Annotated in this window: 47 protein-coding genes; 30 read left to right on the top strand and 17 right to left on the bottom strand. The window is 66.7% G+C overall.

What is annotated here, in order from left to right:
- Positions 1–81: 81 nt before the first annotated feature.
- Entirely contained in the window at positions 82–345 is a 264-nt protein-coding gene (locus tag AUL36_RS03205) for a DUF1127 domain-containing protein (RefSeq protein WP_058601555.1), read from the bottom strand.
- Between the two features lie 257 nt (positions 346–602).
- Between AUL36_RS03205 and AUL36_RS03210 the strand changes: the two genes are divergently transcribed.
- Positions 603–1,556, top strand: a complete 954-nt coding sequence (locus tag AUL36_RS03210; protein WP_062217952.1) for a LysR family transcriptional regulator — start codon at positions 603–605, stop codon at positions 1,554–1,556.
- Positions 1,557–1,560: 4 nt separating this feature from the next.
- Complete coding sequence (xseA, locus tag AUL36_RS03215) at positions 1,561–3,156, top strand: exodeoxyribonuclease VII large subunit (RefSeq protein WP_062217955.1); 1,596 nt, start codon at positions 1,561–1,563, stop codon at positions 3,154–3,156.
- Positions 3,157–3,171: 15 nt separating this feature from the next.
- Here xseA and cydC read toward each other — a convergent pair whose 3' ends face one another.
- Both cydC and cydD read right to left on the bottom strand, forming a co-directional pair.
- A complete protein-coding gene (gene cydC, locus AUL36_RS03220; protein WP_062217958.1) occupies positions 3,172–4,830 on the bottom strand; it encodes a thiol reductant ABC exporter subunit CydC in 1,659 nt (552 codons plus the stop codon).
- A complete protein-coding gene (gene cydD, locus AUL36_RS03225) occupies positions 4,827–6,602 on the bottom strand; it encodes a thiol reductant ABC exporter subunit CydD (protein WP_062217962.1) in 1,776 nt (591 codons plus the stop codon). The genes cydC and cydD overlap by 4 nt, the downstream gene beginning before the upstream one ends.
- A gap of 147 nt (positions 6,603–6,749) precedes the next feature.
- Between cydD and AUL36_RS03230 the strand changes: the two genes are divergently transcribed.
- The 7 genes from AUL36_RS03230 to AUL36_RS03260 all read left to right on the top strand — a co-directional run bounded on the left by AUL36_RS03230 (position 6,750) and on the right by AUL36_RS03260 (position 16,842).
- The gene (locus AUL36_RS03230) at positions 6,750–8,336 is read left to right on the top strand and encodes a cytochrome ubiquinol oxidase subunit I (RefSeq protein ID WP_062217965.1); all 1,587 of its coding nucleotides are present in this window, start codon (positions 6,750–6,752) and stop codon (positions 8,334–8,336) included.
- An 11-nt stretch (positions 8,337–8,347) separates the two neighbouring features.
- Positions 8,348–9,496 (top strand): cytochrome d ubiquinol oxidase subunit II, encoded by a 1,149-nt coding sequence (gene cydB, locus AUL36_RS03235; RefSeq protein ID WP_062217967.1) that lies wholly within the window; start codon positions 8,348–8,350, stop codon positions 9,494–9,496.
- Between the two features lie 12 nt (positions 9,497–9,508).
- Positions 9,509–9,661, top strand: a complete 153-nt coding sequence (cydX, locus tag AUL36_RS03240; protein WP_058601497.1) for a cytochrome bd-I oxidase subunit CydX — start codon at positions 9,509–9,511, stop codon at positions 9,659–9,661.
- Between the two features lies 1 nt (position 9,662).
- Positions 9,663–10,994 (top strand): oxygen-independent coproporphyrinogen III oxidase, encoded by a 1,332-nt coding sequence (hemN, locus tag AUL36_RS03245; RefSeq protein WP_062217970.1) that lies wholly within the window; start codon positions 9,663–9,665, stop codon positions 10,992–10,994.
- Between the two features lie 66 nt (positions 10,995–11,060).
- The gene (locus tag AUL36_RS03250) at positions 11,061–11,936 is read left to right on the top strand and encodes an aldose 1-epimerase family protein (protein WP_062217973.1); all 876 of its coding nucleotides are present in this window, start codon (positions 11,061–11,063) and stop codon (positions 11,934–11,936) included.
- Between the two features lie 122 nt (positions 11,937–12,058).
- Positions 12,059–14,314, top strand: a complete 2,256-nt coding sequence (locus AUL36_RS03255) for a methyl-accepting chemotaxis protein (protein ID WP_062217974.1) — start codon at positions 12,059–12,061, stop codon at positions 14,312–14,314.
- 191 nt (positions 14,315–14,505) lie between these two features.
- Complete coding sequence (locus AUL36_RS03260; RefSeq protein ID WP_062217977.1) at positions 14,506–16,842, top strand: DUF3772 domain-containing protein; 2,337 nt, start codon at positions 14,506–14,508, stop codon at positions 16,840–16,842.
- 6 nt (positions 16,843–16,848) lie between these two features.
- Here the strand turns inward: AUL36_RS03260 and AUL36_RS03265 are convergent, their stop codons facing one another.
- From AUL36_RS03265 to AUL36_RS03295, 7 genes are all read right to left on the bottom strand, one after another.
- Positions 16,849–18,090, bottom strand: a complete 1,242-nt coding sequence (locus AUL36_RS03265; protein ID WP_062217980.1) for a cytochrome b/b6 domain-containing protein — start codon at positions 18,088–18,090, stop codon at positions 16,849–16,851.
- 85 nt (positions 18,091–18,175) lie between these two features.
- Positions 18,176–18,787 carry a YceI family protein gene (locus AUL36_RS03270; protein WP_058634915.1) on the bottom strand — a complete coding sequence of 204 codons (612 nt, stop codon included), beginning with the start codon at positions 18,785–18,787 and terminating at the stop codon, positions 18,176–18,178.
- Positions 18,788–19,039: 252 nt separating this feature from the next.
- Positions 19,040–19,918 (bottom strand): DMT family transporter, encoded by an 879-nt coding sequence (locus tag AUL36_RS03275; RefSeq protein WP_062217983.1) that lies wholly within the window; start codon positions 19,916–19,918, stop codon positions 19,040–19,042.
- 102 nt (positions 19,919–20,020) lie between these two features.
- Positions 20,021–21,019, bottom strand: a complete 999-nt coding sequence (locus tag AUL36_RS03280) for an FCD domain-containing protein (RefSeq protein WP_062217987.1) — start codon at positions 21,017–21,019, stop codon at positions 20,021–20,023.
- A gap of 11 nt (positions 21,020–21,030) precedes the next feature.
- Complete coding sequence (locus AUL36_RS03285; RefSeq protein WP_062217990.1) at positions 21,031–22,566, bottom strand: UxaA family hydrolase; 1,536 nt, start codon at positions 22,564–22,566, stop codon at positions 21,031–21,033.
- A gap of 150 nt (positions 22,567–22,716) precedes the next feature.
- Positions 22,717–23,175, bottom strand: coding sequence for an RbsD/FucU family protein (locus AUL36_RS03290; RefSeq protein ID WP_062217992.1), 459 nt, complete (start codon positions 23,173–23,175; stop codon positions 22,717–22,719).
- A 12-nt stretch (positions 23,176–23,187) separates the two neighbouring features.
- Positions 23,188–24,471, bottom strand: a complete 1,284-nt coding sequence (locus tag AUL36_RS03295; RefSeq protein ID WP_062217995.1) for an L-fuconate dehydratase — start codon at positions 24,469–24,471, stop codon at positions 23,188–23,190.
- A gap of 101 nt (positions 24,472–24,572) precedes the next feature.
- On the opposite strand from AUL36_RS03295, the gene AUL36_RS03300 reads away from it, so the two are divergent.
- The 3 genes from AUL36_RS03300 to AUL36_RS03310 are packed head-to-tail and all read left to right on the top strand — an operon-like array spanning position 24,573 to position 27,044.
- Complete coding sequence (locus tag AUL36_RS03300) at positions 24,573–25,376, top strand: IclR family transcriptional regulator (RefSeq protein WP_062217998.1); 804 nt, start codon at positions 24,573–24,575, stop codon at positions 25,374–25,376.
- Positions 25,377–25,430: 54 nt separating this feature from the next.
- A complete protein-coding gene (locus AUL36_RS03305; protein ID WP_058601484.1) occupies positions 25,431–26,171 on the top strand; it encodes an SDR family oxidoreductase in 741 nt (246 codons plus the stop codon).
- Positions 26,172–26,201: 30 nt separating this feature from the next.
- Positions 26,202–27,044, top strand: a complete 843-nt coding sequence (locus tag AUL36_RS03310; RefSeq protein WP_062218001.1) for a fumarylacetoacetate hydrolase family protein — start codon at positions 26,202–26,204, stop codon at positions 27,042–27,044.
- A gap of 25 nt (positions 27,045–27,069) precedes the next feature.
- Here the strand turns inward: AUL36_RS03310 and AUL36_RS03315 are convergent, their stop codons facing one another.
- Positions 27,070–27,762 (bottom strand): FadR/GntR family transcriptional regulator, encoded by a 693-nt coding sequence (locus AUL36_RS03315; RefSeq protein ID WP_058601482.1) that lies wholly within the window; start codon positions 27,760–27,762, stop codon positions 27,070–27,072.
- Positions 27,763–28,067: 305 nt separating this feature from the next.
- Here AUL36_RS03315 and AUL36_RS03320 point away from each other — a divergent pair, with 305 nt between their 5' ends.
- The 11 genes from AUL36_RS03320 to AUL36_RS03370 all read left to right on the top strand — a co-directional run bounded on the left by AUL36_RS03320 (position 28,068) and on the right by AUL36_RS03370 (position 40,199).
- Complete coding sequence (locus tag AUL36_RS03320; RefSeq protein ID WP_062218055.1) at positions 28,068–29,621, top strand: sugar ABC transporter ATP-binding protein; 1,554 nt, start codon at positions 28,068–28,070, stop codon at positions 29,619–29,621.
- 7 nt (positions 29,622–29,628) lie between these two features.
- A complete protein-coding gene (locus AUL36_RS03325; RefSeq protein ID WP_058601552.1) occupies positions 29,629–30,654 on the top strand; it encodes an ABC transporter permease in 1,026 nt (341 codons plus the stop codon).
- 78 nt (positions 30,655–30,732) lie between these two features.
- Entirely contained in the window at positions 30,733–31,680 is a 948-nt protein-coding gene (locus AUL36_RS03330; protein WP_062218004.1) for an ABC transporter substrate-binding protein, read from the top strand.
- 72 nt (positions 31,681–31,752) lie between these two features.
- Positions 31,753–32,766 carry an aldo/keto reductase gene (locus AUL36_RS03335; RefSeq protein WP_062218007.1) on the top strand — a complete coding sequence of 338 codons (1,014 nt, stop codon included), beginning with the start codon at positions 31,753–31,755 and terminating at the stop codon, positions 32,764–32,766.
- Between the two features lie 151 nt (positions 32,767–32,917).
- Complete coding sequence (locus AUL36_RS03340) at positions 32,918–33,931, top strand: zinc-binding alcohol dehydrogenase family protein (protein WP_062218010.1); 1,014 nt, start codon at positions 32,918–32,920, stop codon at positions 33,929–33,931.
- A gap of 186 nt (positions 33,932–34,117) precedes the next feature.
- Complete coding sequence (locus AUL36_RS03345; RefSeq protein WP_082655492.1) at positions 34,118–34,792, top strand: FadR/GntR family transcriptional regulator; 675 nt, start codon at positions 34,118–34,120, stop codon at positions 34,790–34,792.
- Entirely contained in the window at positions 34,789–35,958 is a 1,170-nt protein-coding gene (locus tag AUL36_RS03350; protein WP_062218015.1) for a PLP-dependent transferase, read from the top strand. Before AUL36_RS03345 ends, AUL36_RS03350 begins: the two co-directional genes overlap by 4 nt.
- A gap of 38 nt (positions 35,959–35,996) precedes the next feature.
- Positions 35,997–37,265: an ABC transporter substrate-binding protein gene (locus AUL36_RS03355; protein WP_062218017.1), complete on the top strand. Its 1,269-nt coding sequence runs from the start codon at positions 35,997–35,999 to the stop codon at positions 37,263–37,265.
- Positions 37,266–37,342: 77 nt separating this feature from the next.
- Complete coding sequence (locus tag AUL36_RS03360) at positions 37,343–38,278, top strand: carbohydrate ABC transporter permease (protein ID WP_058634901.1); 936 nt, start codon at positions 37,343–37,345, stop codon at positions 38,276–38,278.
- A gap of 5 nt (positions 38,279–38,283) precedes the next feature.
- The gene (locus AUL36_RS03365) at positions 38,284–39,117 is read left to right on the top strand and encodes a carbohydrate ABC transporter permease (RefSeq protein ID WP_062218021.1); all 834 of its coding nucleotides are present in this window, start codon (positions 38,284–38,286) and stop codon (positions 39,115–39,117) included.
- Positions 39,118–39,128: 11 nt separating this feature from the next.
- The gene (locus AUL36_RS03370) at positions 39,129–40,199 is read left to right on the top strand and encodes an ABC transporter ATP-binding protein (RefSeq protein WP_062218024.1); all 1,071 of its coding nucleotides are present in this window, start codon (positions 39,129–39,131) and stop codon (positions 40,197–40,199) included.
- 36 nt (positions 40,200–40,235) lie between these two features.
- Here AUL36_RS03370 and AUL36_RS03375 read toward each other — a convergent pair whose 3' ends face one another.
- From AUL36_RS03375 to AUL36_RS03395, 5 genes are all read right to left on the bottom strand, one after another.
- Positions 40,236–40,997, bottom strand: a complete 762-nt coding sequence (locus tag AUL36_RS03375) for a copper homeostasis protein CutC (RefSeq protein ID WP_156418245.1) — start codon at positions 40,995–40,997, stop codon at positions 40,236–40,238.
- A 57-nt stretch (positions 40,998–41,054) separates the two neighbouring features.
- A complete protein-coding gene (locus AUL36_RS03380) occupies positions 41,055–42,080 on the bottom strand; it encodes an SIS domain-containing protein (protein ID WP_062218027.1) in 1,026 nt (341 codons plus the stop codon).
- Between the two features lie 10 nt (positions 42,081–42,090).
- Positions 42,091–42,915, bottom strand: coding sequence for a carbohydrate ABC transporter permease (locus AUL36_RS03385; protein WP_062218030.1), 825 nt, complete (start codon positions 42,913–42,915; stop codon positions 42,091–42,093).
- Between the two features lies 1 nt (position 42,916).
- The gene (locus tag AUL36_RS03390) at positions 42,917–43,789 is read right to left on the bottom strand and encodes a carbohydrate ABC transporter permease (RefSeq protein ID WP_058601470.1); all 873 of its coding nucleotides are present in this window, start codon (positions 43,787–43,789) and stop codon (positions 42,917–42,919) included.
- A gap of 230 nt (positions 43,790–44,019) precedes the next feature.
- On the bottom strand, positions 44,020–45,267 hold the full coding sequence (locus tag AUL36_RS03395; RefSeq protein WP_062218033.1) for an ABC transporter substrate-binding protein: 1,248 nt from the start codon (positions 45,265–45,267) through the stop codon (positions 44,020–44,022).
- Positions 45,268–45,460: 193 nt separating this feature from the next.
- On the opposite strand from AUL36_RS03395, the gene AUL36_RS03400 reads away from it, so the two are divergent.
- The 6 genes from AUL36_RS03400 to AUL36_RS03425 all read left to right on the top strand — a co-directional run bounded on the left by AUL36_RS03400 (position 45,461) and on the right by AUL36_RS03425 (position 50,509).
- Complete coding sequence (locus AUL36_RS03400; protein ID WP_062218036.1) at positions 45,461–46,225, top strand: SDR family oxidoreductase; 765 nt, start codon at positions 45,461–45,463, stop codon at positions 46,223–46,225.
- Positions 46,226–46,235: 10 nt separating this feature from the next.
- A complete protein-coding gene (locus AUL36_RS03405) occupies positions 46,236–47,324 on the top strand; it encodes an ABC transporter ATP-binding protein (protein WP_062218039.1) in 1,089 nt (362 codons plus the stop codon).
- A 68-nt stretch (positions 47,325–47,392) separates the two neighbouring features.
- Complete coding sequence (locus AUL36_RS03410; RefSeq protein WP_275477490.1) at positions 47,393–48,256, top strand: MurR/RpiR family transcriptional regulator; 864 nt, start codon at positions 47,393–47,395, stop codon at positions 48,254–48,256.
- 74 nt (positions 48,257–48,330) lie between these two features.
- Positions 48,331–48,828: a hypothetical protein gene (locus tag AUL36_RS03415; protein WP_062218042.1), complete on the top strand. Its 498-nt coding sequence runs from the start codon at positions 48,331–48,333 to the stop codon at positions 48,826–48,828.
- A 446-nt stretch (positions 48,829–49,274) separates the two neighbouring features.
- A complete protein-coding gene (locus tag AUL36_RS03420) occupies positions 49,275–50,006 on the top strand; it encodes a cytochrome c oxidase assembly protein (RefSeq protein ID WP_062218046.1) in 732 nt (243 codons plus the stop codon).
- Positions 50,003–50,509, top strand: coding sequence for a CopD family protein (locus AUL36_RS03425; protein ID WP_062218049.1), 507 nt, complete (start codon positions 50,003–50,005; stop codon positions 50,507–50,509). Before AUL36_RS03420 ends, AUL36_RS03425 begins: the two co-directional genes overlap by 4 nt.
- Here AUL36_RS03425 and AUL36_RS03430 read toward each other — a convergent pair.
- The gene (locus AUL36_RS03430) at positions 50,487–50,999 is read right to left on the bottom strand and encodes a DUF2231 domain-containing protein (RefSeq protein WP_062218052.1); all 513 of its coding nucleotides are present in this window, start codon (positions 50,997–50,999) and stop codon (positions 50,487–50,489) included. The two genes, AUL36_RS03425 and AUL36_RS03430, sit on opposite strands and share 23 nt — an antisense overlap.
- 33 nt (positions 51,000–51,032) lie before the next feature.
- Here AUL36_RS03430 and coxB point away from each other — a divergent pair, with 33 nt between their 5' ends.
- Positions 51,033–51,734 carry a cytochrome c oxidase subunit II gene (coxB, locus tag AUL36_RS03435; protein ID WP_062218061.1) on the top strand — a complete coding sequence of 234 codons (702 nt, stop codon included), beginning with the start codon at positions 51,033–51,035 and terminating at the stop codon, positions 51,732–51,734.
- Positions 51,735–51,748: the final 14 nt, after the last annotated feature.

The raw sequence follows: 51,748 nt of genomic DNA on the forward strand, positions 1-51,748 counted from the left end.
CGTCCGAATTCAGATACAAAAAGACCCGCCGCGAGACGCTCGCGGCGGGTCTTTTGCATTCAAGCGGACAATGGCGCGGGATCAGAGCGAGCGGCGGCGCTCGCTGGCCCGCACGGCCAGCCGGTAGGTCGGGTCTTCGCGCCAGTCGGCATGAAGCGCCTCGTGAACGTCATCGCGTTTCAGGCCGATATCGTTCAGGAGGTAATCCGGCAGTTCCGACATTCGATAGGCTGCCCGGCGATTGCGCATGGTGCGGACGATCGCTCGAAGCGCCACGAAGCCGATGCGGATCGACTGGGCGAGGGTTTCCACGGAGGGAGCGGGTGTCTTCGATGCGAGCGTCATGGCCGTTTCTCCTTTCGAAAGCCAATCCTGGCGCGGCAGGCAAAGCGCCATCCTTCGCGCAGGACGGTCTGTCCGCGCGTTGAAAGGCAGCATGTCCCGGCTGGGCCGGTTCACACTCTCCGCTGTGTCGAGGGCTCAAGCCACCCGGTTTCGCGGTCTCGTCTCTGGCTGTCGAGAATGGAGATAGTCCGGCTTGACGGATCAGACCAACGAATGTTTCTTATGCCCAGCATCACCGATCATTATGGGTGGCGACCATGGCGACTCCCCTCGATCTCGACCAGCTTCGCACCTTCGCCGCGATCGTGGACACGGGCAGTTTCACCCGCGCGGCGGAGGAAGTGTTCAAGACGCAGTCCGCCGTTTCCATGCAGGTGCGCCGCCTGGAAGAGCGGCTGGGAACCGAGCTGTTCGAGCGCTCGGGCCGCGCCGTGAAGCTGACGGAAGCGGGCGGGCGGCTCCTGACCTATGCCCGCCGAATGCTGACGCTCAGCCAGGAAACGCTCGCCGCCTTCGACGAGCAGACGATCGAGGGCCATGTGCGCATCGGCCTGCCCGACGATTACGCCGAGCGTTTCCTGCCCGAGATCATGGCGCGATTCGTGCGCTCCAATCCGCGCGTCGAATTGCAGATCGCCTGTGAGACCACCTCCAGCCTGATCGAACATGTGGACAAGGGCCATCTCGACGTGGCGCTCGTGTGCCCCTCCAAGACCCACGCCTGGTCGGAGATCGTGCGCACCGAGCCGCTGCATTTCGTGACCTCGGCCGCGCATAACATTCACGAGGAGCCGATCCTGCCGCTCGCCATCGGGCGTGCCGACTGCAACTGGCGCCAGCAAGGCATCGACGCGCTGAACCGGATCGGGCGAACGCATCGCATCCTTTTCACCTCCTGGTCGGCGCAGATCGTCACCTCGGCCGTCTTGGCGGGTCTGGCCGTCAGCGTCTTGCCCGAATGCGCGCTGCGGCCGGGAATGCGCGTTTTGAACGAGACGGACGGTTTTCCCCGCCTGCCCGACGCGCAGATCGCCGTCATGCGCGGGCGCAACACGGATTCGCCCGTCATCTCCGCCCTGGTCGATCATATCCGAGAGAGCCTGCACAATTTGACGCCCGCCCTGCCGCCGCAGTCGCAAAGCCGCCTGCCCGAAACGCGCATGATCCGCACGCAGCGGCTGCGCCCGAGCGTCGGCGTGGCCGGCTGGTAAAGGCATGAGCGATCTGATGGAGCAGGCTACTGCCAGCAATGTCGCGGAATATTCGGTTTCGGAACTCTCCGGCGCGCTCAAGCGCACGGTGGAAGATGCGTTCGGCCATGTGCGCGTGCGCGGCGAGATCTCGGGCTATCGCGGGCCGCACTCCTCGGGCCACGCCTATTTCGCGCTGAAGGACGACAAGGCGCGGCTGGAGGCCGTGGTCTGGCGCGGCAGCTTCGGCAAGCTCGCCTTCAAGCCGGAAGAGGGGCTGGAGGTCATCGCGACCGGCAAGCTCACGACCTTTCCCGGCTCCTCCAAATATCAGATCGTCATTGAGGCGATGGAGCCGGCGGGCGCGGGCGCGCTCATGGCGCTTCTCAACGAACGGCGTCTGAAGCTCGAAGCCGAAGGGCTCTTCGCCGCCGAGCGCAAGCGTCCCCTGCCCTTCCTGCCCCGCGTGATCGGCGTCGTCACCTCGCCGACCGGCGCGGTGATCCGCGATATCCGGCACCGCATCGCCGACCGCTTTCCGCTGCATGTTCTGGTCTGGCCGGTGCGCGTACAGGGCGAGACCTGCGGCTCGGAGGTCTCGGCCGCGATCGAAGGCTTCAACGCCATTCCGCCCGGCGGCAAGATTCCCCGCCCCGACGTGATCATCGTGGCGCGCGGCGGCGGCAGTCTCGAAGACCTCTGGGGCTTCAACGACGAGGCCGTGGTGCGCGCGGCGGCGGCCTCCGACATTCCGCTGATCTCGGCGGTCGGGCACGAAACCGACTGGACCCTGATCGACCACGCCGCCGACCGGCGCGCGCCGACGCCCACGGGCGCGGCCGAAATGGCCGTTCCCGTGCGGGCCGATCTCGTCGCCATGCTGGCCGCCATCGAGGCGCGCAGCGGCGCGGCGATCTCGCGCACGCTCCAGGCCGAACGGCGGGCCGTTGCCAATCTTGCCCGCGCGCTCCCCTCCGCCGACGCGCTGCTCGCCCTGCCCCGCCGTCGCCTGGACGAGGCGGACGCGGCGCTGGAGCGCAACCAGCGGCTTCTGATCGGCGAACGGCGGCGGCGGCTTTCGGAGTCCGGCCTTCTCCTGTCCCCGGCACGGCTGGAATCCTCGATCCGAGACAAGCGGGCCGATCTGCGGCATCTCGATTCCATCCTGATCCACCGGCTGGATTCGGCGCTGCGCGAGCTTCGCCACGATCTCGATCGGCTCGGCTCGTCCTTGCGGCCCCATATCGTGACGCAGCGCAGCGGCGAAGCGCGCCACCGGTTGGCCACCGCGTCGGACCGGATGGACCGGGCTTTCTCGGCCGTGCAGGAGCGCCGCCGCGCCTCGCTGGCAGGGGCATGGCGCGTCGCCTCCAGCCTCGACCCGCGGCAGGTGTTGGAGCGGGGCTACGCCATTATTCGCGGCGAGAACGACGTGCCGATCACGCGCGCAGAAGACCTCGTGCCGGGCTCGAGCTTCGAGATCGAATTCGCGCGCGGCCACCGCCGCGCCGCCATCGCAGCAGCGCCGGACGCCGATGCCGTGCCGACCGCCAAGCCGGCCAAGGGCGCAAAACGCGCCAAGCGCGAGCAGATGGACGTGGTGCAGGGCGATTTGTTCTGACGCGGCCCTTCCATCTCACCTCACGGTGAGATGGCCGTGGTGGAGGTGCAGGATGCGGTCCATCACGCCATCAGGCAGGTTGGCATGGGTGGCGAGGATCACGCTGCGGCCCTCCGTCGCCTCGGCCAAATCCAGGAGAAACGCCTGTTCGGTTTCGGGGTCGAGCCCGCTGGTCGGCTCGTCCAGAAGCAGGATCGGCGCGGGTGAGAGTAGCGCGCGGGCGAGAACCAGCCGGCGTGCCTGCCCCGCTGAGAGCGTGCGCCCGCCCTCGCCGAGTGGCGTCTCCAGCCCCTGCGGCAGGGTGGCGACGAAGCTGCGGAGCCGCGCGCGGCGCAGCGCGTCCCAGAGTTCGTCGTCTGTCGCGTCGCTGCGGCCGATCCTCAGATTCTCCGCGATCGTGCCCAGAAAGACCGGCGCGTCCTGTTCGAGCAGCGTCACACGCTGGCGCAGGGTTTCGAAGGGTATGCGGGCCATATCCTGCCCGGCGATCTCCACGCGGCCCCGGTCGGGACGCAGCAGCCCCATGGCGAGCGCCAGAAGCGTGGACTTGCCGCAGCCGCTGGGGCCAGTGAGCGCGATCCGCTCGCCCGCTTTCAACGCCAGACTCGCGCCATCCAGAATGGGCCGCGCGCCGCGCGGTGCGAAAAACACGCCTTGCAGGCTCAAAGACGCGCCAGCCGGCATCATGGCAGGCCGGGCCGGCGTGGCCAGCGTCTGCGGCAAACGCGCAAGCGCATCCAGCCGCTCGGCGGCCGCGCGGGACGCGCCCAGCCGGGCGACGCTGCGCACGGTCCCGGCCACCGCCTCGAAACTGCCGAGAACGGCGAGCACCAGGCCGACCAGAACAGGCCCGCCGATCTGCCCACCCCGCAGCGCGGCGAGGCCCGGCATGAGCACGCCGATCAGCGCCGCGCCGGACAGGAGATGGATCGCGCCAGCCGCCAATGCGCTCTGCGCGGCGAGCCAACGCCGCGAGGCGGACAGGTGCCGCGCGCCGCTTTCCAGGCGCTGGCGGGCGTCTCCGACGGCCCCGAAGAGGCGAAGGTCCGCCTGACCGTCAATCGCGTCGATCACGGTGCCGCGCAACGACGCCAGCGCCTCGATTCCTTGCGAGCCCGGTTCGCGAGAGGCACGGGCCAGAGCCAGGGGCACGGCAATGGTGGCGAGACCGAAGGTCAGGGCATAGGCCAGCGCCGCACCCGGCAAGAGAAACACCAGCGCCAACGCGAGCGCGCCGCCCGCGAGGAGGCCCGTCACCATCGGCCCGATCGCCAAGAGGAAGATCACATCCAGCGCCTCGATATCGGCGGTGAGGCGCTGCACGAGATCGCCCCGCGTCAGTTCCTTGCGCAACGTGCCGAAGCGCGGAATGGCGGTGCGAAACGTCTCGGCGCGGATATGGCCGAGCGTGCGCAGGGTCGCGTCATGGCCGATGAGCTTCTCGCCATAGCGCGAGAGGATGCGCAGAAGCGACAGGCCGCGCACCGCCGAGGACGGGCCAAAGAGATTGAAGCTCACGGCGGCCGTTGCGAGGAAGGCGCTGGTGAGGAACCAGCCCGAGAGCGCCAGAAGCGCCGCGCCGGAGAGCAGCGTCAGAAGTGAGAGCGCGAGCGTCAGGACAAAGCGGCCCTTGCTCTGCGCGAAGACGGGGGCGAAGCGGCGAAGCGCGCTCATGCGGCATACTCCCGGCTGGCGAGGATGGGGCGAGGCCGGCCGGAAAGCGGGATCAGCCGGCGGTTCTCGATACGCAGCACGAGGTCCATGCGCTGGGCGACCGCGAGCGAATGGGTGGCAATGACGAGCGTGCGCCCGCTCTCGCCGGCAAAGCGCAGGATATCATCCAGCACCTCGCACTCGGTCTGGCGATCCAGATGCGCCGTCGGCTCGTCCAGAAGCAGGATCGAGGGCTGGCGCAGATAAAGGCGGGCCAGCGCCACGCGGTGCCGCTCGCCGCCCGACAGACCGAAGCCGCCTTCGCCGATGCGCGTTTCCAGTCCGTCGGGCAAATCCAAGGCGAAATCGAGCACGCGGGCGCGCTCGGCCGCTTCGATCAGTGCCGCGTCGCCCGCCAGCGGATCGGCAAGGCGGATATTCTGTGCGATCGTGCCGGCGAAGAGATGCGGGCGCTGTGGCAGCAGGGCGACGGCCTGGCGCAGGGCCGGCTCGGTGATCTCATCCAGCGGCCGGCCGGCCAGCCGGATCGTGCCTTGCGCCGCGCGAAGGCCCGCCAGGGCTTCCAGAAGCGTGGACTTGCCCGAGCCGCTTGCCCCCAGAATGGCGACATGGCTGCCGGCCGACAGCAGAAGATCGGCCGCGTCCAGAACGGGCCGCGCCCCATCGGGCGTGCGCAGCGTCAGCGCGCAGACCTCGACGCCGGCAGGCTCGCTTAAAGGTGTGGCGAGGTCCGGCTCCTGCGCCGGCTTGGGAGAAACGAGAGCCGGCAGCGTGCCGAACTGCGCGGCGATCTCACCGACCGCCGCCTTGGCGCTGGCCCGGTCGTGATAATGGGCGGCGAGCTGGCGCAGCGGCGCATAGATCTCGGGTGCCATGAGCAGGCAGAAGAGGCCGGCTTCCAGCGTCAGCGGCGCGGAGCCGACCGGCACGAAGCCCAGAAACGACAGGCCGACATAGAGCGCCACGCCGGCGACGCCGAGCGCGGCGAAGAATTCGAGAACCGCCGACGACAGAAAGGCGATGCGCAGGACTTTCAGGGTGCGCAGCCGCCATTCCTCGCCGGCCCGCGCCATGGCCTCTTCCGCCCCCTCGGCCTGACCGAACAGGACGAGGGTCGAGAGGCCGCGCAGCCGATCCCCGAAGAAGCCGGACAGGCGTGACAGGGCGGAGGCCTGTGCCTCTCCCGCCGCCTGCGCGCCCCAACCGACCAGCGCCATGAAAAGCGGGATCAGCGGCGCGGTGACGAGAAGCAGGAGGCCAACGACCCAATCCACCGGGAAGACACAGGCGGCGAAGCCGATCGGCAGAACGGTGGCGGCCACCATGGCCGGGAGGAAGCGCGCGAAGAACCCGTCCAGCGCCTCCACCTGTTCGAGAAGCGCCGAGGCCAGCGCGCCCGAGGCGTGACCTGCGCCCCAATCCGGCCGGCGCGCCATCCAATCATCGAACAGGGCGAGACGCAGCCGTGCCTTGATGCGCTCGGCCCCGGCCGATCCCGCGCGCTCCATGCCATAGGCAAGCCCCGCCCGCGCCAGAAACAAGCCGGCCAGCGCCAGCGCGCCCTTCGTCTCCGCTTCGGGTGCAAGCGTGCCGGACGCGGCTTCACCCAGGAGATGAGCCAGAACCCAAGCCTGAGCGACGACGAGCACGCCGGAGACAAGCGGCAGCGTGACGGCGAGCGCCAACGGCCAACCGCCGCTGGTGCGAAGGCCCCCCAGCCAACGCCGCTCGCCATCGCGCCCGCGCCCCCCGCCCACCCGATCCGCGCCCATCGCCCTGTCCTCTCGCCTGTTCGTGGAAAGGACTAGGCGACGCGCGGCGCGGCGGCATTGATTCAAATCAAGGCGCGCCCGGCGCGGCGGGTCTAGGCCTCATTGCGAACCGGACAGTTCCGGCACTTTCCAAAGGCGGGCAGACCCATGATCGACATGACGGTCGTCGACCTGTCGCGACTCCAGTTCGCGGCGACGGCGATGTACCATTTCCTTTTCGTACCCCTGACGCTGGGCCTGTCGGTTCTGATGGCCGTCATGGAGAGCGTCTATGTGATGACCGGCCGCGAGGTCTGGCGGCGCATGACGCTGTTCTGGGGCACGCTGTTCGGCATCAACTTCGCCATGGGCGTCGCCACGGGCATCGTCATGGAATTCCAGTTCGGCATGAACTGGAGCTATTACAGCCATTATGTCGGCGACGTGTTCGGTGCGCCGCTGGCGATCGAGGGCCTGATGGCCTTCTTTCTGGAAGCGACCTTCATCGGCCTCTTCTTCTTCGGCTGGGACCGGTTGAGCCGCGTCGGGCATCTCGCGGTGACCTGGCTGACGGCGCTCGGGGCCAATTTCTCCGCGCTCTGGATTCTGATCGCCAATGGCTGGATGCAGAACCCGGTCGGCTCGACCTTCAACCCCGAAACCATGCGCATGGAGATCACGGACTTCATGGCCGTGGTGTTCAACCCGGTGGCGCAGGCAAAGTTCGTCCACACCGTGTCGGCCGGCTATGTCACGGGCGCGATGTTCGTGATCAGCATCAGCGCATGGTTTCTGCTGCGCGGCCGGCATGTCGACCTCGCCAAGCGCTCGATCGCGGTGGCGGCGAGCTTCGGCCTCGCCTCCGCCCTGTCGGTCGTCGTGCTGGGCGACGAGAGCGGCTACACCGCGACCGAGCATCAGAAGATGAAGCTCGCGGCCATGGAGGCCATGTGGCATACCGAGCCCGCGCCGGCCGGTTTCAACCTCTTCGCCATTCCGGGCGACAAGGAAAACTCCTTCGAGGTGCAGGTGCCCTATGCGCTCGGCCTCATCGCCACGCGCTCCATCTCCGGCGAAATTCCCGGCATTCTCGAGCTCGTGCAGACGGCCGGCCAGCGCATCCGCAACGGCCAGATCGCCTATGCGGCGATGGAAGCCGTGCGCGCCGACCCGTCCGACGCCAAGGCGCGAGAGACCTTCGCCGCCACATGGAAGGATCTCGGCTACGCGCTGCTTCTCAAGCGCTACCGCGAGGATGTGGTGAACGCGACGCCTGAAGAGATCACGCAGGCCGCCTTCGACACGGTGCCGGGCGTGGCCCCGCTCTTCTGGAGCTTCCGCCTCATGGTGGTGATCGGCTTCTATCTGATCGCCTTCTTCGCCACCGCCTTCTGGCGCGCCTCGAAGCACCGGATCGGCACCAATCGCGCCCTTCTCTGGATCGCGCTTCTCTCCCTGCCGACGCCCTGGATCGCCATCGAGGCGGGCTGGTTCATCGCCGAATATGGCCGCCAGCCCTGGGTGGTGGAAGGCGTGCTGCCGACCTTTTACGCGGCCTCCGGCCTGACGCTGACGGATCTGTCCATCAGCCTCGCCTTCTTCCTGACGCTCTACACCACGCTCGCCGTCGTGATGGTCTTCCTCATGCTGAAGACGGTCAAGGCCGGGCCGAAGGCGGCAGCCGACTGGATCGACGACGCGGGCGGCTCGCGCTTCGTGCCCAAGGGCGCCGCCGCATCCCCCGACCATCGCTGAAAGCTGAACCCATGACCCAACTTCCCCTCGACTACGAAACGCTCCGGCTGGTCTGGTGGGTGCTCCTCGGCACGCTTCTCATCGGCTTTGCGATCATGGACGGCGTCGATCTCGGCGTCGGCGCGCTCCTGCCCTTCGTGGCACGATCTGACGAGGAGCGGCGCATTCTCATCAACCTCATCGGCCCGACCTGGGAAGGCAATCAGGTCTGGCTGATCTTAGGGGGCGGGGCGATCTTCGCCGCTTGGCCGGCGCTCTATGCGGCGAGCTTCTCCGGCTTCTACCTCGCGATGATCGTGATCCTGCTGGCGCTGATCCTGCGGCCCGTGGGCTTCAAGTTCCGGGGCAAGGTGAAGGACGCACGCTGGCGCGAGACCTGGGACTGGGCGCTGTTCGTCGGCGGCTTCGTGCCGGCGCTGATCATGGGGGTGGCCGTGGGCAATGTCCTGCTCGGCGTGCCCTTCGGCCTCGATGCGACGCTGCGCCCGCATTATACCGGCAATGTCTTCGGCTTGCTTCGCCCCTTCGCGCTTCTCTGCGGTCTCGTGTCGGTGTCCATGGTGATCACGCTTGGCGCGAGCGTCATCGCCACGCGCTGCCCCGGCGCGGTGGCGGACCGGGCGCGGTCCTATGGCCGCATGGCGGCCATCGCCACGCTTGCGCTCTTCGCGCTCGGTGGGCTCTGGGTCGCCTTCGGACTCGATGGTTATGTCGTCACCAGCCGGCAGATCGGCGCGGCAGCGTCCAACCCGCTGGCCAAGAGCGTGGTGATCAAAACAGGCGCCTGGATCGGCAATTACTCAAGCCACCCCTGGATGCTGATCGCCCCGGCCCTTGGCTTCCTCGGCTCGGTCCTCGCGCTTCTGAGCCTCGGCGCGCGCGGCGGCGTGGTGGCGATCCTCGCTTCGGCGGCGGCCGTCTTCGGCATCGTCTCCACCGCCGGCCTCTCGCTCTTCCCTTTCCTCCTGCCCTCCAATCTCGACCCGAACGTCAGCCTGACCGTGTGGGACGCCTCGTCCAGCCATCTGACGCTCTTCGTCATGCTGATCGCGACGCTCGTCTTCCTGCCGATCGTTCTGGCCTACACGACCTGGGTCTATCGCGTGATGCGCGGGCCGGTGACGGCCACGTCCATCGGCCGCAACCCCAACGCCTACTGAGGAGCCGACGCCATGTGGTATTTTTCCTGGGTTCTGGGCCTCGGCCTCGCCTGTGCCTTCGCCATTCTCAACGCCATGTGGTTCGAGATGAAGGAGGATCGCCGGTTGTCGGCCCTCGCGATCGAGCCCGAAGGGCGGCCCGGAACGGCTCTGGATGGGGCCTGATATGAGCGACGATCTCACCGAACAGCTCGCGAGCCTCACCGTGCCACGCTACACCTCCTATCCCACGGCGGCGGACTTCTCGTCGGCCATCGGCCCGGCGGAAACGGCCGCCTGGCTCGCTGCGAGCGATGCGGGCCAGCCCGTCTCGATCTATCTCCACGTGCCTTATTGCCGGGAGATCTGCCATTATTGCGGCTGCCACGCCAAGGCGGCGCTGCGGGACGACGTCGTGACAAGCTATCGCTTGGGCCTGGAAGCGGAGATCGCGCTGGTCGCCCGCCATCTGCCCGCCCGGCTTCGCATCGCACGCATCGCTTGGGGCGGCGGCACGCCCTCGATCCTCGGCATTGCCGGCGTGGCCTCGGTCCTGCGCGTGCTGGAGCGCCATTTCGATTTCGAGACCGGGTTCGAACATGCGATGGAACTCGATCCGCGACGGGTGGACCAGGCCGTGGTGGACGGGCTTGCCGTGCTGGGCGTCAACCGTGCGAGCCTCGGCGTGCAGGATCTCGACCCCGAGGTTCAACAGGCGATCGGCCGGGTGCAGCCGGCCGAGACCGTGCGCGCGGCAGTCGCCATGCTGCGCCGTGCCGGCATCGCGAAGCTGAATTTCGACCTCGTCTATGGCCTGCCGCGACAGAGCGTGGACAGCCTGAAGCGCACGTGCCGGGAGGTCATCCTGCTCGGCCCCGATCGCGTCGCCTGCTATGGCTACGCGCATCTGCCCGCGCGCCGCGCCAACCAGCGACTGATCGACGCCGCGCTTCTGCCGGGCGCGCCGGAGCGGGTGCGCCAGCAGGAGGCGGTGGCGGCGAGCTTCATCGCCCATGACTACCAGAGCATCGGCATCGATCATTTCGCCCTGTTCTGCGATCCGCTGGCGGCGGCGGCCCGCGCCCATCGTCTCCACCGCAACTTCCAGGGCTATACGGACGATGCGCAGGAGGTGCTGATCGGCTTCGGCGCGTCCTCCATTTCGCGTCTGGCCGGGGGCTTCGCGCAGAACGAAAGCGGCATAGAAGCCTATAAGGCGAGAGTCCTGGCGGGAGAACTGCCGACCCGGCGCGGCCATGCCTTCGAGGGGGACGACCGCGAGCGCGCCCGCATCATCGAGCGCCTCATGTGCGACTTCCGCGTCGATCTCGGCCGGCAGGCGCGGCACTATGCCGACGAGCTGGCGCTCCTGCGCCCGCTCGCTTTGCAGGGGCTCGTGGACATGCGCCATGACGTCATCGCCCTGACCGAGAAGGGGCGACCCTTCGTGCGGCTGGTCTCGGCCGTGTTCGATCGCTTTCGCAGCGAAGGCGAGCGGGGCTTCAGCAGCGCGGTTTGAACGGGAGGGGAAAACGAAACGCCGTTCCGGTAGAAGGGAGCGATCTGTCCCCACCCGGAGCTTTCCATGTCGGAACCGCATCGCATCGGCACCATCGGCCTGTCCGCCCGCATCAAGGAGGATGGCGCGGAACTGACCTCGCTTCGTGACCGCGAAGGCCGGGAATTTCTCTGGCAGGCCGGCCCGGAATGGCCGCGCCATGCGCCGGTTCTCTTTCCCATCGTCGGCCGCCTGCCGGGCGACCGGCTGATCGTCGATGGCCAGTCCTACCCGCTGACGCAGCACGGCTTCGCGCGTGACAGCCGGTTCGAATGGCTGGAAAAGGGCGAGACGCGCGCGCGCCTCGTGCTGCGCGACAGCGAAGAGAGCCGCGCGCGCTTCCCTTTCGCCTTCGAGTTGGAACTCGCCTACGAGGTGAGCGAGGACACGCTGACCGTCACCACCACCGTGCGCAATCCCGGCACGGTGTCCCTGCCCTATGCCGTCGGCGCCCATCCCGCCTTTCGCTGGCCGCTGGCGGAGGGCGTGGCGAAGGAGGCTCACGGGCTTCGCTTCGAAGGCGCGGCGCCTGTGAGCGCCAGCGCGCTGGAGGGCGGCTTCCTGAAGGGCGAGCGGTCGGTTCCGGTGGTGGGCGAGATGCTCGAACTCTCCCCCGAGCTGTTTGCGGGGGACGCGCTGGTGTTCGGGGACATCGGCGAGAGCGCGGTGCGCTTCGAGGCGCCGGGCACAGACGCGCCGTCTCTGCGCGTCTCCTGGCATGGCTTCCGCGATCTCGGCGTCTGGTCGAAGCCGCAGGGCGCGCCTTTCCTGTGCATCGAGCCTTGGGCCGGCACCACGCCGCCGCTGGGCTGGGATGGCGAGTTCGCGGACAAGCCCGGCAACGAGCATCTGAGCCCCGGCGAAGCGCGCTCCTATGTCTGGACAGTTTCCGTCGCCGACTAAAGACGGGGATAACCACAATGAGAGGAAGCCCCGCGCCGAAGGCGACGCGGGGTGGTTTCGAACCGAGCATTAAGTCCGTGCGTGGCTTCTCCTTCGCGGTGCAACAAACGAGACCGAATCTGATGTTCCGTCGCGCGCGCGTAAGTTTGAAAACCAAGATCATCGGCGGGATCGGCGCCGGCCTCCTTCTGGCGCTACTGCCGGTGGCCGGGCTCCTGGCCTATGAGACCCAGACACAGTCGGACGAGACGGCCGAGCGGCTGATGACCAGCGAGGCGGGACGCGCGGCCAAGATCGTCGAAAGCGGAATCGCCGGGCTCGACACGGCGGCGCGCCTCACCGCCGGCGGCATCGGCGAGCGCCATGCCCGGCTGGACATCACGCGCAAGGATGTCATCGAAGCGCTGCGCCTGAGCTTCGAGCCCAACCCTCTCGCCTATGGCGCCTGGTTTCTGGAAGCGCCCAAGGCGTTCGACGGCGAGCAGGACCGGATGAAGAGCAATATGGCGCAGGGGGCCAACAAGAACGGCATCTTCGCCCCGTGGTGGCATCGCGGCGCTACGCCAATGCCGACATTCCAGATCTTCGATGAAGATTATCAGGCACCCTGGTGGACGCTCGCAGCCGATAGCGGCACATCCGGTGTGACACCGGCCTATATCGAAACTGACACCGGCAACAAGAACCTGCTCGCCAGTGTCGTACACCCCGTCTTCTCGGCCGGCCAGTTCATCGGCGTCGTGGGGCTCGATATCCAGATCAGTCAGATCAACGACTTCCTGAAAGATATCAAGCCGTTCGGAACCGGCAACGTGAAGCTGCTGGGCGCCGATGGGACCTGGCTGTCGCATCCCGCCCCCGCCCGACTGACGACGCCCTATCGCAACACGCTGGGCCGCACCGAACTCGACGCCGCGATAGCGGACAAGAAGCCGCACAGCGTCGCGGGCATCACCGACCTCGACGGCCACGTCGTTCGCCGTATCTTCTACCCCTTCGAGCTTCCGGGTCTGCACACGACCTGGATCGCGGTGGTGGATGTGCCCGAAGCAACGATTGCCGGCCCCATGCGAGAGCAGTTGACGCTTCTGGCCATCGGCTTTTCCGCCATCTTCGTCGTGATCCTTCTGGCGGTGGCGCTGGTCAGTCATTTCACCATCGTGCGCCCGATGCAGCGCGCCGTGGATCTGGCGCGCCGCATCGGCTCGGGCGACCTGACGCAGCGTATCGAGGTGAAGGGCCGCGACGAACTGGCCGACCTCCAGCGCGCCATGAGCGATATGACGGTCAAGCTCTCCGAGATCGTCTCGGGCGTGCGCGCCTCGTCCTCGCTGGTCGCGGCCGGCTCGGCCCGCTCGGCGTCCACCGCCGAGAAGCTGTCGTCCGGCTCGACCGAGCAGGCCGCCGCCTCCGAGCAGGCCTCGGCCGCAATCGAAGAGATGACCGCCAACATCCGTCAGAATGCCGACAACGCTTCGACCACCGAGAAGATCGCAGCGCAGGCGGCGACCCATGCTGGCACGACGGGCGAAGCGGTGACGCAGTCCACCAAGGCCATGCGCGAGATCGCCGAGAAGATCGCGGTGGTGCAGGAGATCGCGCGTCAGACGGACCTCCTCGCGCTGAACGCCGCCATCGAAGCCGCCCGCGCCGGGCAGCACGGCAAGGGCTTCGCCGTCGTCGCCTCCGAAGTGCGCAAGCTCGCCGAGCGCAGCCAAGCAGCGGCCACCGAGATCGGCGATCTTTCCTCGCGCACGCTGATCGTTGCGGAAGACGCAGGCTCGCGTCTGGAAAAACTGGTGCCTGATATCCGCAAGACGGCGGAACTGGTCTCGGAGATTTCGGCGGCCTGCCGCGAGCAGTCGGTTGGGGTGGAACAGATCAATCACGCGATTCAGCAATTGGATCAGGTGACACAGGCCAATGCCGGCGCGGCCAACGAGATGACGGCGACGGCCGAGCAACTGGCGTCCGAAGCAGGCCGCCTCGAAGAGCGCGCGGGCTTCTTCCGCATGACGGATGCCGAGCGCGACGCGCTGATCCAGGCCGAAGCGCTGGAGATCGAAGCCACCAACCGCGAGACCGAAGCGCGCAAGACCGCGCGCAAGCCGGCAGCCCCGGTCAAGGCAGTAACCAAGGCGACGGCTGCGCCCGCCGCATCGGCCTCCGCCGCAGCGCCCAAGCCCGCGCGCCACGCCAAGGCACCGGTGAAACTGGCGTATGTGGACGACGATCTGTTCGAAAGCGGCCCGGCCGCCAACCCCGTCCATTCGCTTCAAGCCCAAGCGGCGGGCTTTGTGGCCGAACGGCCGGCGAGCAGCGGCGGCTTCTCGCTGGATCTCGACGGCGGAGACGGGTTCGAGCGCATGAGCCGATAAGGCTTCGCGCAGCCCCTATGACCAAGGAAAGGCCCATGTCTCCGCATGGGCCTTTTTTCTTTTGCCGGAATCGCGCAAAGGCCAAAGTGACGATTGGGAAGGCCAGCGTCCTTCCCATGCCACAGTGCTGTGGTCCACGCCGGCCCATGACACGGTATGACGAGAACGGGGGCAAAGGTCGAAGAGTGCTGATGACAGGGTTTGTGCGCCGATTCCTTTTGATCCTGGCCATGGTCTGCTTCGCCGCCGGCGCGGCGCAGGCGCAGGACCCGCCCAGCGCCAATGCCACGAGCGCGCAGATCATCGCCGATCTCGACACCAAGGGCGCGGACTACGAGGCCGCCAAGGCGAGCGTCGCCCAGACCCTGCCGAGCGAGGATCGCGCGGCGCTGCGCGAGCGCGTTTTGGCCATTCAAGGTTCTGCCGAACAGGCCGTCACGGCGCTGACGCCCATGCTGGACGCCATGGACAAGCGCATCGCCGATCTCGGCGAGGCCAGTGAAACGGAAGCGCCCGACATCAAGGCCCAGCGCGAGGCGCTGAAAAAGGAGCGCACCGATCTCGACTCCGCGATCAAGCGCGCCCGGCTTCTCGCCACCAACGCCCGCGACTCGGTCGAAACGATCAACCGGATGCTCGCCGAGGAGTTCAACCGCTCGACCTTCGAGCGCGTGTCCTCGCCGCTCACCGGCCGGTTCTGGAACTCGATCGCGCTCTCCATGCGCTTCGACATCCTGCGCGCCACGTCCTTCGGGCGGGACACGCTGGAAGGCGTCACCGAGGGGTTCAGCGGATCGGGGGCGCTTGTCTTCGCGGCCAGCCTCGGCGTCAGCCTCGTCCTCCTATATCCCGTGCGGCGGCGGCTGCGGGCGGTCGGTCGGCGCTTCGCCATCGCCCAGGCACCGGGCACGCGGGCGCGGCGCTCGGGGCTGGCGCTCTGGTTCATTCTCGTCGGCACGCTGACGGCGAGCCTCAGCTTTCTCCTGTTCGGGCAGGGCCTGCGCTGGGCGGGCGTTCTCACCGAAGAAGCCGATGCGCTCCTGACCTCCTTCATCGGCGCGGCCTCTTTCGGGGCGTTCATCGTGTCGCTCGGCGGTGGGCTTCTTCTGGTGGACCAGCCCTCCTGGCGCCTCCTGCCGCTTACCAACGACGCGGCGGCCCGGCTGCGGCCTTACCCGTCGCTCGCCGCGATCCTCGTGACGATTGGCATCACGGTGGTCGCCTTCAACCGCATCGTCGGCGCCAGCCCCTCTTCCACCGTCGCCGCCAATCTCGCCATCGCGGTCGCCTATATGATCCTGATCGGCTCGGTTCTCCTGACGCTGCGCCGGCTGCGGCGCGCGCAGGTCGAGAACACGACGCCGACGGCGCTGCGCAGCGTCGTGACGCTGACGACGCTCGTCTGCTGGCTGGCGCTGATCGTCAGCGTGCTCGCCGCGCTTCAGGGTTATGTGAACCTGTCGCTCTTCATCGGGCGACAGACTGTGTGGATCACCGTCGTCTGCGCCTCGGCCTATCTGCTTCTGGTCGTGGTGGACGATCTCTGTACCACGATCTTTTCCCCCGAAGCCTGGACCGGGCGCGCCGCCTACGAGGCGCTGGGGCTCAAGCCCTCCACCGTCGGGCAGCTCGGCGTGGCGCTGTCGGCGCTCCTGCGCATCGGCGTGGTGCTGCTGGCGCTCGCCATGATCTTCGCGCCGTTCGGGCCGGGCACGGATGCGATCTTCAGCCAGCTCGGCGACCCCCTGATGATCACGGTCGGCGGCTTCACGCTGGAGCCGGGCGCGGTCCTGCGGGCGCTGATCGCCCTGGCGCTCGGCATCGCGGCCATGCGCCTCGTCCGGCGCTGGCTGAACGAGACCTATCTGCCGACGACGGAGCTGGATGCCGGCGCGCGCAACTCCGTCTCGATGATCGTCTCCTATGCCGGCATCATCCTAGCCGGCTTCTGGGGCCTGACCTCGCTCGGCATCGGGCTGGAGCGCATCGCGCTGGTCGTCAGCGCGCTGTCGGTCGGCATCGGTTTCGGCCTTCAGGCCATCACGCAGAACTTCGTCTCGGGCCTGATCCTTCTGGCCGAGCGGCCGGTGAAGCTCGGAGACAGCGTGCGCATCGGCACCGACGAAGGGGATGTCCGGCGCATCAGCGTGCGCTCCACCGAAATCCAGCTGCCCGACCGCTCGACGCTGATCGTGCCGAACTCCGAGTTCATCACCAAGCCGATCCGCAACATGACGCTGGCGGACCCGGTCGGGCGTGTTCAGATCGCCTTCTCGGTGCATCCGTCCGCCGATCCCCTGGCGATCCGCAAGGCGGTCATGGAGATTTTCGACGAGCACCCGGCCGTTCTGGAAGACCCCAAGCCGAACGTGTTCATCGACTCGATCGCGGACGGCAAGGTGAACTTCAACTGCTTCGCCTTCGTCGCCTCGCCCCGCCAGGCCTATTCGACGCGCAGCGCCATCCTGTTCAGCGTGTTGGAGCGGTTTCAGGCTGACGACGTGAAGCTCGCGCCGACCGTCACCTAAGGACCTTCAGGCCGCCGGCGCGGGCGCGTGGGCGGCTTTCAGGTCGAAGCGCACGAGAATGTCGCGGCCGAGCCATTGCGCGGCCGGATCGTTCTTGGCGCCGAGATCGAAGGCGAGGCGATCGATCTTGGCGGACCCCACGACATGCGCCGTGCCGTCCGCACCGGGCTCGAAGGTGAAGGGCACGGAGATGGGCGCGCTCTTGCCCTTGATGGTGGCGGTGCCCTCGGCGACGTAGCCGGTCTCCGTCTTCGCGAAACGGGTCAGCGCAACGGTGACATTCGGATGGGACGTCACGTCCAGCCCGTCCGGCCCCGGTGCGCTGGAGCGAACGAACGGGTCGCCGACCGTGATCGAGGCCGCGTCGATATCGATCCGGGCCGAGGCCTGATCGAGATGGGCCGGGTCGAACGCGATGTCGGTGTTCCAGCTCCCGATCGTGCCAGTCATCGGTTTGCCGGAGAAGGTCGCCTCGTAGGTGAAGCTGGAGGCGGCTTTATCGATCGCCCAGCCCCCGAGGGCGACGGATGCAGGGGCATTCGCCGAGGCAACGGCCTGGACAGACGGCGCCGCTCCGTCGCTCTGGCCCACAGCCAAGCCGCCGCCCAGAAACAGAGCGGCCAGACCCGCGGCCAGCGGAATGGCCAGAAGCGCGGTGGACTGGCGCGGCAGATGGCCGACCGGAAGAATGCGCGACAGCGAGGGCTGGCGGTCGAGAACCGAGTGTTTCAGCGCGCCCGCAACATGCAGAACGAGCAGCGTCAACGTGGAATAGGCAAGCCAGGTGTGGAGCGTCGCGGCCAAAGCCTCGCCCCCCTCCCCGCGCCAGCCGGCCGGAATCGGCAGGTTCGGCCAGGGCAGGTGTTCGGAAAGAAACAGAAGCGTCGGGATCGCGGTCGGCGAGGCGGACACGACGAGCCAGCCCGACAGCGGCACGAGCAGCATCACCGCGTAAAGAAGACCGTGAACCAGATGGGCCGCGCCCGCCTCGAGAGCGCCCATCGGCGCATGGGCCGGCGGCGGGTTGAGCAGGCGCCAGGCGATGCGCGCCAGCGTCAGCGTCAGCACCATGAGGCCGACCGTCTTGTGCCACTGGAAGAAGGCAAAGCGGCTGCCATCGGGTAGAACGTCCAGCCGCATCATGACGAAGCCGCCGGCGAGCTGAAACAGGATCGCCAGGGCGATCGCCCAGTGAAGGAGCATGGCTCCCGCATTGTAACCTTTGACGCCGTCCGGCCCGCTTCGCATCGTCTTCGCCGCTCCGCAACTCGATTGAAAGAAGGCCCGGCGGTGAGCCGGGCCTCGATGGTTTGCCTCGAAAGGAGGGAGCCGATTACGACTGCGGAACGAACTCGGTCTCGATCGTGAGCTTGACGTCGTCGCTGACCGGGCCGACCAGGGCGTTGATGCCGAAGTCGGAGCGCTTGATCATGCCGGTGGCCGAGAAGCCGACGACGGGCTTCTGCGACATCGGATGCGGGTTGAGCGCGGCGTTCAGCTTGACGTCGAGCGTGACGGGCTTGGTCACGCCGTGCAGGGTCAGATCGCCCATGACCTTGCCCGTGTCCTTGCCCGTGGTCTCGATCTTGGTGGAGACGAACTTGATCGTGTCGAACTTCGCGGCGTCCAGGAACATCTCACCCGCGATCTCGGCGTTGAAGTCCTTGTCCTTAGCCGGATAGTTCGTGTCCACCGACTTCGGATTGATCGTCGCGGTGAGCTTGGACTTATCCGGGTTGGCCGAGTCGAGGGTCAGCGTCGCGTTGATGTCGCTGAAGCGGCCGATATAGTTCGACGTGCCGAAATGGCTGACCGTCCAGAGAACGTTGGTATGCGTGCGGTCGGCGACATAGGTGCCGGCCGGCACGTCGATCGTCTGCGCGGAGGCCGCGCCCAGACCCACGAGAAGCGCGCCAACGGTGAGGACGGATTTCAGAAGCGACATCGGGTTTTCCTTAGGTTCCGGGATCGGAAGTGGGGCGAACCTACGGATGGTTTCGCAACTGCGAAATCCCCGCCAGCGTGACACACTGTCTACGCCGGGCGACGCAATGGGTGAGACTTCTGCCCAAAAACTGTCACGAAGAATGGCGGGGTCGCGCCGTCGGGAGACGGCAGACCATCCATCATCGCAGCGATGCCGGGCGGAAGTCTTACGCCCGGCCATCCTAAAGAATCGCCGTTCGATGGCAGGGGCTTAGACGGTCGCCTCGAGCCGCCTCCGATTCTCCCGCCACCAGATATAGACGCCGCTCGCGACCAGAAGCGCGGTGCCGGCCACCATAGCGGGGCGTAGCGGATCGCCGAACAGCGCGACACTCAGAAGCCCGGCTGTGAGCACCTGCGAATAAAGGAAAGGTGATAGGAGCGAGGCCGGCGCGTGAGCGAAGGCGCGCACCAGCGTGAAATGGCCGAGCGTGCCGAAGACGCCAATGGCGGCGAGAAGCAGGCCGGTCGCGGCGTCGGGCGTCTGCCAGTTCGGCACGACGGCGAAGGAGAGAATCACCGCGCCCGAGATCGTGGTGTTGAACTGCGTCGCCGCCGCATCCTCGCGCCCTGCCAGATGGCGCGTCAGGAGCAGAAACAGCGCGTTGGACACGGAGGCCAGCAGCGCCAGTCCGAGCGCGGGCTCGAACCGCCCGAAGCCGGGGCCGAGGATCAGGAGCATTCCGCCAAAGCCGACAAGCACCGCGAAGATGCGATGCGGGCCGATCCGCTCGCGCAGGAATAGAACCGATAGAAGCGTCACCATGATGGGCGAGAAGAAGAGCATGGCCGTCGCGTCCGCCAGCGGCACCCGCTTGAACGCCTCGTACATGAGAAAGGTCGTGGCCAAGAGGCAGAGCCCGCGCAGGATCTGAAGCCCGGGATGGCGTGTACGTAGGAAGCCCGTCCCGGTGCGCCACGAGAGATAGGTGCCGACCAGCACGGTCTGCACGAAATAGCGAAACCAGATGACCTGGATCACCGGCAGGATCAGCGTCAGGCTTTTGCCGATCGCATCCATACACGCCAGAAGGCCGCCGGCCAGCAGGGTGAGAAGAATGCCGACGAGCAGCGAATTGTCTTTGCGCACAGCGAATGTCCGATTCCCGCCAGCCGGTTAAGGCCGGTTTCCGGTTCCCGCGAGGGGTTTCGCGGGAGCGATGTTTCGAAAAAGGCGAAGGGCCGGGCGGCCTCAATCCGCAACATAGGCGAGCGCGGGCGGGCGGGCGTTGCGGCGATGAGTGGCCAAGCGCTCGCAGCCTTTTTCGCGCGAGGCGGCCAGATGCTCCGCCAGCGCCTCGGCGGCCGCCGGCCCGTCGCCAGCCGCCAGCGCGCCGAGGATCGCGGCATGTTCGCCCAGAAACGGATCCGTCGTGCCCGGCCCGCAGAGAAACTGCTGGAGATGCTTGCCGCAGACGAAGGAGGCGCGCGCGCGCCCGAGCGCTTCCACGAACTCGCCATTGGGGCAGAAGCGCAGGAGCGTGACGTGCAGGTCTTCCTCCAGCATGTCCAACTCGCGCTTGAGCAGACGCGGAAACCGGCGCTCGGCCGCCCTCAGGCGCGCCTGCGCCTGTTGAAGCACGGGGTCGGGCAGGCGCTCCGCCGCCAGACGCAGCGCGGCGGGCTCCAAGAGAAGGCGCAGGTCGTAGAGATCGGCCAGGCGGCCCTCGTCCAGCGGGACCGTCCACCAATGCGCGTCGCGCTTTTCGGTGAGACCCGCCGCCTTGGCGCGCAGAAGCAACTCGCGCGCCGGCAGACGGCCAATGGAGAAGGCACGCGCCAGCGCCAGTTCGCTCACGCGAAAGCGCCCGAACATGGCGCGCTCCAGAAGCTCGCGCTCCATCTGGTAATACAGATCGTCGCTTGGCCGGGCGCTCGCCTCGGCCGTGCGATCGGCACCGACTTGAGCGCGCGAGAGGTCGAGCCGCAGCGGCTCGCCCGCCTGGCCCGCCAGAACGCCGCGCCCGTCGAAGCGGCGCACAAGCCCCTGGCGCTCCAACTCGCTCAAGGCTTGGCGAACGGGCTGGCGGCTGGAGCCGAACAATGCGGCCAGCGGCCCTTCGAGCAGCACGGCCCCTTCCGGCAGCGCACCGCTCGCCAGACTGTCGCTCAGCGCCTCGACGATGCGTCGATAGGCGGGCCGGCGCGCGGCGGCCTCGGCCCCGCCTGTGTCTCCGGCCTCGCCCCTCATCTCGGGCTCGCTCAGGTGATCGCGCCGATCTGCCAGGGCACGAACTCGTTGTCGCCGTAATCGTAAATCTCGCTGAGCGTCTGCTTGCCCGAGGCGACATCGAGGATGAAGTCGAACATGCGCTGGCCGGATTCCTCGATCGTCTCCTCGCCGGTGACGATGCCGCCGCAATTGATGTCCATGTCCTCCTTCATCCGGTCGAACATCTCGGTGTTCGTCGCAACCTTGATGGTCGGCACCGGCTTCCAGCCCGACACGGAGCCGCGCCCGGTGGTGAAGACCAGCATATTGCAGCCGCCCGCGATCTGTCCGGTCACCGCGACCGGATCGTATCCCGGCGTGTCCATGAACACGAAGCCCGGCTTGTCGATCGTCTCGGCATATTCATAAACCGCTTCGAGCGGCATGGTGCCGCCCTTGGCGACCGCGCCCAGCGACTTTTCGAGGATCGTGGTGAGGCCACCGGCCTTGTTGCCGTGCGAGGGGTTGTTGTTCAGCTCCGCCCCATGGCGCGCCGTGTAGCCGCGCCACCATTCGATGCGCGCCATCAGCTTTTCGGCCACCGCCGGCGTCACCGCGCGGCGGGTGAGCAGATGCTCCGCACCGTAGATTTCGGGCGTTTCGGCCAAGCACGTCGTGCCGCCATGGCGCACCAGAAGGTCCGAGGCGTAGCCGAGTGCCGGGTTGGCCGAGATGCCGCTATAGCCGTCCGACCCGCCGCATTCGAGCGCGAGCTTGAGGCCCGACAAGGGCTGCTCGGTGCGCTCGGCCGCGTTCACGGTCGGCAGCATCTCGCGGATGATGGAGGCCGCTTCCTCCACCGTGCGCCTGGTACCGCCCAGTTCCTGAATGGTCATGGTGCGCAGGAGCGGGCCTTCGGTGAGGCCGTATTTGTCGGTGATGAGCGAGATCTGGTTGGTCTCGCAGCCGAGGCCGATCATCAGGATCGCACCGAAATTGGGATGCCGCGCATAGCCCGAAAGCGTGCGCGTCAGAACCTCGTAGCCCTCGGTCTTGACCGAAACGGCACAGCCCTGGCCATGCGTCAGCGCGACCACGCCGTCCACATTCGGGAAACCATCCAGCCCACCCTTGTTGTTGAAGTGGTCGGCAATGGCGCGCGACACGGTGGCCGAACAGTTCACCGAGGAGACGATGCCGATATAGTTGCGCGTTCCAACCTGCCCGTCCGCGCGCGCATAGCCCATGAAGGTGCGGCGCTCGGCTTGCGGGAGCAGCGGCGTTTCGCGCGCGTCGGAGGCGAAGTGATGGTCGGCGTGGCTTTCCTGCATGGCGAGATTGTGCAGGTGGACATGCTCGCCGGGCGCGATCGGGCGCGAGGCGGTGCCGATCACCTGGCCATATTTCAGGACGGGCTGCCCTTCCGCGATGGCTCGCAGCGCCACCTTGTGGCCGCTCGCGATGTCGACGGCCGCGCGCAGACCGCCCGGCAACGAATCGCCCGCCTTCACCGGCCGCCGCGCCACGGCGACATTGTCCTCGCCGTTCAGGACGATGATGGGAGAAACCTCTGAAACGACGGACATGCACCCTCCCGGGAACGAAGAAGGGCCGCGCCAGAGGCAGCGGCCCTTTTCGAAGAAAATGACTTTTGCTGACAAAAGTCATTCCACTTTGCCGCCGTGCCGTCAAGCGGCGCGAGGCGTCAGGCGGCGCGAAGCTTCAAGCGGAGCGGGTCAGTAGGCCGGACGCTCGCCCGCGATCACACCCTTGCGCAGAAGGAAGCAGCCGTAGAAGCGCGGGTCGGCGACCTTCACCACGGCGAAGCTCTGCTTGGCCGCCTCATAGAAGGCATAGCGCTCGATCGCGACGATCGGCACGGTCTCGCCGGCCGCCTCAATCTCGGCGCGCACGGCCGCGCGCGGCTCGGGCACTTCGTCCGGCTTGCCGACCACTTCCATGCAGCGCACGGGATCGTCCACGAACCCGTCGAGCGGCAGGAGGCTCAGGATCGCGCGCGCGGCGCGGTCGATCGGCACGGCACCGAGATTGACGAGTTCCCCCGAGATGGTCTCGGCCGCGACGGATTCCGCCGGGAAGTTGCCGTCCACCAGCGCGATGTCGTCGCCATGGCCCATGGCCGCCAGAACCCAAAGGAGGTCCGGCGTCAGAATGGGGTCGAGTGTCTTCAGCATGATCGTTTCCCTTTAGGAACGGAACAGATGCGCTTCGATGGACGCCGGCTTCATCTCGATGGAGAAGCCGGGCGCCTGGGGCGGGAAGTAGCGGCCGCCACGGACATCGCAGGGCTCGAAGAAGTGCTCGTGCAGATGATCGACATATTCGGCGACTCGCCCGTCCCAGCTTCCCGAGATCGAGAGATAGTCGATCATCGAGAGATGCTGAACATATTCGCACAGGCCGACGCCGCCGGCATGGGGGCAGACCGGCTTCCCGAACTTGGCGGCCATCAGCATGATCGCCAGATTCTCGTTGAGACCGCCGACGCGCGCGGCGTCGATCTGCACCACGTCGATCGCCTCGGCCTGGAGGAACTGCTTGAAGAGAATGCGGTTCTGGCACATCTCGCCGGTCGCGACCTTGACCGGGGCGACGCCGCGCCGGATCGCCTGATGGCCGAGCACGTCGTCCGGCGAGGTCGGCTCCTCGATGAACCACGGATTGAACTGGGCGAGTTCCTTCACCCAGTCGATCGCCTCGCCGACTTCCCAGATCTGGTTGGCGTCGATCATCAGCATCCGATCCGGGCCGATTTCCTCGCGCAGGATGCGGCAGCGGCGCTTGTCGTCCTCGAGATCGCGCCCGACCTTGAGCTTGAAATGCGACCAGCCTTCGGCAATGCCCTCGCGGCACAGGCGGCGGATCTTGTCGTCGTCATAGCCGAGCCAGCCGGCCGAGGTCGTGTAGCTGGGATAGCCTTCCGCCATCAGCTTTTCGCGGCGGGCGGCCTGCCCGTCCTTGGCGCGCTTCAGGATTTCCAGAGCTTCCGCTTGCGTCAGCGCGTTGGACAGGTAGCGGAAATCGACGAGGCGAACGATTTCCTCGGGCTGCATGTCGGACACGAGCTGCCAGACCGGCTTGCCTTCGGCCTTGGCGTAGAGGTCCCAAACGGCGTTGACCACCGCGCCCGTCGCCAGATGCATCACGCCCTTGTCCGGGCCGACCCAGCGCAGCTGCGAATCACCCGTCACGAAGCGCCAGAACTCGCCCATGTTCTGGGTGATCTCGGAGAGCTTCAGGCCGTGGAGCTTGGGGGCCAGGAGGTCGATCGCCGCGCGGCAGAGATCGTTGCCCCGGCCGATCGTAAAGGTCAGGCCGTGCCCTTCCGGCCCGCCATCGGTCTCGAAGGCGACATAGGCGGCGGAATAATCCGGGTCCGGGTTCATCGCGTCCGACCCGTCCTTCTGCAGGGACGTGGGAAAGCGGATGTCGTAGGAGCGATGCGTTTGGATCGTCCAGTCCTGAACCATGGTTCCTCCCGAGCGCCCGGCCAATGGACGCGCTCTTGGTTTCTGATATGAAATGGGTAATCATGAGTGAAACGGATCGTCAAGCGACAGGGAGCGAGCGGATGGCAGACGAGGACGCCGAAGACGGCACCGGCCGCCCCGATCGCGAGCGGCGCTACACCGCCCCGGCGCTGGAAAAAGGGCTGGATATTCTGGAGCTTCTGTCGGCCTCGCGCGAGGCGCTGACCCTGCAGCAGATCGGCGACGGGGTGGGCCGCACCAAGGGCGAAATCTTTCGCATGGTGAGCGTGCTTCAGGATCGGCTCTATATCGAGCGCACCGAAAGCGAGGATCGCTTCCGCGTCACCGACCGGCTGTTTCGCCTCGGGCTCAACCGCCCGGTGAACCGCTCGCTGGTGGAAACCGCCCTGCCCTTCATGAACGCCTTCTCGGATGCGACGGGCTATGCCTGCCATCTCGCCGTGCCCAGCGAAACGCAGATGGTGGTGATCGCGCGCGTGGAAAGCACCAGCCATATCGGCTTCACCGTGCGCATCGGCTATCGCCAGCCGCTGACGCTGACCGGCTCCGGGCGCTGCCTTCTCGCCTTCATGAGCGCGCGCCGGCGCCATCGCACGCTGCTCGACATTCACCGCGAAGACCCCGCCTTCGATCTCGACGCGCTGGAGCCGGAACTCGCCGCCATTCGCGCGGCCGGCCATGTGGCGCGCCCGAGCGGATCGACGGAAGCGGTGGTGGATCTTTCCGTGCCGGTGTCGGAAGCGCATGAGGGCGGCGCGATCGCGGCCCTCACCTGCCCTTATCTGCGCATTCGCCTCAACCCCTGGGAGCCGGACGCGCTGATCGCGGAGCTGACCCAAGCCGCCGGCCGGATCGGACAGGGCCTCGCGCTGCAGCAGGATTGATTTACCCGCGCATCCGTGATGTACCCTTGAAACACCAGGCGAAGGAGAGAGACGATGGCCGGACGGCTCGCAGGCAAGACGGCGGTGGTGACGGCCGCCGCGCAGGGGATGGGACGCGCCGCGGCGCTCGAATTCGCGGCCGAGGGCGCCAAGGTTCTGGCAACTGACATCAACGCCGCCGCGCTCGAAGAGCTGAAGGCCCATGGGATCGAGACCAGCGTTCTCGACGTGACCGACGCCGAGGCCGTGAAAGCCTTCTGCGCAGCGCACCCCGCGCCGGACATCCTGTTCAACTGCGCGGGCTATGTCCACGCCGGCACAATCCTCGAATGCGAGGAAAAGGATTTCGACTTCTCGGTCGCGCTCAACGTGCGCTCCATGTACCGGCTCATCAAGGGCTTCCTGCCGGGGATGATCGACCGGGGCGGCGCGTCCATCGTCAACATGGCGTCCGTCGCTTCCAGCGTCATCGCCGCGCCCAACCGCTTCATCTACGGCACGACCAAGGCCGCCGTCGTCGGCCTGACCAAGTCGGTCGCGGCCGATTTCGTGACCAAGGGCATCCGCTGCAACTGCATCTGCCCCGGTACGGTGGAAAGCCCGTCGCTCGGCGACCGGATGCGCGCGCTCGGCGACTACGAGACGGCACGGGCCGCCTTCATCGCGCGCCAGCCCATGGGCCGGCTCGGCACGCCCGAGGAAATGGCCAAGCTCGCCACCTTCCTCGCCTCCGACGAGTCCGGCTTCATGACGGGTCAGGCGCTCGTCGTGGACGGCGGCTGGTCCAACGTCTGATCGCGACACGATTTTCAAAGGGAGACTGCCATGAAACTGCTTCGCCACGGCGCGCCCGGCGCGGAAAAGCCCGGAATTCTGGACGCTGACGGCCGCATTCGCGACCTGTCGGCCCATGTGAGCGACCTCGCCGGACGCTGGCTGACGCCCGAGGGTCTGGCCGAGATCGCCGCGCTCGACGTCTCGTCCCTGCCGCTCGTGGACGGCAACCCGCGCCTTGGCGCCTGCGTGGCCGGCACCGGCAAGTTCATCTGCATCGGCCTCAACTATTCCGACCACGCAGCCGAGACGGGCGCGAGCGTGCCGTCCGAGCCGATCATCTTCATGAAGGCGACCTCGGCCATTGTCGGTCCGAACGACGACATCGAAATCCCGCGCGGCTCCGAGAAGACCGACTGGGAAGTCGAGCTCGGCGTTGTCATCGGCAAGACCGCGAAATACGTCTCCGAAGCCGAGGCGCTGGATCACGTGGCCGGCTATTGCGTCATCAACGACGTATCGGAGCGCGCCTTCCAGACCGAGCGCCAGGGCCAGTGGACCAAGGGCAAGAGCTGCGACACGTTCGGCCCGACCGGCCCCTGGCTGGTGACGAAGGACGAAGTGGCCGACCCGCAGAACCTCGGCATGTGGCTGACGGTGAACGGTCATCGCTACCAGGACGGCTCGAGCCGTACCATGGTCTATGGCGTCGCCCATCTCGTCTCCTACCTGTCGCAGTTCATGAGCCTGCAGCCGGGCGACATCATCTCCACCGGCACGCCTCCGGGCGTCGGCCTCGGCCAGAAGCCCAACGTCTTCCTGAAGGCGGGCGACGTGATCGAACTCGGCATCGAAGGCCTCGGCACCCAGCGCCAGACCTGCCGCCAGGGCTGACGCCTTTCGGGCGCGGGAGCCTCTTCTAATCCCGCGTCCACCGCTCGCGCGAGGCTTCGAGATGCATCCGCATGGCCGATTGCGCCAGGAGCGGATCGCCCGAGGCCAGCGCATCGAGGATCGTCTCGTGCTCGGCGAGCGCCACGCGCCAGGTTTCCGGCGTCTCGAAGCGCACGCTGAGCTGCGCCGAAATCGGGCTGTGGCGATCGTCGAAGAGTTCGCGCACGATGCGCGCCAGAACGGCATTGCCGGTCTGCGCGGCGATGGTGAGGTGAAACATCCGGTCCTGCTCCAGCGGCTTGCGGCCGGCTTCGATATCCGCCGCCATACCATCGAGAACCCGCCGAAGCTGCGCCAGGGCCTCCGGCGTCATGCGACCGACCGCCAGAAAGGCGACCGTGCTTTCCACGGCGGCGCGCGCGCGCATCAGCTCGGACGGACTCTCGCCGAGCGGGCGCGTCGGCTCGTCCGCCGCCGCGCCCGGCGCGCAGACATAAACGCCCGACCCCATGCGGATTTCGACGCTGCCGTCGATCTCCAGCGCGATCAGCGCCTCGCGCAACGAAGGGCGCGATACGCCCAGCTGGCCCGCCAATTCCCGTTCGGCGGGAAGGCGTGAGCCCGGCGGAAACTGCCCCTCGCGGATCAGACCGCGAATCTGATCGGCCACTTGCTGATAGAGCCGTCGCCCATCCACGATCTTGATGGCTTCTGACATCAATCCCTCCCAGATTGGCCTGACCATAGCGCCGATCATGGCCGACTGAAAAGGCCGTTTGGCCCTGCCATACGCCTGCCACGACCCGGCAGTCGCCTTCTCCGTCGAAAACTCTACCGAGATTTTCCGAAGAGCGAAAACTGGCTTGACCAATTTTAAAGAGCAGCCTAACCCTACTCCCAACGGGCCGATGGCCTGACGGCGGACCGGGAGGCACGGGCCGCGCGACGCTTCCTTTGCGAGGCGGGAGGACCAAAATGCAGGACATGACTTCCAGCCCCGCCGGCGTGGCGGGTCGCGCCCCCATGGCGCGCGCAGGTCACGGCGTCGGCGCGGCGCCGGCCGGCGAAACCATTCTGCAGCTTCAGGACATCACCAAGGAATTTCCCGGCGTGAAGGCGCTCGGCGGCGTCTCCTTCGATCTGCGCCGGGGCGAGGTCCATGCCGTGTGCGGCGAGAACGGCGCTGGCAAATCCACGCTGATGAAGATCATCAGCGGCCTGTATCAGCCGACCTCCGGCCGCATCCTCTACAAGGGCGAGGAGCGCCATTTCGCCTCGACCACAGAGTCGGAAGCTGCCGGCATCGCCATCATCCATCAGGAGCTGAACCTCGTTCCGCACCTGTCGATCGCCGAAAACATCTATCTGGCGCGCGAGCCGCGCGTCGCCGGCCTCTTCGTGGATCGCGCCAAGTTGCGCCGCGATGCGCGCGCCTGCCTGGATCGCCTCGGCCTCTCGCTCGACCCGGACACGCAGGTGCGCGGTCTCTCGGTCGCGCAGTGCCAGATGGTGGAAATCGCCAAGGCCCTGTCGCTGAACGCCGAAGTGCTCATCATGGACGAGCCCACCTCGTCGCTCACCGAAAGCGAGACGGCGGTTCTGTTCGACGTGATCCGCGATCTGAAGGCCTCCGGCGTCGGCATCGTCTATATCTCGCACCGCCTGGACGAGATGGCCGAGATCGTCGATCGCGTCACGATCCTGCGCGACGGGCGCTATGTCTCGACGGACGATTTCGCTTCCCTGACGGTGGACGACATCGTCGCCCGCATGGTGGGCCGCTCGCTGGAAGAGAAGTTCCCCGACCGCATCTCGGTGCCGACCGAGGACGTATTGATGCGCGTCGAGGGACTGACCCGCGCCGGGGTGTTTCGCGATATCGACTTCACGCTGCGGCGTGGCGAAATTCTTGGCTTCGCCGGACTGATGGGTGCGGGCCGCACGGAAGTCGCGCGCGCCATCTTCGGGGCCGACCCCTTGGATTCGGGCACGGTCGAACTCTTCGGCCGCAAGGTCTCGATCCAGTCGCCGCAGGATGCGATCCGCGAAGGGCTCGCCTATCTCTCGGAAGACCGCAAGAGCCACGGGCTCGCTGTGAAGATGCCGGTCGCCGCCAACATGACGCTGGCGCATCTGGACGGCGTGTCGAAGGGCGGCTTCATCGACTTCCCGGAAGAAGAGAAGATCGCGCAGCGCTATGTCGATCTCCTGAGCATCCGCACGCCGTCGGTCCATCAGGTGACGCGGCTTCTCTCGGGCGGCAATCAGCAGAAGATCATCATCGGCAAGTGGCTATTCCGCCAGTCGCGCATCCTGTTCTTCGACGAGCCGACACGCGGCATCGATGTCGGGGCCAAGTTCCAGATCTACAAGATCATGGACGAGCTGGCCTCGCAGGGCATCGGCGTCATCCTGATCTCGTCCGAACTTCCCGAAATCCTCGGCCTGACCGATCGCGTCGCCGTGTTCCACGAGGGCCGCATCACCGGCGTTCTGGAAACCAAGCAGACCTCGCAGGAAGAAATCATGCACTACGCCTCGGGCCATGCCCGCCGCGCGCCCAGCCTTGCGCATTGAGGACGCCATGACCACCATTCCCCAGGACAAGACCCGCGGGCCGCTCCTCAGCGATCGGCAGAAGGACATGATCCAGAAGTTCGCGGCGCTGGGCAGCCTTTTTGCCCTCGCCGTCGTCTTCTCCGCCACCTCCAACGCCTTCCTAACCGTCAACAACGCCATGACCGTGGCGCTTCAGGTGACGTCGATCGCCTTGCTCGGCATCGGCGCGACCTGCGTCATCATCACGGGCGGCATCGACCTGTCGGTCGGCTCGGTCCTGGCGCTCGCCGGCGTCTGCGCCGCGCTGGCGGTGAAGGAACTCGGAATGCCGGTTCCGATCGGAATGCTGCTCGGCATTCTGGTCGGCACGCTCTGCGGCGTGATCAACGGGCTGGCCATCACCCGCGCCAAGCTGCCGCCCTTCATCGCCACGCTCGGCATGATGATGGTGGCGCGCGGCGTCGCGCTCGAAATCACCGGTGCGCGCGCCGTCTCGGGGCTCGGCGACAGTTTCGGTGAGCTTGGCAATGGCGCGTTTTTGCGGATGGTGTCGATCGGCGACGACGGCTTCCCGTCCGTCACCTTCCCCGGCATTCCCTATCCCGTGATCCTGATGATCGTGATCGCCATCGCGGTGGCCATCATGCTCCGCCGCACGGTGCTCGGCCGCCACATCTATTCGGTCGGCTCCAACGCGGAAGCCGCGCGGCTTTCGGGCGTCAACGTCGCCCGCGTCACGCTCTTCACCTATGTGCTATCGGGCACGCTGGCCGGTCTCACGGGCTGCGTTCTGATGTCCCGCCTCGTCACCGCCCAGCCGAACGAAGGCGTGATGTACGAACTCGACGCCATCGCCAGCGCCGTGATCGGCGGCACCTCGCTCATCGGCGGCGTCGGCACGATCTCCGGCACCATGATCGGCGCCTTCGTCATCGGCATCCTGCGCAACGGCCTGAACATGAACGGCGTCTCGGCTTTCACGCAGCAGATCATCATCGGCCTCGTGATCCTGGCGACCGTCTGGATCGACCAACTCCGCAACCGCAGATAGTCCAGAATTCCCGGCGCGCGCGGGAGATCCTAGCAGCGCGCGCCGGGCTCTATCCAAAACCCAAAGGGAGGAACATTCATGCGCAAATTCGCCGCCATTCTTGCCGGCTCGGCCCTCGCCCTCGTGACCTTCGCCGCCCAGGCTGCCGAGAAGGAAGTCGCGGTCATCGTCAAGACGGTGAACTCAACCTTCTGGCAGAACGTCCAGAAGGGTGTCGACGCCGCCAAGAAGGATCTGCCGGAAGGCACCACCACGACCTTCAACGGCCCGGCTTCGGAATCGGCCATCGCCGACGAAGTGAACATGGTCGAAAACGCCGTGAACCGTCAGGTCGCCGGCATCATTCTCGCCCCGTCCGACCCGGACGCTCTGGTGCCCGCCGTCAAGAAGGCCTGGGAAGCGCGCATCCCGGTCGTCCTCATCGACAGCCAGATCGCCAAGAGCGGTGAGCAGTACTACCAGTCGTTCCTGGCGACCGACAACAAGGCCGCCGGTGAGCTCTGCGCCAAGGAAATGATCGCCAAGGTCGGCACCGAAGGCAAGATCGCCGTCATGTCCTATGTCGCGGGCGCGGGCTCCGAGATCGGCCGCGTGGGCGGCTTCATCGACTACATCAAGGCCCATTCCAAGCTTCAGATCGTCGGGCCGTTCTATTCGCAGTCGCAGATGGCGACGGCGCTGAACCAGACGACGGACGTTCTTGCCTCGAACCCGGACCTCAAGGGCATTTTCGGCGCCAACGAGCCGACCGCCATCGGCATGGCCCGCGCGCTCGAACAGTCCGGCAAGGCCGGCAAGGTCGTCGGCATCGGCTTCGACGGCAACGAGGACCTTCAGAAGTTCGTCAAGGACGGCACGCTCGCCGCCATCGCGGTTCAGGGCTCGTTCCAGATGGGCGAACTCGGCACCCAGACCATCGCCAAGCTTCTCAAGAAAGAGAAGGTCGAGAAGTTCCAGGACACGGGCGTCGTGCTCGTGACCAAGGAGAACATCGACAAGCCGGAAGCCAAGAACGTTCTTTACTAAGCCGATCTCCCGCCGGCGGCTCCCCATGCCGCCGGCGGACCCTTTCTTCTCTTCGATCGAAAGCCTGACGTGATGAAGACGACGGATCGCCGCGAACTGCCGAACGGCAAGGTCAGCCTCACCGCCCTCGGCCTGGGCTGCGCGCAGATGGGCAACCTCCTGAAGCTCATGCCCTTCGCCGACGCGCGCGACACCGCCGACGCGGCGTGGGACGCCGGCATCCGCTATTTCGACACCGCGCCTTTCTACGGTTTCACGCGCTCCGAGCGCCGCCTCGGCGCGATCCTCGACGAGCGCCAGCGCTCCGACTTCACGATCAGCACCAAGGTCGGCCGGCTCATGGTGCCGGACGCAGATGTCGGCGCGGAGGCCGAGGGCTACGTCAACCCTTGCCCGTTCCATCAGGTTTACGACTATAGCTACGACGCGATCCTGCGCTCGTTCGACGCGAGCCAGCAGCGGCTCGGCATGGTGCGCTTCGACATTCTCTACGTGCACGATATCGGCCGCGTGACGCATGGCGAGAAGCACGAGCACCATTGGAACCAGCTGACCAAGGGCGGCGGCTTCAAGGCGCTGAGCGAACTTCGCCAAGACGGGCGCATCGGCGGCTTCGGCCTCGGCGTCAACGAATGGGAAGCCGTTAGCGAAGCGCTGGACGAGTGCGACCTCGACGTCTCCATGCTGGCGGGGCGCTACACGCTGCTCGAGCAGGAAAGCCTCGGCCTCCTTCAGAAGTGCCTCGATCGCGGTGCACGCATCGTCGTGGCCGGCGCGTTCAACTCGGGCGTTCTGGCCGGCACCAACAATTTCAACTACGGCGATGCGCCGGCCGAGATCATCGCCCGCGTGCAGAAGCTGCGCTCGGTGGCCGAGGAATTCGGCGTCGCGATCCAGGCCGCCGCCCTCCAGTTCGGCATGGCGCATCCCGCCGTCGTCTCCTGCGTGTCGGGCGCTCGCAACGCGCGGCAGATCCGCTCCAATGTCGAGTGGTTCGAAGCCGACATCCCGGCCGCCTTCTGGCAGGCGCTGCGCGAACGCGGCCTCGTGGCCGAGGGCACGCCGCTTCCCGGTCTCGCGGCCTAGAGCCTTTCCGTCGAACATAGGTTCGCCAGACAGGCTCTAAGATTTTTGTTTTCGCATTGTCCGGGCGCGAAAGCCGACTCGGCTTTCGCGGGAAATGCTTTAACGCGCCGTTTCGCCTCCCCTTCCCCGCATTCCGAACGAGCCCGCCGCCATGCTGACGATCACCTGCGAAACGCCCGGCCGCCTGATCACCGAGACCCGCGAGAAGCCCACGCGGGCCGAGGGCGAGGTTCTGGTGCGGGTGCGTCGCATCGGCGTGTGCGGCACCGACCTTCACATCTTCTCCGGCAACCAGCCCTATCTCGCCTATCCCCGCGTCATGGGCCATGAGCTGGCCGGCACGGTGGAGGAAGCACCGGAAGGTTCGACGCTCTCCACCGGAGATGCGGTCTATATCATCCCCTATCTGTCCTGCGGCGAGTGCCATGCCTGCCGCAAGGGCAAGACCAATTGCTGCTCGCGCATCCAGGTGCTCGGCGTTCATCGCGACGGCGGCATGACGGAATATCTGAGCCTGCCGGAGCGCTTCGTCTGCAAGGCCGAGGGCATTTCGCTGGATCAGGCGGCGATGGTGGAGTTTCTGGCCATCGGCGCTCATGCCGTTCGTCGCGGCGCGGTGGAAAACGGTCAGGCCGTGCTCGTCGTCGGCGCGGGGCCGATCGGCATCGCCGTGGCGATCTTCGCCCGCCTGCGCGGCGCGCGCGTCATCATGCTCGACACGCGCGAGGATCGCCTGGCCTTCGCTAGGGCGAATCTGGGCGTCGCCGAGACCGTGAAGGCCGGTGAGGTCGACCGCGAGCGCCTGTCGGAGCTGACAGGGGGCGATTTCTTCGACGTGGTGTTCGACGCGACGGGCAGCCCCAAGGCCATGGAGCGCGGCTTCAGCCTGGTCGGCCATGGCGGGGCCTATGTGCTGGTCTCGATCGTCGCCAGCGACATCAGCTTCAACGACCCGGAATTTCACAAGCGCGAAACGACGCTGCTCGGCAGCCGCAACGCCACGCCCGAAGACTTCGAGACCGTGGTCGCGGCGCTGCGCGCGGGCGACGTGCCCTCCGACGCGCTGCTGACGCATGGCATGTCGCTGTCCGAAGTGCCGGAGCGTTTCGCCGGGCTTCTCGATCCGGCAGCCGGCGTTATCAAGGCCATGGTTCGGATCGACTGATCCGCGCTCTCTCCAGTCTGCCTCTTTCCAGCGCCTCGAACCTCTGTTCGGGGCGTTTTTTGTTTTGCATTGCACAAACTTTGACCTTGAATAAGGATTGACCAGACCCATTCAAGCCGTAAGATGTCAGACCAATTACCCTCCGTTTGGACGGCTGATTTGGACGGTCTTCTTCCCCTCCCCCCGATGGATCGGCTGCGCGACACGCTGGATGCGCTCGGCCGCTTCGTGGAAGGGTCGGGCCTCAAAGCCGGTGACCGTCTGCCGGCCGAGCGCGAACTGATGCAGGCGCTGGGGGTCGGGCGCTCCACCATTCGCGAGGCCGCGCGCCAGCTTCAAGCACTGGGTGTTGTGGAAACCCGCAAGGGAAGCGGCTCCTATCTGCTGCGTCCGATCTCCGCCGGCACCATCCACATGCCGCTGTCGATCACCGCGACGGGTCTGCGCGAAGCCCTGCTTCAAACGCTCGACATCCGGCGCGGGCTGGAAGCGGAAGCCAGCGCGCTGGCCGCCATCCGGCACACGGCAGATGATCTCGCCCGCATGAGCGAGCGTCTGGTCGAGATGGAGCGCGTCCATCGGCTCAACGGCACGGCCGGGCCGGAAGACCTTCTCTTCCACCTGTCGATCTACGACGCGGCCCAGAACCCGCTCTTCCGCCAGCTTCTGGAGCAGATGCGCGAGGCCTTCGAGCGCTTCTTCACCAAGCCCTTCGACCGGCCGGATTTCGCCGGTCGATCCTTCCCCCTTCACCGCGAGATGTTCGACGCGATCGCCGCGCGCGATCCCGGCCTCGCGCGGGAAAAGACCCTCGCCATTCTCGACATCGTCGAGGAGGACATCAAGGACATGTCGCAATGACCGATGCCGCCGGGCTCGACCCTTTCTCGCTGATCGCGGCCCATGATGAGCGCCACGCCTTCGACGCGGTGGTGCCGCCGATCGCGCAGACCTCGCTCTTCACCTTCAACTCCTTCGCCGAGATGGAAGAGACCTATCTCGGGCAGCGCGTGCGCCCGACCTACACGCGCGGACTCAACCCGACCGTGCGCCTGTTCGAGGAAAAGCTCGCGGCCATGGAAGGCGCGGAAGACGCGATGGGCTTTGCCAGCGGCATGGCGGCCATTTCCTCGACGGTTCTGGCCTTCGCGCAGCCGGGGGACCGGATCGTCGCGGTGCGCCATGTCTACCCGGACGCCTATCGCCTGTTCGAAATCCTCTTGAAGCGGATGCGGATCGACGTCACCTATGTCGATGGGCGCGACGAGGAGGCCGTCGCCAAGGCGCTGCCGGGCGCCAAGCTCTTCTACATGGAAAGCCCGACGAGCTGGGTGATGGAAGCCCACGATGTCGGCGCGCTGGCGGCGCTCGCCAAGGCGCACGGCGTCCTCACCATGATCGACAATTCCTGGGCGACGCCGGTCTTCCAGCGGCCGGTTTCGCTGGGCGTCGATCTCGTCATCCATTCCGCTTCGAAATATCTCGGCGGCCATTCGGACGTCGTGGCTGGTGTCGTCGCCGGCTCCAAGGCGATGATCCGCGAAATTCGCGCGCAGACCTATCCCTATCTGGGGGCTAAGCTCTCGCCCTTCGACGCCTGGCTCCTGATCCGAGGCCTGCGCACTCTGCCGATCCGCATGAAGGCGCATGAGGCGGACGCGCTCAGCGTCGCCCATCACCTGAAGGCGATGGATTGCGTGGACTCCGTCCAGCATCCCGCGCTCGCCAATGCGCTGCCGGCGGGGCTCACGGGCACATCCGGCCTCTTCTCCTTCACCTTCAAGGACGGCGTGAACGTGCCGCGCTTTGCCGACACGCTGAGGCTGTTCAAGCTCGGCGTGTCCTGGGGCGGGCATGAGAGCCTTTGCGTGCCGGGGCAGGTCGTCCTGTCGCAGAACCAGGGGCCGAATTCCGGCCATGCCTTCGGCATCTCGCCGCGCTCCGTGCGCCTCCATGTCGGCCTCGAAGGCGCAGGCGCGCTGAAGGCCGATCTCGACGCGGCCGTCGCCGCCGCTCTCGCCGCCTGATCCCTATCGAAACCGCTATCTCAGGAGACATCGCAGACATGAAACGCACCATCCTCACCGCGTCCCTCGCCTCCTTTCTCCTGACCGGAACGGCGATGGCCGACACGACGCTGAAGCTCACCGAAGTGATCACCAGCCCTTCGCGCACCGAAACCTTGAGGGAGATCGTCGCCCAGTTCGAGAAGGCCAATCCCGGCACCAAGGTCGAGATCACCTCGCTGCCCTGGGGCGAAGCCTTCGAGAAGTTCGCGACCATGGTCTCGGCCGGCGAAACGCCCGATGTCATGGAAATGCCGGACACCTGGGTCGCGCTCTATGCCAACAACGGCGCGCTGGAAAACCTCGAGCCCTATCTCGCCAAGTGGAGCGGCACGGCGGATCTGAACGAGCGCGCGCTGGAGTTCGGCCGGCAGGTGGACGGCAAGACGGCCTATATGCTGCCCTACGGCTTCTATCTCGGCGCCATGTTCTACAACAAGAAGCTCTTCGCCGAGGCCGGCGTCGAAGGCCCGCCCAAGACGATCGCCGAGTTCCAGGCGGCGTCCGAGAAGGTCTCCAAGCTGCCGGGCAAGTATGGCTACTGTCTGCGCGGCGCGCGCGGCGGCCTGAACGACTGGACGGTGTTCATGAACGCCATCGCCGGCAACAACACCTTCTTCAAGGACGACGGCACCTCGACCTTCGCCGACCCGGACAAGGTGAAGGGCCTCGCTTGGTACATCGACTATTACAAGAAGGGTCTCGCGCCGAAGGACTCCATCTCCTGGGGCTTCAACGAGACGGTGGCCGGCTTCTATTCCGGCACCTGCGCGATGCTGAACCAGGACCCGGACGCGCTGATCGCGATTTCCGAACGCATGAAGCCTGAGGATTACGGCATCGTGCCGCTGCCCAAGGGCGAGGCCGGCAAGGCTTTCCCGGTCATCGGCTATGCCGGCTGGTCGATGTTCCAGGCCTCCGAGCACAAGGATCTCGCCTGGAAGCTGATCGAGACGCTGGAAGGCACCGAAGGCAATGTCGCCTGGAACAAGAAGACCGGCGCGCTGCCGGCGCTGAAGTCGGCTGAAAAAGACCCGTTCTATGCGGGCGACAAGTTCAAGGGCTGGTTCGACGAGTTGAAGGACACCAACACCGTCCCGACCTCGCTGCCGAGCTATCTGGAAGAGTTCGCCTTCTTCAAGGACAGCCTCGTGCCCGCCTCCTCGCAGCGCGCGCTTCTGGGCGAAATCACCCCAGAGGAAATGGCGAAGGAATGGGCCGACTATCTCACCACGGCTCAGCAGAAGTTCCTGGCCAACAAGAACTGACCGTTTCCCTTCTCTCGCGCGGCGGCGGCCATCGCGTCGCCGCGCCTCCTTCGCCCCTCCCCAAGGGATGACCAGACTTGACTCACACCGCCGCCAGCCTCGCCCCACCGAGAGACCGCCGCACGCCGGGCCAGCGCTTCCTGCAGCGGGCCGAACCCTATCTCTACAGCGCGCCGGCGCTGATCCTGATCCTGGCCGTGATGCTGGTGCCGCTCGCGATCGGCGTGTCCTACGCCTTTCGCGACATGCGCCTGCTCAACCCGTTCAGCGGCGGCTTCGTGGGCCTGAAGCATTTCAACACGCTCTGGACCGACCGCAATTTCTGGCTGGCGCTCAACAACACGCTGGTCTGGACGTCCGTCTCCGTGCTGCTCCAGTTCGTGCTCGGGCTGACGCTGGCGCTGCTTCTGAACCGGCCCTTCCCCGGCCGGGGCCTCGCGCAGGCGCTCTGTTTCCTCCCCTGGGCGGTGCCGACTTTTCTCTCGGGTCTGAACTGGGCCTGGCTTTTCAACCCCGTGGTTGGCCCCATCCCGCATTGGCTGGTGGCGCTGGGCATCATGGACGCGCCGACCAACATCCTGGCCGACCCCCAGCTCGCACTGGTCGGGCCGATCATCGCCAATGTCTGGTGGGGCATTCCATTCTTCGCCATCACCATGCTCGCGGCTCTTCAGTCCATTCCGCGCGACATCTACGAGGCCGCCTCGATCGACGGGGCCAATCCGGTGCAGCAGTTCTTCTCGATCACGCTGCCGTTTCTGGCGCCGACCATGGCGATCACCATTCTCCTGCGCACCGTCTGGGTCGCCAATTTCGCCGATCTGATCGTCGTCATGACGGGCGGCGGCCCGGCCGACCGGACGCAGATCGTGGCGAGCTACATCTTCACCACCGCCTTCCGGAAGCTCGATTTCGGCTATGCCTCGGCGATCTCGCTGGTGCTCTTGGCGCTTCTCCTCCTTTATTCCCTCGCGCTGGTGTCGCTGCGCCAGATGCTTCTGCGGAAGGGCTGAACCCCATGCGCCGCGCCTTCTCGCTCGGTACCGTCGCCCATCGCCTCGCGCTCCTCGCCTTCATCGTCTTCGCGCTGTTTCCGCTCTTCTGGCTGGTGAAGGTCTCGGTGACGCCGAACGACCTCATGTATTCGGAAGGGGTCCGCCTATGGCCCTCGCGCACGAGCTTCGAGCATTTCCGCTTCGTCCTGGAGAACTCGAATTTCCCGCTCTTCTTCCGCAACAGCCTGATCGTGTCGCTTTCGACGGCGGCGATTGTGACGGTCATCGCGGCCTTCGGCGGCTATGCGTTCTCGCGCTTTGAGTTCCGCGGCAAGCTCTGGATGACCGGGCTTCTACTGGTGACGCAGATGTTCCCGCTGGTGATGCTGATCGCGCCGATCTTCAAGATGCTTTCGCCGCTCGGTCTCACCAATTCGCTGACCGGCCTGATCGTCGTCTACACCGCCTTCAACGTGCCCTTCGCCATCTTCCTGATGCAGAGCTTCTTCGACGGCATTCCCAAAGACTTGGAAGAGGCCGCGCAGATCGACGGGGCCAGCCGGTTTCAGGCCTTCCGCGAGATCATCGTGCCGCTCACCCTGCCCGGCATGGCCGCGACGCTCGGCTTCGTCTTCACCGCCGCCTGGAGCGAGTTGCTCTTCGCGCTGATGCTCGTGTCGAAAGTGGACGCCTCCACCTTCCCGGTCGGGCTTCTGTCCTTCGTGTCGAAGTTCGGCGTCGATTTCGGGCAGATGATGGCGGCCGGCGTGCTCGCGCTCATCCCCGCCGTCCTGTTCTTCCTTCTCATCCAGCGTTTCCTCGTGCAGGGCCTGACGGCCGGCGCGGTCAAGGGCTGAAAGGTCTCGTCATGGCTGCCATCGACATCCGCTCCGTCCATAAGGCCTATGGCCCGCTCACCATCCTGCGCTCGGTCGATCTGTCCATCCGCTCGGGCGAGTTCATCGTTCTGGTCGGCCCCTCCGGCTGCGGCAAGTCCACGCTTCTGCGCATGATCGCGGGCCTCGAAGAGGTGACGGATGGGGAGATCGCCATTGCCGGCCAGCGCGTCAACGAACTCGCGCCCAAGGACCGGAATCTCGCCATGGTGTTCCAGTCCTACGCGCTCTATCCGCATATGAGCGTTGCCGGAAACATGAGCTACGCCCTGCGCCTCAAGAAGACGCCGAAGGAGCGCATCGCCTCGGCCGTGTCGGGCGCGGCCGACAAGCTCGGCCTGACCAAGCTGATCGACCGCCGCCCCAAGGCGCTGTCGGGCGGGCAGCGCCAGCGCGTTGCCATGGGCCGCGCCATCGTGCGCCAGCCGCAGGCGTTCCTCTTCGACGAGCCTCTGTCCAATCTTGACGCGCGCCTGCGCGAGCACATGCGCGCAGAGATCAAGAAGCTGCACCAGTCCCTCAACGCCACGTCGATTTATGTCACGCACGACCAGATCGAGGCGATGACCCTGGCCGATCGGATCGTCGCCATGGAAGGGGGCGAGATCCAGCAGATCGGCTCGCCGCTCGATCTCTACGAGCGCCCGGCCAACCGCTTCGTCGCCGGCTTCATCGGCTCGCCCGCCATGAACTTCCTCGACGGCCGCGTGCGGCGTGCGGGCGGCGAGACCTTTCTCGATCTCGGCGAGAACCGCCGCGTGCCCCTTCCCGCCTCCACGGCGGCGACCGACGGAACGCCCGTCACGCTCGGCATCCGGCCCGAACATGTGCTGGTCGGCGAAGGCTCAGGCCTCGAATGCCCGGTGGAACTGGTGGAGCCGACCGGCATGGGCACGATCGTCCATTGCGATCTCGGCGGCATCTCGATGAAGGCCTTCACGCCGGGCGTCAGCCGGCTGCGCGCGGGCGACCGCATTCCGATCCGCCTTGCCACCGACCATCTGCATCTCTTCGCGGCGGAAGGTGGGGCTCGGTTGAACTGAGGCGACCGGGCGAGCCAAGCATCGCCCCGTAGTATCTCAACCTGCGAGCAGCGCCTTCAGCGCACGCACCGCCCCTTCGTCGGTGCGCCGCTCCGTAGGGCTCGCAAAACCCAGCCGCTCGGCTGCGGGACTGCGAACCGGCAACGGCTTGGAACAGGACGCGTGAACCTCGGTGATCGGCAGGCTTGCTATCAGACCGGGCAACGTTGCGGCCGTGATGCCTGAGCCCGGCATAACGGTGATGCGCCCCTCGGCTCGCTCCATCAGGCGGGCGAGGACGGGCAGGCCGTCGGGCGCGGTGCGCGCGCCGCCTGAGGTGAGAACCCGCTCGAAACCGAGGCCGATCGCGTGATCCAGGGCCGCGTCGAAATCCGGCCCGGCGAGATCGAAGGCCCGGTGCAGCGTCGCTCCGAGCCCCTCCGCCGCGCGCAGGAGGCGCTCCAATAGTCTGATGTCAAGCCGTCCATCCGGCAGGCCTGCGCCCAGCACGACACCCGCCAGCCCCGCCTCTCGCGCGGCCGCGATGTCGCGCCCCATCAGATCCGCCTCGGCAGGCGAGAAATAGAAATCCCCGGCGCGCGGGCGGATCATCGCATAGACCGGAATCGCCAGCGCGCTGGCCCGTTGCATGAAGCCGAGCGAGGGCGTCAAGCCGCCCAGCGCCAGCGCCGAACACAGCTCGATGCGATCCGCCCCGCCGCGCAGGGCCGCCTCCAGCCCCGCCGGATCGTCCACGCAGACTTCGAGCCGGCGCAGCGGGCTTGGCGTCCCATCCAAGACTAAGCGGTCAGCGGACATGCGCGCTGCCGCTGACAGAGGCGCGCGCCGGCACCGCCGGGATCGGCTCCCGCTCGCTCACACGGTTTCCGTCACTTTCCGCAATTTGGCCGGGCGATCCGGGTCCAGCCCGCGTCGGCGCGCCAGCGCTTCGGCCATGACATAGAAGGCGACGATCATCGGGATCGAGTCGGTGAGCCCATGGCCGGTGGCGGCAGAGGGCAGGTCGCGTCCTTCGCCCACCGCGAAAACCGCGCCCCCGAAAGCGCGCAATCGCTCCAGCGCCGCGAGGCTCGACGCTTCGGCCGCGTCCGCCGGCACGAAGGCCAGAATGGGCACATCCGGGCCGACGATCTGCATTGGCCCATGCGCGACCTCGGCCGCCGAAAAGGCCTCGGCGTGCAGCCCCGCCGTTTCCTTGCATTTCAGCGCCGCTTCCAGCGCAATCGCGAAGGCCGGGCCGCGCCCGACCGTGAACAGCGAGCGGGCCGTCACGAGCCGTTCCAGCGCCGGCGTCCAGTCCATCCGCGCGCTGCGCGAAATCGCGGCCGGCAGGTCGCGCACCGCGCGCTCCAGCACCTCGTCGCCGGTCCATACGGCCGTGATGGCGGCCGCCGCCGCGACGGACGCGACGAAGCTCTTGGTGGCCGCGACGCTCTTTTCCTCACCCGCATGGAGCGGGATCACGATATCGGCGCCCTCCGCCAGGGGTGAATCCGTCCGGTTGAGAAGCGCGACGGCCAGCGCTCCGCCGCGCCGCGCATTGGCCTGAAGGGCGAGAATGTCCGGGCTCTGGCCCGATTGCGAGACGCTGAAGACGACGCCGCCCGGCAGGCGCAATTGCGCGCCATAGACCGAGGCGACCGAGGGGCCGATCGAGGCCACGGGCAATCCCAGGGAAATCTCGACGGCATATTTCAGATAGCTCGCCGCGTGATCCGACGAGCCGCGCGCGGACGTGACGATGGCGGCCGGCGGCATCATGCGAAGACGCGCGCCGAGATCGGCGATGGCCTGGCCCTCGCGCTCCAGAAGGCGCGCGACGACCTCGGCCGCCTCGTCCGTTTCACGCCGCATGAAGGTGGTGGTGCTCGCCTCGCTCATGCTCGTCCCCTCACTTCACCGCGCCGACCGACAGGCCGCGCACGAGATAGCGTTGCAGCCAAGCGAAGGCGATGGCCACGGGAATGGTCGCGACGAAGGTCGCCGCCATCACATGGTGCCATTCCACGGTGTAGCGCCCGGCCACCAGCGAGAAGATCTGGATCGGCAGCGTGTAGCTCTCCTGCGTGCGCAGCATGGTGAGCGCGATGACGAACTCGTTCCAGGCGTTGATGAAGGCGAAGATCGCCGTCACCACGATGGCGGGCACGGCGAGCGGCAGAAAGACCGAGACCAGCGTGCGCCAGCGACTCGCCCCTTCCATCCAGGAGGCCTCTTCCAGATCGCGCGGAATGGTCGCGAAATAGCTCTGGAGCATCCAGACCGTGAAGGCGATGTTGAACGCGCCATAGACGAAGGCGACGGCGCTCACCTTATCGATCAGCCCGGCCCAGGCCACCAAGCGGAAAAGGCCGATCACGAGCACGATGGGCGACAGCATCTGCGTGACGATCAGGAAGACGCGAAACGCCCCCTGCCCGCGGAAGTCGAAACGACCGAGCGCATAGGCCGCCGGGATCGAGACCACGAGCGCGACCAGCGTCGACACCACCGAGACGATCACCGAATTCAACAGCGCCGGTCCGAAATTCGTCGCCTGCCACATGGTCACGAAGTTTTCGAAGGCGAGCCGCGAGGGCCACCAGGTCGGGTTCAGCACCTCGTCCGGCGTCTTCAGCGCGGTGATGATCATCACTGCGAAAGGAAACAGGCCAGCCACCACGAAGGGCAGGAGGATCAGCCAGCAGACGAGGCTGCGTTTCAGCTTCGAGCCCATGTCACGCCTCCCGCCGCATCGACAGCCGGACATAGATCAGCGTGAACACGAGCAGGATCGCGAACATCACCAGCGACACAGCCGAGGCCTCGCCCAGCTTTCCCAGCCGGAAGCCCATCTTGTAGAGATAGGTGACGAGAATATCGGTCGAGTTCGCCGGCCCGCCCTGCGTCGTCGCCCAGATGATCGGGAAGGAGTTGAACACGTAGATCGTGTTCAGGATCATCGCGATATTCAGGAAGGGTTTCAGCAAGGGCAGCGTGATGGTGCGGAACATCGTCCAGCGCCCCGCGCCCTCCAGTGCCGCCGCCTCGTAGAGATCGTCCGGGATCGCCGACAATCCTCCCAGCAGGATCGTGACCGTGAAGGGCACCGTCACGATGATGGCGATGAAGATTTGCATGGGGAAGGCGGTCGAGGCATCCGCCAGCCACTGAATGTTGGTGCCGATGATCCCCAGACCCATCAGCGCCGAATTCAACATGCCGCTTTCGCCCGACAGCGCCCAGCGCCAGACAATAGCCGTCATGGTCAGCGACACTGCCCAAGGCAGCATCACCAGCACCCGCGCCAGCCCCCGCCCATAAAAATCCTCGTTCAAGACCAGCGACACCGGGATCGCTGTCAACAGCGCGCCGCCCACCACACAGACCGTCCAGACCAGCGTCCGCCACAGGCTCGCGATGAAGTTCGGGTCGTTCCACAGCGCCTCGAAATTCGCGAGGCCCACGAAATCGCGCAACTGCCCGAAGCGATTGACGCTGTGGCTCGCGATCTCCGACAATTCCACGATCGGCCACACCACGATCGCCAGCGCCAGCAACAGGCTCGGCGCGATCATCAGATAAGGCAAGACAGGCCGCTCGGCGGTCATGGGCGATCCTTGAGGCTGTGGGCATGAAAGTGGCGGGGCTGCCGCCCCGTGCCCCGCCCGGGAACGAGTTCCCGGACCCTTCCTTTCTTTTGGAACCTCTTTTCCGAAGTTGGGGAGGACCAGCGGCCCTCCCCAACTTCGGACATGTGCGCCAAGAGAATGAGGGGCCCAGGGGAAATCATTTCCCCTGGCAGGGGGTGCGGGGGACGGCATCCCCCGCGTTCACACGCCTACTGCTTCAGGATCGCGTCCGCCTTCTCGGCGGCGGCCTTCAGCGCGGGTTCGACCTCTTCCTTGCCGAGATAGATGCTCTGGAGGGCGTTGGTGGTGAGGTCGGCGATCTCTTCCCAGCCGGGGATGACCGGCGCGAAGCGGGCGTCCGGCAGGAGGCTGGTGAAGACCTTGAGATCGGCGCTGTCGGTGAAGTGCTTATCCTCAGCTTCTTCCTTTTCGACGGGCAGGAAGCCTTCGTTGACGGTGAAGGCGACGCGCTGCGGCGTCTGGAACAGGTAGTCGAGGAATTCGAACGCCTCTTTCTTGTTCTTGGAATTCTGGAACATGATGATCGAATCGGTCACGCCATAGGTGCCCTTGTCGCCGGTCGGGCCGGCGGGAATGGCGGTGACACCGTATTTCAGATTCGGCGCTTCGTCGCGAATCTGGTTGGACAGGAAGGGCGCGGTGATGACCATGCCGAGCTTGCCCTGCTTGAAGAGGTTCTGCACGTCCTCGCGCGAATAGGAGGTCACGCCCGGCTGGGTCGCCTTCTCGTCGATCATGCGCTTGTAGAGCTTGGCCGCTTCGGCCGCTTGCGGCGAGGACAGGCCGGATTTGCCGTCCTTCACGATCTCCGATCCGTAGGACCACATGCCGTAATAGTAATAGACGTCGGTCTCGATTTCCTTGCCCTGCAGGCCGAAACCATAGACGCCATCGCCCAGCGCAGAGATCTTCTTGGCCGCGTCTTCCAGCTCGGCCCAGGTTTTCGGCGCGTCGGCGACGCCGGCCTTCTGGAAGAGGTCCTTGTTATAATACATGGCACGCGCAGAGGCCGCGATCGGCAGGCCGTAGGTCTTGCCCTCCATCACCGAGGGGGTGAGGAAGGTCGGGATGAACCGGTCCTTGAAGGCCTGATCCATATAGCCGTCGAGAGGCTCCGCAATGCCTTGGCTGACGAAGTCGAGCAGCCAGCGCGTGCCGATGATGGAGAGGTCGGAATTCGTACCGGCCGAAATGTCGGTGGTCAGCTTCTGCTGGAGGCTGTCCCAGGGCACGACCTCGATCTGGATGTCGGTGCCGGGATGGGCCGCTTCGAAGTCTTTGGCGACCTTCTCGAAATAGGGCCCGGTCTTGGCGGAATATTCCGCCACGGTGACGCGAACGGTGCCGGCCTCGGCTGCGGCCGAAAGGGCCAGAAGCGCGACGCCGGAAAGAGCGAGGCGCGCGGCGCGCGTGGTCCAACGAGATGCGATGCGCATGGGAAACCGATCCTCCTTCGCGGCGCGGACCGATCGTTCGGTTCCCCTGCCGATGACGAAACGCCGTGATGGTTCTCCATGTAAAAAATTTTCGCAAGCCCATTCGTTAGGCAGTTCGTTGAGTTTTTCCCGTTGCTTTTTTTCATTTTGGCGAACAGCATCGCGTTCGTTCCGCTTCCTGCCGTGAGCCTCCATGCCGGATTCCTCCTCTCCCCTCGTTCTGATCACGGGCGCCTGCGGCGGCATCGGCGGCGCGCTGGTGGAGCGCTTCGCCGCGTCCGGCGCTCGGCTGATCCTGTGCGATTTGAGCGAGGAGGCGCTGGCCGGCGTCCAGAACCCCGCCATCGTTCTGCGCCTCGGCTTCGATCTGGCTGACCCCGCCGCCTGCCGTGAGGCGGCACGGCGCGTGATGGCGGAAGCCGGCGTGCCGGATATCTTCGTCTCCAATGCCGGCTGGACGCGCGCCGAGACGCTGGAAACGACGGATGACGAGGCGTGGCGGCGGGAACTCGCCATCAATCTCACCGGCACACGCGATCTCGCAACGCCCCTCCTGTCGGCCATGCGCCAGCGAGGCTCCGGGGCTTTCGTCTTCGTCTCGTCGGTGAATGCGCTCGGGCACTATGGCAACCCCGCCTATTCCGCCGCCAAGGCCGGGCTTCTGGCCTATATGCGCGCCATCGCCGTGGAAGCGGGGCCGGACGGGGTGCGCGCCAACGCCGTCTGCCCCGGCTCGGTGCGCACGCAGGCCTGGGACCATCGCTTTGCCGAGAAGCCCGATCTCCTCGGCCGCATCGCCCCGCTTTATCCGATGCGCCGCATGGTGACCCCGGCAGAAGTGGCGGAAGCGGTGTTCTTCCTCGCCTCGCCCGCCAGTTCCGGCATCACCGGCGTGGCGCTCCCCGTGGACGCGGGCCTGTCGGCCGGCAACCCGCCCTTTGTCGACGCGATTTCCTGAAAGGACCGTCATGGCCGAACTCAGCCTTCACGCGCTCCAGAAACGCTACGGACCGCTCGACATCCTGCACGGGCTTGATCTGGAGGTGCGGGACGGCGAATTCATCGTGCTGGTCGGCCCGTCCGGCTGCGGCAAGTCCACCCTGCTTCGCATGATCGCGGGCCTCGACACCGTGTCCTCCGGCGAGCTTCGCATCGGGGGCAAGCGCGCCAACGACCTGCCGCCGCAAAAGCGCAACATCGCCATGGTGTTTCAATCCTACGCGCTGTTTCCGCATATGAGCGTGCGCGACAACATCCTCTACGGGCCGAAGGTACGCGGCGACGAGCCGGCCAAGACGGAGAGCCGGCTGAAAAAGGCCGCCGACATTCTCAATCTCGGCCCCTATCTCGACCGTAAGCCGGCCCAGCTTTCGGGCGGCCAGCGCCAGCGCGTCGCCATGGGTCGCGCCATCATGCGCGAGCCCGACCTTTTCCTGTTCGACGAGCCGCTCTCCAATCTCGACGCCAAGCTGCGGATGCAGATGCGCACCGAGATCAAGGCCCTGCATCAAACGCTCGGCTCCACCATCGTCTATGTCACGCATGATCAGATCGAGGCCATGACCATGGCGGATCGGATCGTGGTGATGAACGCGGGCCGGATCGAGCAGGTCGGCGCGCCGCTGGAGCTTTACGACCGGCCCGCCAACATCTTCGTCGCCGGCTTTCTCGGCTCGCCGCCCATGAACCTCCTGCCCGCGCGGCGGGGCGGTGACGGGGTGCTGGCGCTGGCCGACATGGCCTTCGGCACAGGCGGACCTGCCCTGCCCCTCGTGGCCCCGGCCACCGAGGGCACCGACTTCCTCGTCGGCATCCGGCCGGAGCGTTTCCGACGCGCCGGAGACGGCGGCCTGCCGCTGAAGGTCGGCGTGGTGGAGCCGACCGGGGCGGAAACCCATGTCTATGGCACGATCGGCGAAACGGCCGTGCGCGTCGTCCTGTCCGAGCGCGTGGTGGCGCAGCCGGGCGAAATCCTGCCGCTCGCCGTCGCGCCGGATGACTGCCATCTCTTCGAAGCCTCCAGCGGGCGTCGCGTGGAACGGGCGCTCGCCGCGTGAGGCCACGTGAAGGCGCGCGGGAGCCATCACCGGCCCCGAGTGCGAGCGCCCATGCGCCCGGCTTCGACATCATCGCCCGGCTGCGCGCGATGACGGAAAGCGGCACCAAGACGGAGCGTCGGCTGGCCGCCTTCGTCCTCACCAACACGCGCCTCGCCTCGACAGGCTCCATCGCCGAGATCGCCGAGCGCTGCGGCACGTCGGAGCCGACGGTCACACGCTTTGCCCGCGCGCTCGGCTGCCGGGGAACGGCCGATTTCAAGTTCCGGCTGGCGCAAGCGCTGGCCGTCGGCGGCCTCTATCTCGACGCCGACACGAGCCCGCCGCAGGGCGAGCCCGGCCATGCGGCCGATGCGGTCTATGAGGGGGCTTCGGCCGCCCTCTCGCGCATCCGCGCCTCCCTTGATCGGGACATGGTGGCGCGCATGGCGCTGCGCCTTGCCAATAGCCGGCGCATCCTGGCTCTCGGCTCGGGCGGCACCTCCTCCATGCTGGCCAAGGAACTGGAAAACCGCCTGTTCCGGCTGGGGCTCGACATCCGGGCCGAGGCGGACGGGCAGATGCAGCGGATGCTGGCCAGCGTCGCCGGCCCCGGCACGGCGGTTCTGGCGCTCTCGGTCTCTGGACATGGGCGCAGCATCGTGGAAGCCAGCGCCATCGCGCGCTCCTATGGCGCGGAGATCCTCGCCATCACCGCCCCCGGCTCGCCGCTGGCGCGCGGCTGCGACATGCTCTTGCCCTTCGAGAATGTCGAGGACGGCAATCTCTACAAGCCGAGCTCCAGCCGCTACGCGCTTCTGGCGCTGGTGGACATCCTCGCCCTTTCCACCGCCGAGGCGATCGGCCCCCGCATGTTCGAAGGGCTGCGGCGCATCCGTCAGAACCTCAACGCCCATGCCGCGCCCGATCCGGCGCTGCCGATCGGAGACTGATCTCCATGCCGCCCGTGTCCTCGTGAAGACGCGCAGCCGCCTTCGCGGACGCCCCCATCTGACAAGGAACCTTGATGCTTCCGACCGAGAACCCCTTTCCGCCCGGCGATGCCGACCGCCACACGCTCTGGCAGATGCTGGTGGAGCGGGACATCGACGCGTTTTTGGCCGCCGACTGGTCCCTGGTGGATGGCGATTTCGCGCATGACCGCTTCTTCGGCCTCCATGCGCACAAGTCCGAAATTCCCGATTCCTGGCGTCTCGCCTTTCCGACGCTGGAATCCTACCGCGACGAGTGGTTGCGCCAAGCCGAGGCCGCCAAGCTCATCCGCTATGCCGAGCCCGTGCGCGAGGCCTTGTTCCGCGCCACGAACCTGCGCGACATCGACATTTCGGGCGACCGGGCCGTGGCGCACAAGAAGTTCGACGGCACTTTGGCGCTGGAAGGCGGCGGCGTCGAGGTCCTCAGCTGGCAGACGCTCTATTTCGCGAGTCGCATCAATGGTCAGTGGAAGCTGACGGGCTTCGTCGGCTACATGCCCTTCCCGCTCGGGCGCGCTCGCACCGCATGAAGCAAGGGGCGGCGCGAAAGCCGCCCTGCGTCTTGTCAGGGCTGGCCGCCGCCACCGGCCAAGCCATCGAAATTACGGGGTCGCGACGCTCGATTCCCGCGAAGCCAGAAGGCACGGAACGGCCAGCGAGCGCGGCCAGTTCGTCGGTGCGACTTCATCGAACGGTGCGAGACGCCTGCGCGGCCGAGGGATGAGACACCGTTCACCACAGGCGGGGCGCGACGCGGCTCGGCCTTTCGCATTCACAAGGCAATCCGCGCCTTCCGTTGCTCGGCCAGCGCGCCAACGGCTGCGGCTTCCACACCGCGCTCTTTGATCACGGCTTCGCGAGGCGCACTGCGAAGGGTCGGCAGACATTGCCGCGAGCGCGCGGCGCCTTACCCTTTGAAAACACTGAGCCCCGCCCCTCTTGGCGAAGTGATCCCTCGAAGGCCGGACCATCCGACGTGACCATTCCCTATTGCGGCGCGCCGCCCGCGCCAGCCGATCTCCTATCGACCTGGAATCTCGACCCCATCGTTCTGGCGCTTCTGACCGCAGCGCTCCTCGGCGGCGAATGGCGATTGCGCGGGCGCTCCGGTTCCGCCCGTCTCTGGCATCGGCTGGCGATCGCCTCGCTGTTTCTCGCCTTCGTCTCCCCGCTCTGCGCGCTGTCCTCCGCGCTGTTCTCGGTGCGGGTCGCCCATCACCTCCTGCTCATCTCGCTGGCCGCCCCGCTCCTGGCGCTCGCCTGGCCGCAAAGGCGGGCCTTTCCGCTGGCCGGCCTTTCCGTGCTGGCGCTGGTCCATGTCGTGCTGGTCTGGCTCTGGCATGCGCCCGCGCCCTATGCGCTCGCGCTGAGCCATGACGCGGTCTACTGGCTGATGGAACTCTCGCTGCTCGGCTCGGCCGTGGTGCTCTGGCGCGGGTTGCTGGCGCCCGGCGCGCCGTTGATGCGGGTTCTCCTGATCCATCTCGGCATCGTCGCGCAGATGGGCCTTCTCGGCGCGCTCATCACTTTCGCGCCCGACCCGCTTTACGCCCCGCATTTCCTGTCGACCCTGCCCTATGGCCTTTCGACGCTGGAGGACCAGCAATTGGCCGGGCTCCTGATGTGGGTACCCGCCAACCTGCCCTATCTCCTCGCCGCGCTTCTGGCGCTCGCCACGCACTTAAGGACCGAGGAGCGCGCGGCGTGATCCTCGTCTGGACCAAGAGCCTTCATATCGCTGCGCTGGTGATCTGGTGCGGCGGGCTGCTGCTTCTGCCCGTCCTGATGAACCAGCGCGAGGCAGCGGGCCACGGGCCGCCCCTTCATCGGCTCCACGCCTTCACGCGATTTGCCTATATCGTCGTGATCTCGCCAGCGGCCTTTCTCGCCATCGCGTCGGGCACGGCGCTGATCCTCCTGCGCGAGGTCTTCACCGCCTGGTTCGCGCTGAAGCTTCTGTTCGTCGGCGTGCTCACCGGGCTTCATGTCTGGACGGGTCTGGTGATCCTCTCCCTGTTCGAGGACGAGAAGCACTTTCGGGCCTGGCGCATGGTGTCCGCGCTTTTCGTCCTGTCGGTGACGTTGCTCGCCATTCTCTGGCTGGTGCTCGCAAAGCCCGCTGTCGATCTCGCCCTCGTGCCCGACCTGTTTCATCGGCCGGGTGCGCTGGGCGAATTCGGGCGCGGTCTCATTCGTCGTCTGACACCATGATGCCGACGCCATGATGCAGGATCAGCTTGCCCCCATGCCAGCCCGCCAAACCGGTCAGCGCGCCGCCGAGAACCGAGAGGAACAGGCCGAGCGGCAGAACGGCGTCCGGCTGCGTCAACCTGAGACCCCAGTTCATGCCCATCACGGAAATCAGTGTCATGGCCGCGATGGCGTGGGTCCAGCTGGCCGCCCGCGCGCGGATGCCGGGCACGAAGATCAGCTCCATCGTGCCGACCAGCCCGGCGCCGATGCCCGTCAGAAAGGCGAAACCCGCCGCCCAGAGGCCGCAGCGAACCCAGAACGGATCGGCCGACCACCAGTAGAACACGTCGCTGCCGAGCGTCGCGATGGCGAGCGCGATCGGAAAATGCACGGCCATGGCGTGAACCGGATGGCCCGCCACCGCGATGGCCGACGAAATATCCTTTTCCGCCACCTTGCGGATAACGGGGCTGACGCCGGATCGGGTGGAGGAACTGGCCTCAGACATGTCTCTTCCTTGGTGCTGCCTCTGCCGGCACGCTTGATCGCGCCCCTCACCCTTTCACTTGGGCTCTCGGGCTGCGCCGGCAAGCTCTCCATTCTCGATCCGGCCGGGCCGGCCGCGCAGTCCACCGCGACGCTCTGGTGGGTCATGCTTTCGGGGGCGAGTGCCATTCTCGCTCTCGTGCTGGCGCTCGTCGCCTTCGCCTTCCTGAGGCCCGGCTGGGGCCGAGACATTCCACCCAAGCGCTGGCTCGTCTGGGGCGGGCTCGCCTTTCCCGGCGTCGTCCTCACCGCGCTTCTCGTCTTCGCGCTCGCGACAGGGGAGCGGCTTTTGGCCCATCCCGGCGCGCCCGGCCTCGTGCGAGTCGAGGCCCGGCCGTATCAATGGCGCTGGGAGTTCCGCTATCCCGGCCGCGAGGGCGCGACGGAGACCATCCTGCATGTTCCGGCCGGCCAGCCGATCGACGTCGCGGTCATCGGCACGGACGTGATCCACGCCTTCTGGGTGCCGCGTCTGGGCGGCAAGATCGACGCCATTCCCGGCCATGTGAACGTGATCCGGCTCCAGGCCGACCGGCCGGGCACCTATGGCGGCGTCTGCGCCGAGTTCTGCGGCACGGGCCACCAGGAGATGAGCTTTTCGGTGATCGCTCATCCACCCGAAAATTTCGAGGCGGCGCTCGATCAGGCGCTCGCTGCGGCCCCCGCCCCCTCCCTCTCGCAGGAGCCCGCGCCTTGAGCGAGACCCCGACG

The organism is Aureimonas sp. D3 (assembly GCF_001463805.1).
In the GTDB taxonomy this organism is placed as follows: Bacteria; Pseudomonadota; Alphaproteobacteria; order Rhizobiales; family Rhizobiaceae; genus Aureimonas; species Aureimonas ureilytica_A.

Excerpts from the sequence above, each read along its gene's own strand:
- AUL36_RS03205 (WP_058601555.1), bottom strand. The coding sequence starts at position 345 with ATGACGCTCGCATCGAAGACACCCGCTCCCTCCGTGGAAACCCTCGCC.
- AUL36_RS03210 (WP_062217952.1), top strand. The coding sequence starts at position 603 with ATGGCGACTCCCCTCGATCTCGACCAGCTTCGCACCTTCGCCGCGATC.
- xseA (WP_062217955.1), top strand. The coding sequence starts at position 1,561 with ATGAGCGATCTGATGGAGCAGGCTACTGCCAGCAATGTCGCGGAATAT.
- cydC (WP_062217958.1), bottom strand. The coding sequence starts at position 4,830 with ATGAGCGCGCTTCGCCGCTTCGCCCCCGTCTTCGCGCAGAGCAAGGGC.
- cydD (WP_062217962.1), bottom strand. The coding sequence starts at position 6,602 with ATGGGCGCGGATCGGGTGGGCGGGGGGCGCGGGCGCGATGGCGAGCGG.
- AUL36_RS03230 (WP_062217965.1), top strand. The coding sequence starts at position 6,750 with ATGATCGACATGACGGTCGTCGACCTGTCGCGACTCCAGTTCGCGGCG.
- cydB (WP_062217967.1), top strand. The coding sequence starts at position 8,348 with ATGACCCAACTTCCCCTCGACTACGAAACGCTCCGGCTGGTCTGGTGG.
- cydX (WP_058601497.1), top strand. The coding sequence starts at position 9,509 with ATGTGGTATTTTTCCTGGGTTCTGGGCCTCGGCCTCGCCTGTGCCTTC.
- hemN (WP_062217970.1), top strand. The coding sequence starts at position 9,663 with ATGAGCGACGATCTCACCGAACAGCTCGCGAGCCTCACCGTGCCACGC.
- AUL36_RS03250 (WP_062217973.1), top strand. The coding sequence starts at position 11,061 with ATGTCGGAACCGCATCGCATCGGCACCATCGGCCTGTCCGCCCGCATC.
- AUL36_RS03255 (WP_062217974.1), top strand. The coding sequence starts at position 12,059 with ATGTTCCGTCGCGCGCGCGTAAGTTTGAAAACCAAGATCATCGGCGGG.
- AUL36_RS03260 (WP_062217977.1), top strand. The coding sequence starts at position 14,506 with ATGACAGGGTTTGTGCGCCGATTCCTTTTGATCCTGGCCATGGTCTGC.
- AUL36_RS03265 (WP_062217980.1), bottom strand. The coding sequence starts at position 18,090 with ATGCGAAGCGGGCCGGACGGCGTCAAAGGTTACAATGCGGGAGCCATG.
- AUL36_RS03270 (WP_058634915.1), bottom strand. The coding sequence starts at position 18,787 with ATGTCGCTTCTGAAATCCGTCCTCACCGTTGGCGCGCTTCTCGTGGGT.
- AUL36_RS03280 (WP_062217987.1), bottom strand. The coding sequence starts at position 21,019 with ATGAGGGGCGAGGCCGGAGACACAGGCGGGGCCGAGGCCGCCGCGCGC.
- AUL36_RS03285 (WP_062217990.1), bottom strand. The coding sequence starts at position 22,566 with ATGTCCGTCGTTTCAGAGGTTTCTCCCATCATCGTCCTGAACGGCGAG.
- AUL36_RS03290 (WP_062217992.1), bottom strand. The coding sequence starts at position 23,175 with ATGCTGAAGACACTCGACCCCATTCTGACGCCGGACCTCCTTTGGGTT.
- AUL36_RS03295 (WP_062217995.1), bottom strand. The coding sequence starts at position 24,471 with ATGGTTCAGGACTGGACGATCCAAACGCATCGCTCCTACGACATCCGC.
- AUL36_RS03300 (WP_062217998.1), top strand. The coding sequence starts at position 24,573 with ATGGCAGACGAGGACGCCGAAGACGGCACCGGCCGCCCCGATCGCGAG.
- AUL36_RS03305 (WP_058601484.1), top strand. The coding sequence starts at position 25,431 with ATGGCCGGACGGCTCGCAGGCAAGACGGCGGTGGTGACGGCCGCCGCG.
- AUL36_RS03310 (WP_062218001.1), top strand. The coding sequence starts at position 26,202 with ATGAAACTGCTTCGCCACGGCGCGCCCGGCGCGGAAAAGCCCGGAATT.
- AUL36_RS03315 (WP_058601482.1), bottom strand. The coding sequence starts at position 27,762 with ATGTCAGAAGCCATCAAGATCGTGGATGGGCGACGGCTCTATCAGCAA.
- AUL36_RS03320 (WP_062218055.1), top strand. The coding sequence starts at position 28,068 with ATGGCGCGCGCAGGTCACGGCGTCGGCGCGGCGCCGGCCGGCGAAACC.
- AUL36_RS03325 (WP_058601552.1), top strand. The coding sequence starts at position 29,629 with ATGACCACCATTCCCCAGGACAAGACCCGCGGGCCGCTCCTCAGCGAT.
- AUL36_RS03330 (WP_062218004.1), top strand. The coding sequence starts at position 30,733 with ATGCGCAAATTCGCCGCCATTCTTGCCGGCTCGGCCCTCGCCCTCGTG.
- AUL36_RS03335 (WP_062218007.1), top strand. The coding sequence starts at position 31,753 with ATGAAGACGACGGATCGCCGCGAACTGCCGAACGGCAAGGTCAGCCTC.
- AUL36_RS03340 (WP_062218010.1), top strand. The coding sequence starts at position 32,918 with ATGCTGACGATCACCTGCGAAACGCCCGGCCGCCTGATCACCGAGACC.
- AUL36_RS03345 (WP_082655492.1), top strand. The coding sequence starts at position 34,118 with ATGGATCGGCTGCGCGACACGCTGGATGCGCTCGGCCGCTTCGTGGAA.
- AUL36_RS03350 (WP_062218015.1), top strand. The coding sequence starts at position 34,789 with ATGACCGATGCCGCCGGGCTCGACCCTTTCTCGCTGATCGCGGCCCAT.
- AUL36_RS03355 (WP_062218017.1), top strand. The coding sequence starts at position 35,997 with ATGAAACGCACCATCCTCACCGCGTCCCTCGCCTCCTTTCTCCTGACC.
- AUL36_RS03365 (WP_062218021.1), top strand. The coding sequence starts at position 38,284 with ATGCGCCGCGCCTTCTCGCTCGGTACCGTCGCCCATCGCCTCGCGCTC.
- AUL36_RS03370 (WP_062218024.1), top strand. The coding sequence starts at position 39,129 with ATGGCTGCCATCGACATCCGCTCCGTCCATAAGGCCTATGGCCCGCTC.
- AUL36_RS03375 (WP_156418245.1), bottom strand. The coding sequence starts at position 40,997 with ATGTCCGCTGACCGCTTAGTCTTGGATGGGACGCCAAGCCCGCTGCGC.
- AUL36_RS03380 (WP_062218027.1), bottom strand. The coding sequence starts at position 42,080 with ATGAGCGAGGCGAGCACCACCACCTTCATGCGGCGTGAAACGGACGAG.
- AUL36_RS03385 (WP_062218030.1), bottom strand. The coding sequence starts at position 42,915 with ATGGGCTCGAAGCTGAAACGCAGCCTCGTCTGCTGGCTGATCCTCCTG.
- AUL36_RS03390 (WP_058601470.1), bottom strand. The coding sequence starts at position 43,789 with ATGACCGCCGAGCGGCCTGTCTTGCCTTATCTGATGATCGCGCCGAGC.
- AUL36_RS03395 (WP_062218033.1), bottom strand. The coding sequence starts at position 45,267 with ATGCGCATCGCATCTCGTTGGACCACGCGCGCCGCGCGCCTCGCTCTT.
- AUL36_RS03400 (WP_062218036.1), top strand. The coding sequence starts at position 45,461 with ATGCCGGATTCCTCCTCTCCCCTCGTTCTGATCACGGGCGCCTGCGGC.
- AUL36_RS03405 (WP_062218039.1), top strand. The coding sequence starts at position 46,236 with ATGGCCGAACTCAGCCTTCACGCGCTCCAGAAACGCTACGGACCGCTC.
- AUL36_RS03415 (WP_062218042.1), top strand. The coding sequence starts at position 48,331 with ATGCTTCCGACCGAGAACCCCTTTCCGCCCGGCGATGCCGACCGCCAC.
- AUL36_RS03430 (WP_062218052.1), bottom strand. The coding sequence starts at position 50,999 with ATGTCTGAGGCCAGTTCCTCCACCCGATCCGGCGTCAGCCCCGTTATC.